Source organism: Sphingomonas sp. GM_Shp_2 (genome assembly GCF_026540875.1).
Taxonomy (GTDB): Bacteria; Pseudomonadota; Alphaproteobacteria; order Sphingomonadales; family Sphingomonadaceae; genus Sphingomonas; species Sphingomonas carotinifaciens.
Genome location: NZ_JALNUQ010000010.1, coordinates 1 through 57,671, shown reverse-complemented (window position 1 = coordinate 57,671; position 57,671 = coordinate 1). Strand labels below are relative to the sequence as shown.

General features: G+C 66.3%; 47 protein-coding genes and 2 tRNA genes (1 of these 49 running past the window's edge). 32 read left to right on the top strand and 17 right to left on the bottom strand.

Features of this window, described 5'->3' with window-relative positions; all coding sequences use genetic code 11:
- Positions 1–865, top strand: partial view of a patatin-like phospholipase family protein gene (locus tag OXR08_RS05770; protein WP_267348501.1) — the 3' portion only. It extends 164 nt beyond the left edge of the window; the window shows 865 of its 1,029 coding nt (coding positions 165–1,029); the start codon falls outside the window, past its left edge; the stop codon is at positions 863–865.
- A 32-nt stretch (positions 866–897) separates the two neighbouring features.
- Here OXR08_RS05770 and OXR08_RS05765 read toward each other — a convergent pair.
- Positions 898–974, bottom strand: a tRNA-Pro gene (locus OXR08_RS05765).
- 173 nt (positions 975–1,147) lie between these two features.
- On the opposite strand from OXR08_RS05765, the gene ahpC reads away from it, so the two are divergent.
- The 3 genes from ahpC (at position 1,148) to OXR08_RS05750 (ending at position 3,940) form a co-directional block, all read left to right on the top strand.
- A complete protein-coding gene (gene ahpC / locus OXR08_RS05760; RefSeq protein ID WP_112384116.1) occupies positions 1,148–1,711 on the top strand; it encodes an alkyl hydroperoxide reductase subunit C in 564 nt (187 codons plus the stop codon).
- Between the two features lie 71 nt (positions 1,712–1,782).
- Entirely contained in the window at positions 1,783–3,369 is a 1,587-nt protein-coding gene (ahpF, locus tag OXR08_RS05755; protein ID WP_267348499.1) for an alkyl hydroperoxide reductase subunit F, read from the top strand.
- 61 nt (positions 3,370–3,430) lie between these two features.
- Positions 3,431–3,940 carry an NUDIX domain-containing protein gene (locus OXR08_RS05750; protein ID WP_267348497.1) on the top strand — a complete coding sequence of 170 codons (510 nt, stop codon included), beginning with the start codon at positions 3,431–3,433 and terminating at the stop codon, positions 3,938–3,940.
- Here OXR08_RS05750 and OXR08_RS05745 read toward each other — a convergent pair.
- The 4 genes from OXR08_RS05745 to OXR08_RS05730 all read right to left on the bottom strand — a co-directional run bounded on the left by OXR08_RS05745 (position 3,877) and on the right by OXR08_RS05730 (position 7,380).
- Positions 3,877–5,181: a hypothetical protein gene (locus OXR08_RS05745; RefSeq protein ID WP_267348495.1), complete on the bottom strand. Its 1,305-nt coding sequence runs from the start codon at positions 5,179–5,181 to the stop codon at positions 3,877–3,879. The genes OXR08_RS05750 and OXR08_RS05745 overlap by 64 nt on opposite strands.
- A 163-nt stretch (positions 5,182–5,344) precedes the next feature.
- A tRNA-Ile gene (locus OXR08_RS05740) sits at positions 5,345–5,420 on the bottom strand.
- Positions 5,421–5,560: 140 nt separating this feature from the next.
- Complete coding sequence (locus OXR08_RS05735; RefSeq protein ID WP_112383313.1) at positions 5,561–5,827, bottom strand: hypothetical protein; 267 nt, start codon at positions 5,825–5,827, stop codon at positions 5,561–5,563.
- Positions 5,828–5,985: 158 nt separating this feature from the next.
- Entirely contained in the window at positions 5,986–7,380 is a 1,395-nt protein-coding gene (locus OXR08_RS05730) for a M20/M25/M40 family metallo-hydrolase (RefSeq protein WP_267348490.1), read from the bottom strand.
- Between the two features lie 109 nt (positions 7,381–7,489).
- Between OXR08_RS05730 and ettA the strand changes: the two genes are divergently transcribed.
- Positions 7,490–9,169 carry an energy-dependent translational throttle protein EttA gene (gene ettA, locus OXR08_RS05725; RefSeq protein WP_149682873.1) on the top strand — a complete coding sequence of 560 codons (1,680 nt, stop codon included), beginning with the start codon at positions 7,490–7,492 and terminating at the stop codon, positions 9,167–9,169.
- A gap of 40 nt (positions 9,170–9,209) precedes the next feature.
- On the opposite strand, the gene OXR08_RS05720 is transcribed toward ettA, so the two are convergent.
- Positions 9,210–10,037 (bottom strand): ThuA domain-containing protein, encoded by an 828-nt coding sequence (locus tag OXR08_RS05720; RefSeq protein ID WP_267348486.1) that lies wholly within the window; start codon positions 10,035–10,037, stop codon positions 9,210–9,212.
- 224 nt (positions 10,038–10,261) lie between these two features.
- Here OXR08_RS05720 and OXR08_RS05715 point away from each other — a divergent pair, with 224 nt between their 5' ends.
- From OXR08_RS05715 to OXR08_RS05655, 13 genes are all read left to right on the top strand, one after another.
- Positions 10,262–11,470 carry a histidine kinase dimerization/phosphoacceptor domain -containing protein gene (locus OXR08_RS05715; RefSeq protein ID WP_267348484.1) on the top strand — a complete coding sequence of 403 codons (1,209 nt, stop codon included), beginning with the start codon at positions 10,262–10,264 and terminating at the stop codon, positions 11,468–11,470.
- 165 nt (positions 11,471–11,635) lie between these two features.
- Entirely contained in the window at positions 11,636–12,067 is a 432-nt protein-coding gene (locus OXR08_RS05710; RefSeq protein WP_235904092.1) for a curli assembly protein CsgF, read from the top strand.
- 24 nt (positions 12,068–12,091) lie between these two features.
- Positions 12,092–13,048, top strand: coding sequence for a CsgG/HfaB family protein (locus OXR08_RS05705; RefSeq protein ID WP_267348481.1), 957 nt, complete (start codon positions 12,092–12,094; stop codon positions 13,046–13,048).
- A gap of 23 nt (positions 13,049–13,071) precedes the next feature.
- Positions 13,072–14,796 (top strand): hypothetical protein, encoded by a 1,725-nt coding sequence (locus tag OXR08_RS05700; RefSeq protein WP_267348479.1) that lies wholly within the window; start codon positions 13,072–13,074, stop codon positions 14,794–14,796.
- A gap of 14 nt (positions 14,797–14,810) precedes the next feature.
- Positions 14,811–15,356, top strand: a complete 546-nt coding sequence (locus tag OXR08_RS05695) for a hypothetical protein (RefSeq protein WP_267348477.1) — start codon at positions 14,811–14,813, stop codon at positions 15,354–15,356.
- A 526-nt stretch (positions 15,357–15,882) separates the two neighbouring features.
- On the top strand, positions 15,883–16,038 hold the full coding sequence (locus OXR08_RS05690) for a DUF6771 family protein (protein ID WP_162844010.1): 156 nt from the start codon (positions 15,883–15,885) through the stop codon (positions 16,036–16,038).
- A gap of 144 nt (positions 16,039–16,182) precedes the next feature.
- The gene (locus OXR08_RS05685; protein WP_267348474.1) at positions 16,183–17,313 is read left to right on the top strand and encodes an SDR family oxidoreductase; all 1,131 of its coding nucleotides are present in this window, start codon (positions 16,183–16,185) and stop codon (positions 17,311–17,313) included.
- Between the two features lie 3 nt (positions 17,314–17,316).
- Positions 17,317–18,336, top strand: coding sequence for an SDR family NAD(P)-dependent oxidoreductase (locus OXR08_RS05680; RefSeq protein WP_267348472.1), 1,020 nt, complete (start codon positions 17,317–17,319; stop codon positions 18,334–18,336).
- Positions 18,337–18,806: 470 nt separating this feature from the next.
- Positions 18,807–21,848, top strand: coding sequence for a TonB-dependent receptor (locus OXR08_RS05675; protein ID WP_267348470.1), 3,042 nt, complete (start codon positions 18,807–18,809; stop codon positions 21,846–21,848).
- A gap of 59 nt (positions 21,849–21,907) precedes the next feature.
- Positions 21,908–23,470: a tryptophan halogenase family protein gene (locus OXR08_RS05670; protein WP_267348468.1), complete on the top strand. Its 1,563-nt coding sequence runs from the start codon at positions 21,908–21,910 to the stop codon at positions 23,468–23,470.
- A 206-nt stretch (positions 23,471–23,676) separates the two neighbouring features.
- On the top strand, positions 23,677–24,300 hold the full coding sequence (locus tag OXR08_RS05665; protein ID WP_267348466.1) for a hypothetical protein: 624 nt from the start codon (positions 23,677–23,679) through the stop codon (positions 24,298–24,300).
- 164 nt (positions 24,301–24,464) lie between these two features.
- On the top strand, positions 24,465–24,776 hold the full coding sequence (locus OXR08_RS05660; RefSeq protein ID WP_149682879.1) for a hypothetical protein: 312 nt from the start codon (positions 24,465–24,467) through the stop codon (positions 24,774–24,776).
- Between the two features lie 93 nt (positions 24,777–24,869).
- Positions 24,870–25,559, top strand: a complete 690-nt coding sequence (locus OXR08_RS05655; RefSeq protein WP_267348461.1) for a hypothetical protein — start codon at positions 24,870–24,872, stop codon at positions 25,557–25,559.
- Positions 25,560–25,904: 345 nt separating this feature from the next.
- Here the strand turns inward: OXR08_RS05655 and OXR08_RS05650 are convergent, their stop codons facing one another.
- On the bottom strand, positions 25,905–29,447 hold the full coding sequence (locus OXR08_RS05650) for a hydantoinase B/oxoprolinase family protein (protein WP_267348459.1): 3,543 nt from the start codon (positions 29,445–29,447) through the stop codon (positions 25,905–25,907).
- A 65-nt stretch (positions 29,448–29,512) separates the two neighbouring features.
- On the opposite strand from OXR08_RS05650, the gene OXR08_RS05645 reads away from it, so the two are divergent.
- The 4 genes from OXR08_RS05645 to OXR08_RS05630 are packed head-to-tail and all read left to right on the top strand — an operon-like array spanning position 29,513 to position 34,372.
- Positions 29,513–30,181: a DUF969 domain-containing protein gene (locus OXR08_RS05645; protein ID WP_267348457.1), complete on the top strand. Its 669-nt coding sequence runs from the start codon at positions 29,513–29,515 to the stop codon at positions 30,179–30,181.
- Positions 30,178–31,134: a DUF979 domain-containing protein gene (locus OXR08_RS05640; RefSeq protein WP_267348455.1), complete on the top strand. Its 957-nt coding sequence runs from the start codon at positions 30,178–30,180 to the stop codon at positions 31,132–31,134. The genes OXR08_RS05645 and OXR08_RS05640 overlap by 4 nt, the downstream gene beginning before the upstream one ends.
- Positions 31,131–32,114, top strand: coding sequence for a DUF2891 domain-containing protein (locus OXR08_RS05635; RefSeq protein ID WP_267348453.1), 984 nt, complete (start codon positions 31,131–31,133; stop codon positions 32,112–32,114). The genes OXR08_RS05640 and OXR08_RS05635 overlap by 4 nt, the downstream gene beginning before the upstream one ends.
- Before the next feature lie 2 nt (positions 32,115–32,116).
- Positions 32,117–34,372: a S9 family peptidase gene (locus tag OXR08_RS05630; protein WP_267348451.1), complete on the top strand. Its 2,256-nt coding sequence runs from the start codon at positions 32,117–32,119 to the stop codon at positions 34,370–34,372.
- Here OXR08_RS05630 and mntR read toward each other — a convergent pair.
- Positions 34,336–34,830, bottom strand: a complete 495-nt coding sequence (gene mntR, locus OXR08_RS05625) for a manganese-binding transcriptional regulator MntR (RefSeq protein ID WP_267348450.1) — start codon at positions 34,828–34,830, stop codon at positions 34,336–34,338. The genes OXR08_RS05630 and mntR overlap by 37 nt on opposite strands.
- Before the next feature lie 28 nt (positions 34,831–34,858).
- On the opposite strand from mntR, the gene OXR08_RS05620 reads away from it, so the two are divergent.
- Complete coding sequence (locus OXR08_RS05620; RefSeq protein WP_267348448.1) at positions 34,859–36,952, top strand: TonB-dependent receptor; 2,094 nt, start codon at positions 34,859–34,861, stop codon at positions 36,950–36,952.
- A gap of 4 nt (positions 36,953–36,956) precedes the next feature.
- A complete protein-coding gene (locus tag OXR08_RS05615; protein ID WP_267348446.1) occupies positions 36,957–37,418 on the top strand; it encodes a thioredoxin-like domain-containing protein in 462 nt (153 codons plus the stop codon).
- Between the two features lie 3 nt (positions 37,419–37,421).
- Here OXR08_RS05615 and OXR08_RS05610 read toward each other — a convergent pair whose 3' ends face one another.
- A complete protein-coding gene (locus OXR08_RS05610) occupies positions 37,422–38,759 on the bottom strand; it encodes a chloride channel protein (RefSeq protein ID WP_267348444.1) in 1,338 nt (445 codons plus the stop codon).
- A gap of 131 nt (positions 38,760–38,890) precedes the next feature.
- Here OXR08_RS05610 and OXR08_RS05605 point away from each other — a divergent pair, with 131 nt between their 5' ends.
- A complete protein-coding gene (locus OXR08_RS05605) occupies positions 38,891–40,165 on the top strand; it encodes a sorbosone dehydrogenase family protein (protein WP_267348442.1) in 1,275 nt (424 codons plus the stop codon).
- Positions 40,162–41,040: a hypothetical protein gene (locus OXR08_RS05600; protein WP_267348440.1), complete on the top strand. Its 879-nt coding sequence runs from the start codon at positions 40,162–40,164 to the stop codon at positions 41,038–41,040. The genes OXR08_RS05605 and OXR08_RS05600 overlap by 4 nt, the downstream gene beginning before the upstream one ends.
- Here the strand turns inward: OXR08_RS05600 and OXR08_RS05595 are convergent.
- From OXR08_RS05595 to OXR08_RS05570, 6 genes are read right to left on the bottom strand one after another with little or no spacing between them, the layout of a single operon-like run.
- Complete coding sequence (locus OXR08_RS05595; RefSeq protein ID WP_267348438.1) at positions 41,012–41,926, bottom strand: glycosyltransferase family 2 protein; 915 nt, start codon at positions 41,924–41,926, stop codon at positions 41,012–41,014. The two genes, OXR08_RS05600 and OXR08_RS05595, sit on opposite strands and share 29 nt — an antisense overlap.
- Positions 41,923–42,825, bottom strand: coding sequence for a polysaccharide pyruvyl transferase family protein (locus tag OXR08_RS05590; RefSeq protein ID WP_267348436.1), 903 nt, complete (start codon positions 42,823–42,825; stop codon positions 41,923–41,925). Before OXR08_RS05590 ends, OXR08_RS05595 begins: the two co-directional genes overlap by 4 nt.
- On the bottom strand, positions 42,822–43,895 hold the full coding sequence (locus OXR08_RS05585) for a glycosyltransferase (protein WP_267348434.1): 1,074 nt from the start codon (positions 43,893–43,895) through the stop codon (positions 42,822–42,824). The genes OXR08_RS05590 and OXR08_RS05585 overlap by 4 nt, the downstream gene beginning before the upstream one ends.
- Positions 43,892–44,797 (bottom strand): galactosyltransferase-related protein, encoded by a 906-nt coding sequence (locus OXR08_RS05580; RefSeq protein ID WP_267348432.1) that lies wholly within the window; start codon positions 44,795–44,797, stop codon positions 43,892–43,894. Before OXR08_RS05580 ends, OXR08_RS05585 begins: the two co-directional genes overlap by 4 nt.
- Positions 44,794–45,945 (bottom strand): glycosyltransferase, encoded by a 1,152-nt coding sequence (locus tag OXR08_RS05575; protein WP_267348430.1) that lies wholly within the window; start codon positions 45,943–45,945, stop codon positions 44,794–44,796. Before OXR08_RS05575 ends, OXR08_RS05580 begins: the two co-directional genes overlap by 4 nt.
- A complete protein-coding gene (locus OXR08_RS05570) occupies positions 45,942–47,912 on the bottom strand; it encodes an HAD-IIB family hydrolase (protein ID WP_267348428.1) in 1,971 nt (656 codons plus the stop codon). Before OXR08_RS05570 ends, OXR08_RS05575 begins: the two co-directional genes overlap by 4 nt.
- Positions 47,913–48,110: 198 nt before the next feature.
- On the opposite strand from OXR08_RS05570, the gene OXR08_RS05565 reads away from it, so the two are divergent.
- Positions 48,111–48,911: a methyltransferase gene (locus OXR08_RS05565; RefSeq protein WP_267348426.1), complete on the top strand. Its 801-nt coding sequence runs from the start codon at positions 48,111–48,113 to the stop codon at positions 48,909–48,911.
- 46 nt (positions 48,912–48,957) lie between these two features.
- On the opposite strand, the gene OXR08_RS05560 is transcribed toward OXR08_RS05565, so the two are convergent.
- Both OXR08_RS05560 and OXR08_RS05555 read right to left on the bottom strand, forming a co-directional pair.
- Entirely contained in the window at positions 48,958–49,947 is a 990-nt protein-coding gene (locus tag OXR08_RS05560; RefSeq protein ID WP_267348424.1) for an SDR family oxidoreductase, read from the bottom strand.
- Between the two features lie 104 nt (positions 49,948–50,051).
- Entirely contained in the window at positions 50,052–50,987 is a 936-nt protein-coding gene (locus OXR08_RS05555; protein ID WP_267348422.1) for a DUF1080 domain-containing protein, read from the bottom strand.
- 114 nt (positions 50,988–51,101) lie between these two features.
- On the opposite strand from OXR08_RS05555, the gene OXR08_RS05550 reads away from it, so the two are divergent.
- From OXR08_RS05550 to OXR08_RS05530, 5 genes are all read left to right on the top strand, one after another.
- On the top strand, positions 51,102–52,109 hold the full coding sequence (locus OXR08_RS05550; RefSeq protein ID WP_267348420.1) for an NAD(P)-dependent alcohol dehydrogenase: 1,008 nt from the start codon (positions 51,102–51,104) through the stop codon (positions 52,107–52,109).
- Positions 52,110–52,402: 293 nt separating this feature from the next.
- The gene (locus tag OXR08_RS05545) at positions 52,403–55,606 is read left to right on the top strand and encodes a TonB-dependent receptor (protein WP_267348418.1); all 3,204 of its coding nucleotides are present in this window, start codon (positions 52,403–52,405) and stop codon (positions 55,604–55,606) included.
- A 73-nt stretch (positions 55,607–55,679) separates the two neighbouring features.
- A complete protein-coding gene (locus OXR08_RS05540) occupies positions 55,680–56,405 on the top strand; it encodes a SapC family protein (protein ID WP_267348416.1) in 726 nt (241 codons plus the stop codon).
- Positions 56,405–57,424, top strand: coding sequence for a cupin-like domain-containing protein (locus OXR08_RS05535; protein ID WP_267348414.1), 1,020 nt, complete (start codon positions 56,405–56,407; stop codon positions 57,422–57,424). Before OXR08_RS05540 ends, OXR08_RS05535 begins: the two co-directional genes overlap by 1 nt.
- A partial coding sequence (locus OXR08_RS05530; RefSeq protein ID WP_267348412.1) for a tryptophan 7-halogenase occupies positions 57,421–57,671 on the top strand: 251 nt, incomplete at its 3' end. The genes OXR08_RS05535 and OXR08_RS05530, both read left to right, overlap by 4 nt.

Genomic DNA, 57,671 nt, shown 5'->3' with positions numbered 1-57,671 from the left:
GGTCGCTGGCCTTGCGGAGGGTGGTCCGGCCGGCGCCAGGGCAGCGCTGGAGCGCTTATGGCATCAGGTCAGCCGTGAGTCGCCGCTGCGCGTGTTCGACATGGCGTCTTTCCTGCTGCCCTTTGCCGAGCCGTGGCTGACACGTGGGCTGGAGTGGAGCAAGCTGACCAGCCGCTACATGGCGCCGTTCGTGCCGGGATTGCGCGACATGTCCGCGCTACGCCGGGTGGTGGGGGCAAGTATCGACCTGACGCAGTTAACCCGTCCCGGTGCGATCCCGCTGCACGTATCGGCAACGCGGGTGAGCGATGGGCAGGCACGGCTGTTCGCGGGCGCGGAGGTCACGCTCGATGCGCTGATGGCATCGGCCTGCCTGCCCGATCTGTTTGCGGCGGTTCGCATCGACGGGAACGAGTATTGGGATGGCGGATTTTCCGCCAATCCGGCGCTGGAGCCGCTGATCTTTGCCGATGACGGTGCGACCGACCTGCTGGTCGTGCAGGTGACGCCCTTTGCCGTGGAGGATGCGGGCGACACGCTGCCCGCCACGATCCGGCGGGTCAGCGACATCAGCTTCAATGCCTGCCTGATGCGCGACCTGAAGGCACTGGTGCAGGTGCAGCAACTGGCGCGCGCACACGACCTGACGGACGGCAAGGTCGGGCAATTGGCGGCCATGCACCTGCACCTGATGACGCCGGCGCCCGGCCTCGCCACACGCGGCGCGGCGAGCAAGCTCGATACACGCGCCTCTGCCCTTCAGGAATTGCGCGTCATGGGCCATGCGCAAGCCGATGCGTGGCTAGAAGGGACAGGCTTCGGCCCGGACGAAGCGCTGCGCCATGTGACGGAGGTGGTGGCTTGATGGCGCGCGTCGATCTTTGGGCGCAGGATGGATGGTCGGGGAGACAGGATTCGAACCTGCGACATCCTGCTCCCAAAGCAGGCGCGCTACCAGACTGCGCCACTCCCCGACGCGGTGGACAGGCGCCTAGGACGGCCGGGCGTTCAGCGCAAGCCTTATGAACCCGGAAGCACACCGGACACGTTAAATCGCTCGCGTCTGCCACAGATATCGGCAATTCCTGTTTGCCGCTGCGCCGCAGCATCACCATGTGCAGTGCACCAATTCAGAAAGGGAAAAGCCATGTCTCTCATCGGCACCAGCATCAAGCCGTTCACCGCTCAGGCGTATCGCGAGGGCAAGTTCCTGACCGTCACGGACGCGGACGTGAAGGGCAAGTGGGCCGTGTTCTTCTTCTACCCGGCGGACTTCACCTTCGTGTGCCCGACCGAGCTGGAAGACCTGGCCGACAATTACGACACGTTCCAGAAGATGGGCGTGGAAATCTATTCAGTGTCGACCGACACGCATTTCAGCCACAAAGCCTGGCATGACACATCGCCCGCGATCGGCAAGATCAACTTCACCATGATCGGTGATCCGTCGGGTGTCGTGACCAACAACTTCGAAGTCATGCGCGCAGGCCAGGGCCTGGCGGATCGCGGCACCTTTGTCGTGGATCCCGAGGGCGTCATCCAGCTCGTCGAGATCACGTCGGAAGGCGTCGGCCGCAACGCGATGGAACTGCTCCGCAAGGTCAAGGCCGCGCAGTACATTGCCGCGCATCCGGGCGAAGTCTGCCCGGCAAAGTGGGAAGAGGGCGAAGAAACGCTCGCTCCCTCGCTCGACCTCGTCGGCAAGATCTGAGCCGACATGCGCGGGGCCGGCATCGTCGCCGGCCCCGCGCCACCATTCCGTTTATCCCCAGGACCCTGCACATGCTCGACGCGAACCTGAAGACCCAGCTGAAGACCTATCTTGCGAATATTGTCCAGCCGATCGAGTTGGTGGCGTCGTTGGATGGGTCGGCGAAGTCGGGGGAGTTGGAGGCGTTGCTGGGAGAGATCGCGGCGCTGTCCGAGGCGGTGTCCTATGTACGGGACGACGAGGAGGCGCGGCGGCCGTCCTTCCTGATCCGGCGGGTCGGCACCGATGTGTCTGTGCGCTTTGCCGGAATTCCGATGGGGCACGAGTTCACCTCGCTCGTCCTGGCGCTGCTTCAGGTCGGTGGGCATCCCTCGAAGCTGGCGCAGGAGGTGATCGAGCAGGTCCAAGCGCTGGACGGCGACTTTGCATTCGAATCCTATTTTTCGCTGTCGTGCCAGAACTGCCCCGATGTGGTGCAGGCGCTGAACCTGATGAGCGTGCTGAACCCGCGTATCCGCCACGTCGCGATCGAGGGCGGGCTGTTCCAGGACGAGGTGACCGCGCGGCAGATCATGTCGGTGCCGGCGATCTTCCTGAATGGCGAGCCGTTCGGCCAAGGGCGGATGAACGTCGAGCAGATCCTGGCCAAGCTGGACACGGGCAGCAGCGCGCGGGCCGCGGAGAAGATCAGCGCCAAGGCGCCGTTCGACGTGCTGGTCGTAGGCGGCGGCCCTGCCGGCGCCTCGGCCGCGATCTATGCGGCGCGCAAGGGCATCCGCACCGCAATCGCCGCGGAGCGGGTCGGCGGACAGGTGCTGGACACCATGTCGATCGAGAACTTCATTTCCGTGCCGCATACCGAGGGACCGCGTCTGGCGGGTGATCTGGAGCGGCACGTGGCCGAGTACGGCGTCGACGTGATGAACCTGCAACGCGCCGAGACGCTGATCCCCGCAGCCGAGGAAGGCGGCCTGCACGAGGTGCGGTTGCACAGCGGCGCGTCGCTGAAGGCGCGGACGGTGATCCTGGCGACGGGTGCGCGCTGGCGGCAGATGAACGTGCCCGGCGAGGATGCGTATCGCAACAAGGGCGTGACCTATTGCCCGCACTGCGACGGGCCGCTGTTCAAGGGCAAGCGCGTAGCCGTGATCGGCGGCGGCAATTCGGGCGTCGAGGCGGCGATCGATCTGGCCGGTGTCGTGGCGCACGTGACGCTGATCGAATATGCCAGCGACCTGCGCGCCGATGCCGTGTTGCAGCGCAAGCTGGCGAGCCTGCCCAACGTGAAGGTCATCACCTCCGCGCTGACCACCGAGGTGACCGGCGACGGCACGCGGGTGACCGGGCTGACCTACAAAGACCGCAATCACGACAGCGTCCACCAGATCGAACTCGAGGGCATCTTCGTCCAGATCGGACTGGTGCCCAACACCGAGTGGCTGCGCGATACGGTTGCGCTGACCCTGCACGGCGAGATCGAGGTCGACCACCGCGGCGAGACGTCCCGGCCCGGCATCTTCGGCGCGGGCGACGTGACGACGGTGCCGTACAAGCAGATCGTGATCGCGGTAGGCGAGGGGTCGAAGGCCTCCCTGTCGGCGTTCGATTATCTGATCCGCCTGCCGGCCGATGCGCCGGTGGAGGCGATCGCGGCCTGAGCCCGGGCCCCGGCGCCTAAGCGCTTGGCGTCGGGGCTTCGTTTCGGTACCCGCTGCGTCCATGATCCTGATCCAGCGGACGGGCTGGCGGGCCGCGGGCCCCCGCATCGCACTCAACGGCTTCCAGGCGCTACGCCGCGGCTGGTGGCGGATGACGACGCCCGAGACGCGGGGCAGCCGGGGCATCTGCCTGACGCCCGACGGGCGCCTGATCCTGGTGAAGCACAGTTACAAGCGTGGCTGGTATCTGCCCGGCGGCGCCATCGATGCGGGCGAGGACGCGCTCACCGCGCTTCTGCGCGAATTGCGCGAGGAAATCGGGATGGTCCGTCACGGCGCCGCGCGGCACCTTTACGATGTGCGGCACAATCCCGACCACAAGCGCGACCATCAGGCCGTGTTTCTGGTGGAAGACGTCGTGATCGAACCGCGGCTGTCGCTGGAGATCGAGGCGATCGGCGCCTTTCTGCCGGATGCGCTGCCCGGCGACCTGCACCCGGCCACCCGTTACCGGGTGGAGCGGTGGAGGACGGGCGGGACGGAGGGTTCGGCACCGGTGCCGAGCGAGTGAAGAGGGTGGCCCGCCGGGTGGGCCACAGCCTGGCCCCGGGCCGCATAGCGCGTCGCCACCATCTGCACGCACCGGTGAACCAGCCCCATGGCGGCGAAGCACATAAGGCCGTAAACCAGATAGGAATAGCGCGGGATCGGCTGGACCAGCGCATAGGGCAGGGCGGTCACCAGCACGAACACGCCGATCGGCATCAGCCGGAACCGACGCGAAAGCGCATCGAACAGCAAGGCCGCAAAACCGAGCAGGTTGACCAGCGACAGGATGATCGGGCGCGCGTCGGCGCGGTGATTGTCGCCCGATTGCCAGACCTGCGGAAAGAAGAACGCCGCATAATGGCGCAGGGCCAGCCGCGCGAAGGCCATCGGGTGGTCGGTGACCCACCTCCATGCCGCGTGTCCGAGCATGCGTGAATAGGCAACTTCGCCTCCCGCCGCCCGAAGCCGCGCGCGTGCGGCGACGCTGCGATAGGGGTGGATCCGGGCGTAGTTGCCTTCATAGGCCACGCTGGAGGGGCGCCCGCTGCCCACCGCCGGGTCGATGCCGAGGGCGAATTCCAGGCCGAAATTGTCCCGTAACAGGATGGGCGTGCCCATGGCATGAGCGTTGCGCATCGCCCAGGGCGTGACCATCAGCGCGAGCGCAACTGCCGCCGAGCCACCGAGAAGAACCACCCGGCGCCGCGGCAGGCGCGGTATCGCGGTCATGATCCAGGCCGCGACGATACCGAGCCCCGCCGGTGGGCTGACAAAGAAGGTGAATGCTGCGAGTGTCCCCGCGCCGATCAATTGTGCGGGCGAGAGGACTTCGCCATTTCGCACGCGTCCGATCGCCAGCAGCCCGCAGCAGCTCAGCATCACCGCAAGCGCTCCTTCCCAGAAGCGGAAGTCGATGATCTCCTCCTTGGCGAAGATCGGAACGAGGCAGAAGAAGGCGAGCCCGACGTGCCGCGCGGCCGGTGGCGACCCCAGCCGGGCATAGACCCGGTCGATCAGCAGCAGACCGACCGCGAACTGCACCAGTGCGCCGATCAGAAGCACGGTCAACGCGGCCGACGAATGCGCGCCGAACAGGAAAAGGACGCCGCTCACGAGCAGCGGCATCACCGGCATCAGATGTGCGGTCGGGCCCATGCCCGGAAACGCATCGGCAAAGCCGCCGCCGGTGGCGAGGCTGATCGCCACCCGCGTCGCTTCGCCCGCCTCGACCATGATCATCGGACCGCGACCATGATAGATCATGATCAGCCGAATCAGGATGCCCAGGCACAGCAACCATGGCGTGAGCCCGATATTATCGTTTGCCGCCCGATGCTTGCTGTACGGCCGCTCCCCGGTGGGACCGGCACCTCCCCAAAGTCTCATAACGTGGGTTAGCGAATCGCGGGGTAGGAGGAAATGGGGGTGGTGGGCCCGGCAGGACTCGAACCCGCAACCTAGCCGTTATGAGCGGCCAGCTCTAACCATTGAGCTACAGGCCCCCGCCGCGTCCGTAGCGCGGGGCAGGGCAATCCCGCAACCGGGGAAACGGTGCCCGCACATGAAAAAAGGCGCCCCGAATGTCGGAGCGCCTTTTTCCGTAACAGCAGAATCGCGTCGGGCCGATCGGCCCGATGCGGCATTACTGCATGTTGTCGGCCTTCGCCTCAGCCGCGTCACGGACGTTGTCCGCGGTCGCGTTCATGTTGTCTGCGGCGTTCTCCAGAACGGCAGCTTCCGAAGCGTTGGCGGTGTTGTCAGCCAGCGCGTCGATGTTGTCGGCCTGCATTTCCATGTTGTCGGCCAGCATGTCTGCGTTGTTCTCAACAGCAGCAGCTTCCGGCGACTTGTTGCAGGCGGCCACGGACATCAGGCCGGCGGCAGCGAGAACAAAGGCGATCTTCTTCATTCGAATGCTCCCAAGCATAAGCAATCATCGCGGCCGACCCGATTGCCGTCGCGAAGCGGCTCAAATACCGCACGCTTCCCCCCGGTCAATCCGCAAAATTCACCTCTCAGCAAGGTTCGCGACGAACCGAGGGTGCCACATCGGATCATTTCAACTGGTCAACGCGGCGATTTGACACCACCGATTTCTTCCGGCGCGTTGGCCACCACGGCCAGCATCGCGGTCCAGGCGGCGACGTTCTGGCGCAGCGCCTGGGGATCGATCCGGTCGATGGTGTCGTCGGGCGTATGGTGGGTGTCGAAATATTGCTGGCCCGACTGGTTGAGGTCGATGCCCGCCACGCCCAGCCGCAGCGTCGGCCCGATATCGGTGCCGTCACCGGCCACACCGGGGCCGCGCACGATACCGAGCGGGGCGAGCGCGGTCTGCAACCGATCGCCGACGGCACGGGCGCTGTCCGGCAGGTTCACCTCGAACCGCCAGATGCGATCGGCGCCAAAATCGCTTTCCGATGCCGTGGCATGGCGATCCTGCGCATGGGCCTTGGCATATTCGGCGCCGCCGAAGCCGCCGACCTCCTCGGCCCCGAACCAGACGACGCGGATGGTGCGGCGCGGACGGCCGGCATCCATGATCCGCTTGGCGGCGGCGGCGGTGATCGCGATGCCGCTGGCGTCGTCGATCGCCCCGGTGCCGAGGTCCCAGCTGTCGAGATGGCCGCCGACAAGGACGATGCCGGCGTTCGGATCGGTGCCGGGCACCTCGGCGATGACGTTGCCCGACTCGCGCACGCCGGTGCGCCGCGGCGTCAGGACCAGCTTCATGCGCACCGGCTTGCCGCGCGCGGCGATGCGCTCCAGCTGCTCGGCATCGGGCACCGACAGGGCGGCGGCGGGGATCGGCTTCACCCCTTCGGGAAAGGTGGTGGTGCCGGTGTGCGGGAAGCGGTGATGATCGGTGCCGATCGAGCGGATGACGATCGCCACCGCACCCTTCTGCGCTGCGACCGCCGGGCCGACGAAGCGGGCCGGGCCGAACGCGCCGTAGCTCGATCCGTCCTGCGTCGGCTGCATCGCGTTGCCGACATAGGCGATGCGCCCGGCAAGGCTGCCGGCGGGTGCGGCGAGCAGATCGTTATAGGTCGGGAAGACGACGACCTCCGCCGTGATCCCGCCCGCCGGGGTCGCGCCCGAATTGCCGAGCGCGGCCAGCGTCAGCTTCTGGGGAAAGGGTGCGAGGATCTCGGCGGTCTCGGCCCCGCGTTCCCATACCGGCATCCGGTACGGCTCGATATGCACGTTCTGGAAGCCCATCGCCTTCAGCTTGGCGACCGACCAGGTGCGTGCGCGCGCCTCCGCCTCGGTGCCGGCCATGCGCTGCCCGACCTCGGTCGTCAGCCCTTCGACAATGTCCCACGCGCTGTTGTCGGCCAGCGCCGCATCGCGCAGTGCCGCCACGGCGGGATCGACCGGGGGCGGCGCAACCTGTTGCGCGAGAAGGGGAGAAGCGAGGGCGGAGGCGGCAAGGGCCGCGGCGATGAAGCGCGTCGTCATGGCAGCAAGGGTTACGTAGTCGCAGCCGGTTTGCCAACGGGGCGCCCACTCATTACATGGCGATCCGATTTCCCAATACCCATTCCCAAGCACGGAGCACGCGCGCCAGATGGCCGTCCAGTACACCTACGTCATGAAGGGTCTGACCAAGACCTTCCCGGGCGCGAACAAGCCCGTTCTCAACAACATCCACCTGCAGTTCATTCCCGGCGCCAAGATCGCGATCATCGGCCCGAACGGCGCCGGCAAGTCGACGCTGATGAAGGTGATGGCGGGGATGGACCCGGACTTCACCGGAGAGGCCTGGGCGGCGGAAGGGGTCCGCGTCGGCTATCTGGCGCAGGAGCCGCAGCTCGACCCGTCCAAGGACGTGATGGGCAACGTCAAGGACGGCGTGCGCCCAGTTGCCGACCTGATCGACCGGTTCAATGCGATCTCGGCCGAAATGGGCGATCCGCAGGACGATACCGATTTCGACGCGCTGATGGAGGAAATGGGCGAGCTTCAGGCCAAGATCGACGCGATCGATGGCTGGTCGCTCGACAGCCAGCTCGAACAGGCGATGGAAGCCTTGCGCTGCCCGCCGGGCGATGCGGAGGTGACGCGGCTGTCGGGTGGCGAGAAGCGCCGCGTGGCGCTGTGCAAGCTGCTGCTGGAGAAGCCGGACATCCTGCTGCTCGACGAGCCGACCAACCACCTGGACGCCGAAAGCGTGTCGTGGCTGGAGAATTATCTCAAGGAATATACCGGCAACGTCATTCTCGTGACGCACGACCGCTACTTCCTCGACAACGTCGTGAACTGGGTGCTCGAACTCGATCGCGGCCGTTACTACACCTACGAATCCAACTATTCGGGCTATCTGGAGAAGAAGGCCAAGCGGCTGGAGCAGGAGGAGCGCGACGAGGCCGGTCGCCAGCGCGCGATCGCCGACGAGCTGGCCTGGATGCGCCAGACCCCCAAGGCGCGCCAGACCAAGTCCAAGGCGCGTATCCGCGCGTTCGACGAGCTGATGGAGAAGCAGGAGAACCGCGTCGCCGGCAAGGCGCAGATCCTGATCCAGTTGCCCGAGCGCCTGGGCGGCAAGGTGATCGAGGCCAAGGGGCTGACCAAGTCCTATGGCGACAAGCTGTTGTTCGAAAATCTCGACTTCATGCTGCCGCCGGGCGGCATCGTCGGCGTGATCGGGCCCAACGGCGCGGGCAAGTCGACGCTGTTCAAGCTGATCACCGGCCAGGAACAGCCCGATGGCGGCACGATCGAGATCGGCTCGACGGTGAAGCTCGGCTATGTCGACCAGAGCCGCGACCATCTCGATCCCGACAAGAATGTCTGGCAGGAAATCTCCGACGAGCTGGAGGTCTTCCGCTTCGGCAAGCAGGAACTGGGCACGCGCGCCTATGTCGGCGCGTTCAACTTCCGCGGACCCGACCAGCAGAAGAAGGTCGGCCAGTTGTCGGGCGGTGAGCGCAACCGCGTCCACATGGCCAAGATGCTGAAGGAGGGCGGCAACGTCCTGCTGCTCGACGAGCCGACCAACGACCTCGACGTGGAAACGCTGCGCGCGCTGGAAGAGGCGCTGGAGACCTTTGCGGGCTGCGCGGTGGTCATCAGCCACGACCGCTTCTTCCTCGATCGCCTGTGCACGCACATCCTGGCGTTCGAGGGCGACAGCCATGTCGAGTGGTTCGAGGGCAATTACGAGTCGTACGAGGAAGACAAGCGCCGCCGCCTGGGCGACGCCGCCGATCGCCCGACGCGTCTTGCCTACAAGAAGCTGACGCGCTGAGATACGGGGAAACGGGCGGTCGTTCCCGCCCGTTTCCGGTTCAGGCGGGGCAGCGCATCCGGGTGGCCGGCGCGCTCCAGCGGATCGCGTTGCCGATCAGGCGGCGGTAATTGGCATGGTCATACGCCTCGGGCGTGTGGCCGAGCGCCGAATAGACGATGCGGCCGCGGCCGAGCATGCGCGTCCAGACGATCGGGTGGTCCGCGCCCATCGCCAGCTTGTCGGACGGGCGATAGCTGGTCTCATCCAGCGTCGCGAGTACCGTGGTGCCGGCCGCCCGGGCCGGGCTGGCAAAGGAATACCATTCGTCGCGCGGGTTCCAGGGCAGCGTGACCCCGGCCATTACCGGATGGTCCGGGCGTTCGATGCGGATCGCGGCGGGCTGGATATGATCCTCGCCACCGGGATGGCCGATGAATTTCGCGCCGATCATCTCGCGCTGGTAGAGCGGCCAGCCTTCGCTGCTGTTGTCGCCGGCCGCATGCAGCGCGACCACGCCGCCGCCGGCCTTCACCCAGTCGGCAAAGGCCTGGCGCTGGGCGGGGGTGAACAGGTCGCCGGTGCTGCTGTTGAGGATGATGACCGAGAAGCGCGAAAGGTCGCGCGGATTGAAGACGGCGGCGTTCTCGGTGGAGAAGCTGGGCGCGCAGGCCCGCGCGAGGCCGGCAATCACCGCATTCGAATGGGGCAGATGCTCGATATGGCGCCAGCTATTGGTCTTGGAGAAGATCAATATGCCACCGCGCTTCACCGCTGCGGGGATCGGTGGCGCGACACTGTCCATGACCGGCGCCGGGCGGTGCGGATCGGCGGGCGTTTGCCCCATCAGCAGGGCGAGCGGCGCCAGCGCGAGGAGGCGGCGCATCATGGACGCGTGTTTCCGGGCATTGTGGCCGCGTTCCGCCTGTGCATGGCATCCATCTCCTTATCCGAGGTTTTTCAGCATGATGGATGGTGTCACGGCCCACGTCCAGCGTGCAGATGCGCACCCTCGCGTCCCCGCGGCGCATATCGCCCAAATCACAACGGTTTAAATTCCACCAGCCGATGCCTATTCTCCTGCAACAGCAAAAGGGGAGCAAGACTGCACGCATGGCCGTGATCGAGCAATCGCCCGGCGGGGATACCGCCACGGGCACCGGAGAACTGCATTACCGCCTGCGCCAACAGTCCATGCTTGCCGATTTCGGGATCGAGGCGCTGCGTGCGCGCGACCTGGAGCCGATGCTGCAACGCGCCACCGAGCTATGTGCGCAAGGTATGCGCTCGAAATATTGCAAGTTCCTGGAATATCGCCCCGACCGGGAAACGCTGTTGGTGCGCACTGGCGTGGGGTGGGCGCCGGGTGTCGTCGGATCGACCGAGATGCGCACCGATCTGGGATCGCCCGCGGGCTTCGCGCTCCAGACCGGGCAGGGCGTCATCTCCAACCACCTGGAGAATGAGGAACGGTTTCGCACGCCCGAGTTCATGGCCGCGCACAATATCCGCCGCGCGATCAACGTGCTGGTCGAGGCGTCCGGCCGCCGCTTCGGCGTGCTGGAGGTGGACAGCCCCGACGAGGGCAATTTCGAGGAAGCCGACCTGGCCTTCATGCAGGGCTTCGCCAACCTGATCGGGGTTGCGATCGAACGGCAGGAGGCGGAGCGCCGACTGGCCGAGGCGGTGGAACATCAGCAATTGCTGACGCGGGAGGCCAGCCACCGGGTGAAGAACAGCCTGTCGCTGGTGTCCGCGATGCTGAACCTCCAGATGCACGAGGACGAGGATCCCCGCGTCGCGCGCCTGCTGGGCGATGCGCAGGCCCGGATCACCGCCATCGCGCAGGCGCACGACCGGTTGTGGCGCGGCGAGAAGGTGGGCATCGTCGCGCTGGACGATCTGGCGTGCGGCATTTTGGAACAGCTGTCCGAACAGTCGCCTGCGCACGACATTTCCTGCGATATCGAGCATCTGGAAATCAGTGCCGATACCGCCATTCCGATCGGCCTGATGCTGACCGAACTCGTCACCAACGCAATCAAATATGCCTATGGCGAGGACGGCGGCCCCATCGCGGTGCGGCTGGCGGCGCGGGATGCACGGATCGTGATGACGGTGACGGACGAGGGTGCGGGATTGCCGGACGGCTTCGACGTCAAGGCGGCATCGCGCAAGAGCCTGGGGATGCGGATGATCGTCAGCCTGGCGCGCCAGTTGCGTGGCCGGGTGACGATCGAGAATTGCGCGCGGGGCGCCTGTGCCACGCTCGACATGCCCGATCCGCGCTGTGCCGATCAGATGACCGATCCGGCCGCCTGAGGGCGGCCACGCGTCGTGGTAGCCGGCGATCCCTCAATGGGTAATCCCCTGTTTGAAAGGGGTAAATCCGCTATCTTCGATCACTAACCCCCATACCCAGTGTCTGTCCGGGTGCCGAAGCCTTAGCGATGGATTGTAAATTCCATGAACTGAGGTGGGGGGAGCATGGGGGCGAAAGCGTCCTTGTCGGCGATGTGTCTGCTGTGGGCGGCGGCAGCGGCGGCGCCGTCCTCCGCCCAGGATCTGGTGTATCAGCCGGTCAATCCCAGCTTTGGCGGCAATCCCTTCAACTCGGATCATCTGCTCGGGCTGGCCACGGCGCAGAACAAATATACCGATCCGGCCGCCGCCCGCGCCAACGCGACACAGGCCAATAACTTCGCGCAACAATTGCAGTCCCGGCTGTTGTCGGCCCTTTCGTCGCAGGTGGTCGAGGCCATCTTCGGCGAGAACCCGCAGGAGCAGGGAACGATCAAGTTCGGCGGGCAGACCGTGGAGTTCTTCCGCAGCCTGGACGAGGTGACGCTGACGATCACGGATGACGCGACCGGCGGGATCACCACGATCGTCATCCCGACCTTTATCACGGCAAACTGACCGATGCGGCCCCGGACCCTGCTCATGATGGCGCCGCTTCTGGGTGGCTGCACGATGCTGAACACGGCGGACCGTTCGCTGCCCTCGACCGCACAGCAGGCGATCATCCCCGCCAAGACGACCACGCAGCGGCTGTTGAACGATATCGCGCCGCCGCCGCGGCCGATCGCGATCGCGGTGTATGGCTTCACCGACCAGACCGGACAGTTCAAGCCGAGCGAGGTCGGCCAGACGCTGTCGCGTGCGGTCAGCCAGGGTGGCGGATCGATCCTCGTCAAGGCGCTGCACGATGCCGGCAACCGACGGTGGTTCACCGTGGTCGAGCGCGAGCAACTGAAGAACCTGCTCAGCGAGCGGCAGATCATCCGGGAAATGCGCGAACGCTATCTGGGCGAAAGCGCGATCAATGCCGATGCGCTGCCGTCGCTGCTGTTCGCCGGCGTCCTGCTCGAAGGGGGCGTCATCGGCTATGACAGCAACACGGTGACGGGGGGCGCGGGTGCGGCCTTTCTGGGCCTGGGTGCCCGCACCGAATATCGGCAGGACACGGTGACGGTGTACCTGCGCGCGGTATCGGTACGCACCGGCGAGGTGCTGGCCAGCGTCTCCTCGTCAAAGACCATCGCGTCGCGGGCGATCAGCGCGAGCACCTTCAAATTCGTCGCCTTCAAGGAATTGCTGGAGGTGGAACTGGGCATCACCAGCAACGAGCCGGACCAGCTCGCCCTGCAACAGGCGATCGAAAAGGCGGTGTTCGGCCTGATCATGGAAGGCATCGACCTGAAGCTGTGGGCCTTTGCCTCACCGGACGCAGGTGCCGAGCAGCTCGATCGCTATCACCGCGAACGCGACGGCGGCTACTCGCCGCAACAGGTGCAGGCCGCCATCGACGGCGCCGCGCGGCTGCCGCCGTTGCAGGTTCATCGCAAGGCATCGCTCGATCCCATCCCGCCTCCACCCGCCGTTCGCAGCACGCTTTGACCGTTCCTTAAGGGAGACCGCGCATGAAGACCCTGATGATTGCATCGACATCTGCGCTTGCATTGTTGGCGGTGCCAGCCTTGGCACAATCCAGCGCGACCATCGACCAGACGGGCGCGGGAAGCTCGGGCAGCGTGGCGATGGTCGACCAGACCGCGACCGCCGCGGCGGCCGATGTGACGATCATTCAGGTCGGTCGCGGCCATCAGGCCACCGTCACGCAGAAAAGCGATGGCCCAACCGTGGGCGATCGCGGCGATACCGCCTATATCCAGCAGGGGTCTTTCGGTGCCCGCGCGACGATCGATCAACATACGGCGGCAGGCGCGGCGGGTTCGCATGCCACCATCATGCATGGCGGAACGTCCCAGGCCACGACCGCGCAATATGGCGGTGGTCACGACAGCTTCATTAGTCAGCGCGTTGGCCAATCGGCGGCCGATGTCATGCAGACTGGCGGCGGCCTGGTCGGGAACGTGTCGCAGATCGCTCAATTCGGCCGATCGGTAAGTGCCATCGTGGCGCAGGACGGGCAGAACAACTATAGCGAGGTCACGCAGGCCGGCGACACCCAGGTCGCCGTGGTGGACCAGGGCGGCCAGTATAACCAGTCCTCGATCAACCAGAGCGGCAGCGGCAATTCGGCCTTCGTCACGCAGCGCATCACCAACGTCGCCGTCGTCGACCAGCAGGGCAAGGACGGCATCGCCTATATCGACCAGAATGGCGGCGGCGGTTCGGTAAGACTGCTCCAGACGGCGGCGTCCCAAGGCGCGGTGGCCGATGTGGGGCAGTCGGTCGCGGGCGGCTCGGTCGATCTGGAGCAACGGGGCGCGGGAACGGTAACGGTCCGGCAAAGCGGCCTGTCGGTCGGCCTGTCCGTGCTGCAGCAGGAGGCCAGCACCGCCACGGTGGTGCAGGGGGGCCGCATCAGTCGTCTGGCGATCCAGCAGTTCGACGGATCGGCAGGCGCCCGGGCCGATGTCGATCAGGGCACGCGCAACGGCGAAATACTGGTGCAGCAAAAGACCACCGCGCAAACGGACGTCCTTCAGACCGGCACCAGCGGCTATATCTTCGTGAACCAGGGCAGGGGCGCGGAGGGATCGTCGGCCGGCGTGGTACAGCAGGGCGACAATAATTCGCTGGTGCTCCACCAGCGCGCCTGGCCCGAGGGCGCCGCAACCGGTCCGGCAGGCTCGGTCGCCACCATCCAGCAGATCGGCGACGGCAACAGCGCGCTCGCCTTCCAACATGGCACCGGGGCGCAATATGCGACCCTCGAGCAGACGGGCACCGCCAATCGTCTGAGCACCTGGCAGGGCGGCCGGGGAAACCAGCAGGTCACGCTGCGTCAGGGCGGCAGCGACAATTTCGCGCAGACGGCGCAAGGGGGAAGGCCTGCGGACGGCGCAACGCCGCTGGACCCGGTCGCATTCGAGGATGCGGCATCGCAAAACCTGGTCATCACGCTGGAGCAGCCGGGGAACGGCAACACCGCCATCCTGACCCAGATCGGACGCGACAACCTGATCGACGGGCGCCAGTCCGGGAACGGCAATGCGGCGGTGGTGACGCAGTTCGGCAACGTCCTGTCGGTCGAGTTCGATCAGTCCGGTAACAACAACCGGATCGACGTGACGCAGAACAGCATGTTCAACAAGGCCAGCATCTACCAGCTTACCGACGACAATGTCGCGAACATTACGCAGAACGGGTTCAGCAACACGGCCGTCGTTCGTCAGTAACGGGAGGTACGGTGATGACAGGACCGGCATCGCTTCTGTTGCTGATCGTCGGGCAGGTGGCCGCCCCCGCGCCGTCATCGGCGCAGCAAAGCGTGCAGATCGATCAGGTGGGCGACGCCAATGTCACGGCGACCCACCAGACCGGATCGCGCGGAACCGTGCGCATCGAGCAGGACGGTGATCGCAATATGGCGGACGTCGCCCAGATGATGGCGCCACCGGGTTATCGGCCCGATGACACCGCCGAAGCGTCCGTTTCCATCTACCAAAGGGGTAGCGGGAACGCCGCATCGGTCCGTCAGTTCGGTATGCAGGGCCTGATGAACGAGGCGATCCTGTCGCAGGACGGATCGGGCAACATCATGCGACTGGAGCAGTCCGGTGCCGGCAACCGGGCGGAACTGGAGCAGACGGGCGATGGAAACGCCATGGACGCGCGACAGATCGGTGACGGCAATGTCCTGCGCTGGACGCAGACAGGCAGTGGCCTGCCCGATCTCGGCATCACCCAGACCGGCGGCCAGACCATGGCGATCCGCCAGACCGGGCCGGGACGCTAGCATTGCCGCACTGCTGGCGATCTTCCTGATTGCCGGTACAACACCGGCGGCTGCGCGCCAGCAGGTCGACGCAAGGGTGTCGACACCGGCACAAAAGACGGGGGTGGAACAGATCGGTCCCGCCAGAGCCGGACGCGCCGCGACGACCGCCGATATACCCCAGGTTTCACAGACCCGGTCGATGGCGCAAAAGGGCATTCCCGCTGCCGCCCCGATCGGCGGACGCGATCGGTGCGATCCGTCCGCTCGAACTCCGACGCCTCGGGATATGCTCTGCCGCGCGGACGCGCGCGCGTCCCGGCACTCCGCGGAACCATCCTCACCGAACACGGGTCGGGTCTCGTCGCTGGTAGAAACCCTTGCCGACGAGACGGGGCGTTCCTCCGGAAATATCGACGACACAGCGGGCGCCATCGCCATTCTGGGCTTTCCGACCGGGGGCGACCCGCCTGCCCGGCGCTGACGCGCGGCGCCGAACGTCGTCGCAGGGGCTTGTCACGGTCACCGCAATCGTCAAAGTCGGGGCATGACCGATCCCATGCTCCACGCCATCACCGCCGTCGTGCGCCGCGCGCCCGAATGGGTGCGGCACGACCTGATGGCCAAGGACGCCGGTACCCGGGAACGTGCCGAGGACGCACTCGCCGCAATGATCGCCGCCGCGTTGCAGGCACAGCCATAGGTCGCCGCCAGGGGGCTTCGCGGCGCGCCGCCCCTTCGATGCGAAAAGGCCCGGCAGGGCTGAACCGCAACGACATCCGTTCGTTCTGCTGAAAGAAAGTCCAATGAAATCATTGGGTTGATTAAAGCACGTTAGGAACGGCGCATGGCACCGACGTTGAAGCCGTTGCACGAGCAGGCGATCGTCATAACCGGCGCAAGCAGCGGCATCGGCCTGGTCACGGCGCGGATGGCGGCAAGGGCCGGCGCTGCGGTCGTTCTCGCCGCCCGAAACGAGCGGGCGCTGCGCGACCTGCGCGACGAGATCGTCGCTGCGGGCGGTCGTGCGCTGGCGGTACGCTGCGACGTCGGTGAAGAAAGCGATGTCCAGCGCGTCGTCGACGAGGCGGTGGCCGCGTTCGGCGGGATCGACACCTGGGTCAACAATGCCGGCGTCTCGATCTTCGGCAAGACCTGGGACGTGCCGATGGCGGACTGGCAGCGGATGTTCCGGACGGTCTACTGGGGTACCGTCCATGGCTCGTTGGCGGCCTTCCGACACCTGCGCAGCGCCGGAAGGCCGGGCGCGATCATCAATGTCGGCAGCTTCTTCGGCGATCGCGCACCCGCCGTGCAGGGCACCTATTCCTCGGCCAAGTTCGCCGTGCACGGCTTTACCGGTGCATTGCGCGAGGAGATCGAACAGGAAGCGCTGCCCATCTCGGTATCGCTGATCCATCCGGGGCGGATCGATACGCCGTACAACGAACATGCGGGCAATTACATGCCGATGCAGCCGGTGCACCGCGGCATGATCTATCCACCCGAAGCGGTGGCGGAGACGATACTGTGGTGCGCCGCCCATCCGAAGCGCGACATGTTCGTCGGCGCCCAGGCAAAGGCGGCGGCCGTGCTGGGCCTTGTCGCGCCGCGACTGACGGACCGGCTGATGTCGGTCTGGTCCTTCACCTCCCAGCAGTCGCGAACCCGCCACGCGAGTGGCGATCATCACCGTGCCTTGTTCGAGGCGGGTTATGGCGGCGCGGAGCGGGGCACGCATGAACCGCATCTGCTCCGCCGACGCAGCTATTATGTGAAAGCGACGAAGCGGCCAGGGCTTGCCGCCGCGACGCTCCTGATCGGCGGCGGGCTCGCCCTCGCACTGGTCCGCCGCAAGCACCCGACGCAGCCGGAACCGCCGCCGCAACTCAGCGAGGTCGAGGAGGTGACGATCATCGCCGCCCTGCCGGACGACGGGCCGCACGAACGGCCGCATGCCGACTTCACGGTAGCCTGAGCGATGCGCTCGCCCGGACCGCTCGCGGCGCTCTGCCTTGCCACGAGTGCACTGGCCGGATGCGCGACCTCGACGCATCTCGGCCGCTCCGGACAGGCGCGCGTGGCAGGGCGGACCTATGTCGTCACCGGCGCGTCGAGCGGCCTGGGTCAGGGGGTGGCGCTCAGACTGGGTGCGCTGCGGGGCAATGTCGTTCTTGCGGCCCGTCGCACCGATCTGCTGGAGGAGGTGGCCACGCAGGTGCGAGAGGCCGGCGGGCAGGCCTTGGTGGTGACGACCGACGTCGCGGATGCCGATCAGGTCGAAGCGCTGGCCGATGCCGCCATAAGCCGCTTCGGCCGGATCGACGTGTGGATGAATATCGCCGGCGTCGGGGCCAATGGCCGTTTCTGGGATGTCCCGGTTGCGGATTATTCACGCATCGTCGACGTCAATCTGAAGGGCGTGATCTATGGCAGCCACGCCGCGCTTCGCCGCTTTCTGCGCCAAGGTAGCGGAACGCTCGTCAACATGGGCTCGGTGGAAAGCGAGGTGCCGCTCGCCTATCACACGACCTATGCGGCGACCAAGGCCGGGGTGCTCAGCCTGGGCCGGTCGCTGAACGAAGAGATACGCCATGCCGGGCACCGGCGCACGATCAAGGTGGCAACGGTGATGCCATGGGCGGTGGATACGCCCTTCTTCCACCACACCGCGAATTACAGCGGTCGCGCCGATCGCATGGTGCTGATGGACGGGCCGGAAAAGGTCGTGCAGGCACTCGTCTGGGTCTCGCTTCACCCCCGCGAGGAACTGCCGGTGGGATGGAAGGCGCAAATGGCATCTACCGCCCATCATCTGTTGCCCGACCTGACCGAGACGATCGCGGCCAATGTGCACCGCGCGCAACTCGAAAAGGGCACGCCGACCCAGGCTACGACGGGATCGGTTCACCAGCCCATGGCGAAGGGCAGGGGGACGGATGGCGGTGTCAGAGCACGGATGAAGGCCGAAGATGCCGCCGCGACGGGTGGTACCAGGTAGACGGTCACATCACCCGAAGCATGCACCGGATTTCGCGAGTGGTATCAGAAGGATAATCGCTCCATCTCGAACGGAATAGTGCTGGAACCGCTTGCCGGTAAGGTGAAGCCGGAGATCGACCGGATCCTGCCATCTCGCTCATACGGAAACATCAAACAGCATAATGACTTAGCGATATTTCGTTTGGTGGATAGGTCGTCGAGGTTCAGGGATGATAGGATATCTTTTGGTATCACCTTCTTCGTCGCCTTTTACATCATTGGATCCGTATCCCTGTTCTCCGGCATAATTTTGGTGTGGGAGTTGATAACGGAGCCGGAGCACGCCTATACCTGTTAGCGGTAGCATTCGCAGATAATGCGCCAGGGTAAAACCAGTGACTTTGACCCTCAGGGGGAGGATGTGGAATGAAGGGGATTAACGGGTACGCTCGCGCGTGCGCAGACACGAGCGCGAGCCTACGTGCGGGCGTGTCGCTGGCGGCGCTTCTTGTCGCTTTCGCGCCGGCGGCGGCGTTTGCACAGGCCGAGTTGCAGACAGCATCTCCGGACACGACACAGGCCGCTGTTCAGGGGCAGGAGCAGGGTGATCCTGCTGCAGATCAGACGGGTAGTGACATCGTCGTGACGGGACGCCGCGCGGCGCTGGAAGCAGCGGACGAACGCAAGCGGCGTAGCGAGACGATCATCGATTCGGTGGTCGCCGACGATGCCGGGAAATTACCGGACAACTCGATCACGGAAGTGCTGCAACGCGTTTCCGGCGTTTCGATTGTCCGGTTTGCCGCGTTGGGTGATCCAGATCACTTCTCAGTACAGGGCTCCGGCGTTCAGGTCCGTGGTCTGACCGGTGTCACATCGCGTTTGAATGGCCGCGAGATCTTTAGCGCTAACAACGGTCGCGCTATATTGTGGAGCGACGTGACTCCCGAACTGATGGCGGCAGTCGATGTCTACAAGGCATCCACGGCCGACCTGATCGAGGGAGGCACCGGTGGACAGATCGATCTGCGCACCAAGATGCCGTTCGACTTTGACGGCAAGTTTCACGTTGCCGGCACCGCCGAGCTGGGCATGGGCGATCTGGCGCAGAAGGCCGATCCTACGGCATCATTGCTGGTTACGGATTCGTTCGATACCGGCATCGGCCGCATCGGCGTGCTTGCGGACGTTGCCTATGCGCAATTCAGCTCGCTGTCGCAGTTCATTCGTACCGAGCCCTACTTCAAGACGCGAATCGGCGATCGCGATTATTATATTCCAGGCGGCTTCACCTACGGCGACGAGGCTTTCCGCTATCGCCGCTACGGCATCTATGGCGCGTTGCAATGGGCGCCTTCGGACGCGCTGACCTTCACCGGCACGTTCTTCCAGTCACGCTACAAAAGCCAGTCGAGTGATTATGGCGCGCAGGTCAGCTCGCAGACCCTTGCGGTCGATCCGGCGAGCAGCACGTTCGACTCGGTCGGTGGCTTGCTGAAGACCAATGCGCTGTTCAATCGCGATCAGACGACTTTTCTGCCGAGCCCGAACCCCGTCAACAGCAGCGGCAACAAGGGTTTCGTCGACAGCACTACCCGAACCCGTGACTATTCGCTGTCTTTCGTCTGGGCACCGGAGGACAGTCACCTCTCGCTGCGCGGCGCGTTGCAGCGGGTTGATTCCCGACAGATATACGACCGGCTCGACGTGTTTCGCGAGGTCGCCTTCGGTCAGAGCTTTGGCATGGACCTGACCGGGGATCTGCCGAAGATCACCGTATCGCCGGGGACTCAGGCATCCTTTGCCGACCCGGCCAACTATTTCTGGTCGGCATCGATGCCGCATAATGAGGACAACAAGGGTCGGCTCGACTCCGCCAACCTCGATGCGGAGTATAGCTTCGATGACAGCTTCCTGCGCGCGATCAAGGTGGGCGGCCGTTATGCAGAGCGCACCGAGCGCGACTTTTCGAACGGGTACAACTGGTCGGCGCTTGGGCGCAGCTGGAACGGCGATCCGCAGCTCACCTATGCCAATGCCGCGCAGGGCGACATCGAATACCACGCGTTCAAGGACTTTTTCCGCGGCAACATCCCGCTGCCCGGCAATCTGATGTTCGCGTCGCGCGACCTCGTATCGCGCCTTGACCGGGCAGAACTGACCCGCTCGCCGCCTGCGGGTTTCTGCGGTGCGCCTGGGTCTGCGCTGTTCAGCAACTGCACCGCATCCGGACCGCTGCCGCAGACGGGGTATGGCGGCGCCGCCGGCATCCGTCAGATCGGTTTCGTCCTGCCCGATGATCGCGTGGACAATCGCACGGAAACGCTGGCCGGCTATGTGCTGGCCCGTTTCGGCACCACCTCGGGGCCCGGCATTTCGGGCAATGTCGGCGTGCGCGTGGTCAACATCAAGAACGAGGGCAGCGGCTTCATTCGTCAGAACACCGCCTCCTTCGTCCGCAACGGGCAAATCCAGGGCATCGCGAATGCAGCCGTGCCGCGTGGCGGGGAGGCGGAATTCACTCGCGTGCTGCCATCCGTGAACCTGGAATATGCGCCGATGGAAAAGGCCAAGGTTCGCTTCGGCTACAACATCACGATGGATCTGCCCACGTTCAACGCGCTGCGTTCATCAGGGTCGGTCGGCGTGGCGACGACATCCAATCCGGCGAATGTTCCGGGCTCGGGCACAAACCTGCCGGGTGTCTTCACAAACTTCACGGCAGAAACCGGCAACCCGCTGCTGAAGCCGACGATGTCGAACAATTTCGATCTGTCGTTCGAATATTATGCCAGTGCCGGCACGTCGTTTCATCTGGCACCGTTCTACAAGCGATTGACGGATGTCACCGTCTTCTCGCTGACCCAGCGGCAGATCACCGTGGCGCTCAGCAACGGCGTGGACAATAATGTCGTCACCGGCACCGAAACGGTGACCGCAGCCGCCACCGACTATAGCAATTCGGACGAGGCAGCGACGATCAAGGGTGTCGAGGTCGGTGGCCGCTTCTTCCTCGACATGCTGCCGGGTGCCCTGGCCGGCTTCGGGTTCGAGGGGAACTACACGTTCATCGACAGCAAGAATCCGGGGGACGTGTACCGCGACATCAACGGCGTCGTGAAGCGAGACGCGCCGCTGGTCGGCCTGTCCAAGCACAACTTCAATGCCACGCTGCTCTACGAGCGTAACCCGATCTCGGCACGGGTCAGCTATTCGTGGCGTTCGCGCTATCTGCAATCCACGAACAGCAACGGCACGAACCCGACCTATGGCTTCTACGGCATACCGGGCACTGCAGCGACCAATTCGATCCAGATCGCGTTGCCGGTGTATGGCGCCGCGTATGGCACGCTGGACGCCGGCGTACGCTTCAAGGTGACGGAGCATTTCTCCTTCGGTGTTCAGGGTACGAACCTGCTCAATGCCACACAGCGTACGCTGATGGGCGGTTATCCGGACGGCAAGATCTACGGCCGCAGCTGGTTCCAGAGCGACCGGCGGATCAACACCGGCATCTATCTCTCATTCTGACGATGCGGCATCACCCGCCGGCGCCGTGCGCCGGCGGGTGATTGCGGGATGAGAGGTGTATGACCAAGCGGATACTGATCGCGGGGGGCGGCACGGCAGGGTGGCTGACGGCGTGTTATCTGGCCAGGCGACTGGGTGCGGACCTGCCCGGCGGCGCGTCGATCCAGTTGGTCGAGTCGCAGGAGATCGGCATACTGGGCGTGGGGGAGGGGACCTTTCCCACGATCCGGCGCACGCTGGCGACGATCGGCATCGACGAAGCCGATCTGATCCGCCGTTGCGATGCGACCTTCAAACAGGGCGCGTTGTTCCGCCACTGGCGCGCAGCGCCGGGGGCGCCCGGCCCGGATCATTATGCTCATCCCTTTCAGCTTCCCAATGCCGAACATGGCCTGGAACTGCTGCCTTACTGGCTGCTCGGGTTGGCCGGCGACATGGGCTGGGACGCTGCGGCCAATCCGCAGAAGCTGGCCGCCGACGCCTCGCGCGCGCCAAAGCTGCCCAGCCATCCAAAATATGTCGGACCGCTCAACTATGCGTTTCATTTCGACGCGGTCGCGCTGGCGGGGCTGTTGCGTGAACACGGCGTGCGGAGCGGCGTTGCGCATTTTTCGGACACGATTAGCGAGGTTCTCCTCGATACCGATGGTGCGATTGCGGGGGTGCAGACCGAACGGCACGGCGTGCTGACTGCCGATCTTTATATCGACTGCACCGGCTTTCGCGCCCAACTGATCGGGCGCGCACTTGGCGTGCCGCTCCGGTCCTGTCGCGATACGCTGTTCTGCGACCGGGCGCTTGCAACACAAATTCCCTATGCTCGACCCGATGAACCCATCGCATCCTATACGATATCTACTGCGCAGTCGGCGGGATGGATTTGGGATATTGGCCTGTCACGGCGACGCGGGGTGGGTCATGTCTATTCGTCAGCACATATGGATGACGATGCGGCGGAGAGGGTGCTCCGCGACTATCTCGGCGCGGCGGGGCCGGATGGCGACATTCGGCGTTTGCGGTTCGAGGCGGGCTATCGCGAGACGAACTGGGTGCGCAATTGCGTTGCAATCGGACTGTCGAGCGGCTTTTTCGAGCCGCTGGAAGCGACCGGGATCGCGCTGGTGGAGGTCGCGGCGGGCCTTGTCGCCAACCTCTTCCCCTGGGGTGGCGATCAGGCAACAGCCGCGCGACAGTTCAACGCCAACATGCTGCACCGCTTCGAGCGCGTGCGGGACTTTATCAAGCTGCATTATTGCCTGTCCCAGCGGCGCGACTCTACCTTCTGGCAGGACAATGTCGCCGCTGCATCGATACCCGACAGTCTCGCCGAACTGCTCGATCGCTGGCGTTTCCGGCCACCGACCGAGTTCGACATCGATCCGCGCATCGACATCTTCCCGCAGGCCAGTTGGCAATATGTGCTGTATGGCATGGGCTGGAAAACCGACTTGTCGGCACAGGCCGGCATGTTCCGCTTTCATGACGATGCCCGCCGCGCCTTCGCGGAGGTACAGCGTCAGGCTCGGTTCGCGATCCAGGGACTACCCTCCAATCGCGATCTGGTCGAACATGCCCTGGCCCATCGCTTCGCAGGTGATGTGGCTCGGGCACCATCAGCCTGAACGACGCGCAAGAAGACGGGGCACCCGGTGACACCACCTCCCAACCGGCGCTGACACTGGTTTGCCCTCTGCGACATCTCGATCGCGACCTGTCGAACAAACGCTGCCCACCGGGCGCGGGAGCGCTCATCGTCGGCACGAGCCGCATCGCGGCGATGGTCAAGCGCCATATGGCCGGTTAGGATTGCGGCGGAGAAAAGAAGTTCATGCTACCGTCGCAATATCCCTGCGGGCGTGCCCGCGCCTTCATCCGCACCGTTCTGCCATCCGCGTGCTTTGCCCTGACCTGCCTGGTCGCTAGTCCGGCAAGCGCGATCGACTATGCCGCCCGCGATGTTGGGGACTGGACGGTTGCGGCCAGCAAGGATGGTCAGGGCTGTTTCCTGACCCGTACCTATGACCGCGCCGGCGACACGACCCTGTTGCTCGGCCTGGACGCGGACGGCGCCAACCACCTGTCGGTGCTGAACGCGAACTGGTCGATCAAGCCGAAGGACCGGCTGAAGCTGGATTTCCGGCTGTCGAACGGCGGCTATGCAAAGCATGCCGCCATCGGACTGCGATCGGATGGCAAGCAAGGTTTCGTCACCAGCTTCGAGGCCAAGTTCCCGGCCTATTTCGCCAGGTCGAACGAATTGCATATCGCGCGCGGTGACGTGCCGGTTGAGCGATTGAACCTTGCCGGCAGCGGCGCGGCGGTCGCCGAGTTGCGCCGCTGCGTCGCGGCGCAGCGCCTGGAGGCGAAAGCGGTCAAGGCCCGCAAGCCGCGCGGCGATGATATTCCGGAGGACCCGTTTGCCCCTTCTGCGCAAGGCCGGTCAAAGAACTAGCTGCATCATCGCCCACGCAATATGCGACGGATCGCCCCGCGGCTGCGCCTTGTCGTTGCGCATATTCCACTCGGCACGCGCCGTGCACGGTCGAACAGAAACCGGATTGTGGAACCCTTCCGGCTCAGCTTGATTGTTGCAGTTAGTTAACGAGTGGAAGATGTATGTCTGCTTTTGCGTCAAAATCCCTGTTGGCCGTGGTGACATTGGCCGGTGCCGTCGGACTCAGCGGCTGCGCCACGAAATCCTATGTCCGCGAACAGATCGCGCCGGTCAGCCAGCGCGTCGATACGCTGGAAGCGCGACTGCAGGAAACCGATGGCACGGCCAAGGCAGCGCTTGCGGAAGCGCAGGCCGCATCGGGCCAGGCACAGAACAACGCGCAGCGGCTTGACCAGCTCAATGGTCGCGTCGACGGCGTCGATCAGCGTCTGACGGCGCAGGAGCAGCGCCCGGCCAGGCGTCCGCGCCATTGATCGTGCCGATCGGCACGTCATAAAGATTGTTACTGTTACGGATCGGCCGACCCTTGCGGGACGGCCGATCTTTTTTCCGGATATGTCCAACCGATGATCCATGTTCTGCGGGCGCTGACCGGGCTCGCGCTGATCCTTCCGGTCGTGGCGGAGGCGCGCACCACGCGGGTGAAGGCACCCCAACCGGTTTCCGCGGTCAGCGGTGATGCGGAAACGCCCATCACTCCGTCGGCGGCCGCCGACCGCGTCGCGCAGTGGGTCGCCACCACGAAGGACAACCGGGCACTGCCCTGGGCCGTGGTGGACAAGGAAAACGCCGCGCTGTTCCTGTTCGATGGCAAGGGCAAACCGCTCGGTGCGGTCCCGGTGCTGATCGGGATTGCCACTGGGGACACGGCCAGCCCCGGCGTCGGCAACAAGAAGCTCGCCGATCTGGGACCAGCGGAGAAGACGACACCCGCCGGGCGCTTCCTTGCCAAGTTCGGAATGCCAGTGGCCGGCGAGCGGGTGCTCTGGGTGGATTATGCGACCTCTGTCGCGATCCATCCGATCCCCAAAGACGCGGCGGCGCGGGAAAAGCGGCGGGAGCGCATGTTGTCGCCGACGCCGGAGGACAACCGGATCACCTTCGGATGCATCAACGTGCCCAAGGCCTTTTATGGCCGCGTGCTGCGTCCGTTGTTCCGCGGCAAGGGCGGCTATGTCTATGTGCTGCCCGACAGCACACCGATCGAAGCGGTGTTTCCGCGCCTGCGGGTGCAAGCGGTCATGAACGGCGGCTAATTCGGGGTGGCACCCGAGTAATCCATGCTGCCGTTGAACTTTAATAGCTGTCGAGGGCCGACAGAGCCGGGTATTCGGAGACACCCTGCCGCGTGTAATTCTGCCTCGTTACAAGTTCCCGATATGCTCCTCGAAAGCCAGGCGATCCCCGAGGTGGGATGACGCCCCCCCCGTTCGTCTCGAGTAGTTGTCGAGTAGCGGCAAAGCCGCGTATCGAGACGACGTATCGAGAGACACGTCGCCGACTGCGGCGCGGGCTCGATCGGCCCGAAGGCCTGATGCACTCGCCGATCTCATCCAACTCACGACACCGGCACGGGCGATATGCCGGCATCCACTCGGAAGCTATCCCGCTGCCCCGTACCCCCCGCCACCGGGCGTCTCGATCACGATCCGGTCTCCTGGCGACAGTTCGATCTGGTCGGTTCCCTTCAGGATCTGCACGCTGCCATCGGCACGTTCGACACGCTGCGCACCCGCCATGCCGTCACCGCCGCCGGCAAGGCCGAACGGGGCGACCGTGCGACGTGAAGCGACCAGGGTGACGGTCAGCGGCTCCAGCGCGGTGATCGCCCGAACGGCGCCATCCCCGCCGACATGGTTTCCTGCGCCGCCCGAGCCGCGCCGGATGGCGAAGCGATCGAGGCGGACGGGATAGCGCATCTCCAATATCTCGGGATCGGTGATGCGCGTATTGGTCATGTGCGTGTGGACCGCCGAGGCGCCGTCGAAACCCGGCCCTGCGCCGGCGCCGCCACAGATCGTCTCATAATATTGATGGGCGTCGTTGCCGAACAGGAAGTTGTTCATCGTCCCTTGTGCCGACGCGCAGGCATCGAGCGCGCCAAGCAGCGCATTGCACACCGCTTGGCTGACCTCGGTATTCCCTGCAACCACCGCACTGCCCGGTGGTGGCGACAGGAACGATCCATCGGGGATGATGATCGTGAGGGGCGCCAGACAGCCTTCGTTCAGCGGCAGGTCCTCGCCCACCAGGCAGCGGAATGCGTAGAGTACGACCGCACGGGTGACGGCGGGCGGCGCGTTGAAATTGCCTTGGCTCGCGGGTCCGGTGCCGGTGAAGTCGATCGTCGCGGCGCGGCGCTGATGGTCGATCTTCAACCGGACCTTCAGCGGCGTACCATCGTCCATCTCATAATCGAACGTGCCGTCCGACAGGCGGGACAGGACCCGGCGGATGCTTTCCTCCGCATTCGCCATGACATGGCCCATATAGGCACGGACCACCGGCCAGCCGCGGGCGGCGACCAGCGCGTTCAGTTCCGCAATGCCCGTCGCGTTGGCGGCGAGTTGCGCCTTGATGTCGGCGACGTTGGTATCCGGGCTGCGTGCCGGATAGCGGGCGTCGGCCAGCAGCCGGCGAAAGGCGTCCTCGCGCAGAACGCCGCCATCGACCAGCAGGAAGTCACTGATCACCACGCCTTCCTCGTCCAGCGTCCGGGAATTGGGCGGGGTCGATCCCGGCGTCAGCCCGCCGATATCGGCATGATGGCCACGATTGGCGACGAAGAAGCGGAGTTCGGTGCCGTCGGCGTCGAATACCGGGGCGATCACCGTCACGTCGGGCAGGTGGGTGCCGCCGTTGAACGGATCGTTCAGCGCGACCACGTCACCGGGCTTCAACGTCGCACCGCGGCTGGTGATCACCGCCCGGACGCTTTCGCCCATCGCGCCGAGATGGACGGGCACATGCGGCGCATTGGCGATCAGCCTGCCGTGCGCGTCGAACAGCGCGCACGAGAAATCCAGCCGCTCCTTCATGTTCACGCTGCTTGCGGTGTTGCGCAATATGACGCCCATCCGCTCGGCGATGCCCATGAACTGCGTGGCGAACAGTTCCAGTTGCACCGGATCGGCGACCGTCGGATCGGGCTCGGCCCGCGCAGGTGCGCCGGTATGGGCCAGCAAAAGCTCGCCGCCTGCGCCCACCTCCAGTGTCCAGCCCGGCTCGACCATGGTCGTCGCGATGGCTTCGCGGATCAATGCCGGGCCGACGATCGTGTCGCCAGGGCGCAGGGCTTCGCGGGCATGGACGGGCGTCGCATGCTCCGCGCCGCCGGTCCACACGGCCACCGTCGCGATCGGCGCCGGCAAGCCGCCCTCGCGCGGCGGGAGCGGTGGCGGGGTGACCGGATTGCCCGGCAGGATCGCCTCCACCACCAGGCTTTCGATCACGATGGCGCGATCGGGGCTGTTGAAGCCGAAACGGGCGCGGTGCGCCTCCTCGAAACTGCCGCGCATCGCGGCCGTCTCGTCCAGGGGTACGCCCAGCGCGGTGTCGGTTCCCGCATAGCGCAGGTTGACCGTGACGACGCGCCGCGCCTCCCCGCGAAGCTCCGCCGCCGCCGCGTCCCCCAATGTGGTGGCCAGCACGTCCAGCGCCTCGCCCAGCGGACGCTCCACCGATCGCTGCCGGATCGCAACCCGGTCCGCCAGCCCCATACCATAGGCCGACAGCACGCCCGCCAACGGATGGATCAACACCCGCCGCATCCCCAGCACCTCGGCCACGCGACACGCATGCTGTCCGCCCGCGCCGCCGAAGCATTGCAGCGCGAAGTCGGTCACATCCTCCCCGCGTTCCAGCGCGACGCGCTTGATCGCGGCGGCCATGTGCGCGACGGCGACCTCCAGAAAGCCCTCTGCGACTGCCCGCGGATCGTCCCCGCCGCCCATTTCTGCAAAGCCATGCCGTGTCGCCTCGACGTCGAGCGGCTGGTCGCCGTCCCGGCCGAAGACCGCCGGGAAGTGCGCGGGCTGGATCTTTCCAACCAGGACGTTGGCGTCGGTCACGGTCAACGGCCCACCACGCCGGTAACAGGCGGGGCCGGGATTGGCGCCTGCGCTGTCCGGACCGACGCGGAAGCGTGTGCCATCGAAATGCAGGATCGATCCCCCGCCGGCTGCAACCGTCTCGATTGCCATCATCGGCACGCGCATCTCGACCCCGGCGACTTCGGCGTCCAGCACGCGCTCGAACTTGCCCGCATACAGTGCGACATCGGTGGAGGTGCCCCCCATGTCGAAGCCGATGACCCGGTCGAAGCCGGCCGCCTCCGCGGTCCTTGCCGCCGCCACGACCCCGCCTGCCGGACCGGACAGTATCGCGTCCTTCCCCTCGAACACCCGCGCATCCGCCAACCCGCCACTGGACTGCATGAAATGCAACCCCACTCCACCCAGTGCGTCGGCGACCCGGTCGACATAGCGGCGCAGGACGGGGGACAGGTAGGCGTCGACGGTGGTGGTTCGGCCGCGGGCGACGAGGCCGATGAGGGGGCTGACGGCGTGGCTGGCGGAGACCTGTGCGAAGCCCGCGGCACGGGCCAGTGCCGCGACCCTTGCCTCAACCCTCGGATGCGCCCACGCATGAGCCAGGGCGATCGCCGCCGATTCATAACCCTCGACGCGCTTGGCGGCGAGCAACGTCGCCACCTCCGCTTCGTCGAGCGAGGAGACGCTTTCCCCATCACGGTCGATGCGTCCGCCGATCTCGATCACGCCGTCGTACAGCGGTGCAGCGAGATGGATCGCGAGATCGAACAGGCGCGGCCTCGTCTGGTTGCCGATCGCCAGCAGGTCCGCAAAACCGCGGTCCACGACCAGCAACGTGCGTGCACCCTTGCGCTCCAGCAGTGCGTTGGTGGCGACCGTCGTACCCATCTTCACTTCTGCGATACGGGCGGGCGGCAAAGGCACGTCGTCGGCTAATTTCAGCACCTGCCAAATGCCCGCGATGGCCGCATCGGCGTAGAGTTCAGGGTTTTCACTCAGCAACTTGGCCGTGGTCAGCGAACCGTTCGGTGCCCGTGCGACGATGTCGGTGAACGTGCCACCGCGATCGATCCAGAATGCCCAGCCTGTCATGATCGTTGCTGCCTCATGGGCCAACGTATACGAAAGGGTGAGAGGGGCGTGAAGGGGGCTGGGATTTGCTGGTACTGTCGGGGATCGCCATCATCGTCATCGGCTTCCTTATTGGGGTCAATCCGCTGCTGGTGGTGACGGTGGCGGCGTTGGCGAGTGCGGCGGCGGCGGGGCATGGGCCGGTGGAGGTCGTGGCGCTGATCGGCAAGGCGTTCGTGGAGGGGCGGTTCCTGGCGGTGGTGTGGCTGGCCCTGCCGATGGTCGGGCTGCTGGAGCGGGCGGGGTTGCGGGAGCGGGCGCGGGGGATCGTCCAGGGGTTGAGGCGGGCGACGACCGGGCGGGTGTTGCTGGGCTATCTGGTGCTGCGCCAGATCACCGCCGCGCTGGGGCTGACCTCGCTTGGCGGGCATGTGCCTATGGTGCGGCCGATCGTCGCGCCGATGGCGGAAGGTGCCGAGGCGCGTGACGAGCATGACCCGCTGGACCGTGAGACGCGGGACCATATTCGCGCGCATGCCGCCGCCGTGGACAATATCGGTCTGTTCTTCGGCGAGGACGTGTTCATCGCGATCGGATCGATCCTGCTGATCCGCGCGATCCTGGAGCAGGAAGGCATCGTCGTCGCACCGCTGAGCGTCGCCGTCTGGGCGATCCCGACGGCCATCGCGGCCTTCGTGATCCACGGCACGCGATTGATGCTGCTGGATCGTCGCCTGAAGGCGCGGCGGGCGTGATCGGACTGGATGCAGTGGGGATTGCCGCGGCGACGTTGCCGGGGGCGGTGGCGGTTCATCATGCGTTCGACCGGGCGGAGGCGACGCGGTGGCGCAATGCTGGATTCTGGGCGATCTTCGCGACGTTGCTGGGGGCGGGGCCGTGGTTGCCGGACCTGTTGAACGGCTGTCTGGTACTGGTGATGGTCGGACTGGCGACCTGGGGATTGCGACCCGCGCCGGTTGCAAGCAGCGATGACGCGGCACGAGCGGCCAGCGCGGGGCGGCTCGGCAACCGGCTGTTCGTGCCGGCACTGGCGTTGCCCGTCCTGACGCTGGCCGGCACCTTGCTGATCCCCGACGGCCGGATTGCGGGCATGTCCCTGATCGATCCCAAGCAGGTGACGCTGGTCGCGATGGTGACCGGGGCGTTCGTCGCGCTGTTGCTGGCGATGCGCCTGACCCGACCGCCGCGATCCGCGCCGGTGGGAGAGGCACGGCGGCTGGTGGATGCGATCGGCTGGGCGATGGTACTGCCGCAGATGCTGGCCGCCCTTGGCGGCGTGTTCGCGATGGCGGGCGTCGGCAAGGTGGTGGCCGACGGCGTGGTGAACGTCGTCGCACTCGACACGCCGCTGGCGGCGACCATCGCCTATTGCGTCGGCATGGCGCTGTTCACGATCGTGATGGGCAACGCCTTTGCCGCGTTCCCGATCATGACCGCGGGCATCGGCCTGCCGATCGTCATCCGGCAATTCGGCGGCGACCCGGCCGTGGTCGCGGCGCTGGGCATGCTGTCCGGCTTTTGCGGAACGCTGATGACGCCGATGGCGGCCAACTTTAACATCGTGCCCGCCGTCGTGCTGGAGTTGCGCGACCGGTTCGGCGTGATCCGCGTGCAATGGCCGACCGCCATCCTGTTGCTGGCGTTCAACATCGCGGTGCTGGCCCTGTGCGCTTTCCCGAAAGGATGACGATGCACCCCGATCTAGCCGCCCGTTTCGCGCGTATCGCGCTGGGCCATGTCACGCGGGATTATCCGCACAAGGCCGATCACGTCATGACCGGTGATGCGGACGCCTATATCCCGCGGGTCGTGCATCCGATCTTCTTCGGCAGCTTCGACTGGCACAGTTGCGTCCACGGCTATTGGCTACTCGCGCGTGTCCGCCGCCTGTTTCCGGATGGAGCGGAGGCCGGGGCGATCGACGCGTTGTTCGCGGATGCGTTCACGCTGGACAAGGTGGAGGCGGAGCGCGCCTATCTCGACCGCCCTGCATCGCGCGGGTTCGAGCGCCCCTATGGCTGGGCCTGGCTGTTGATGCTGGCGGGCGAGTTGCGGGTCGCGGGCAGCGTGCATGCCGATACCTTGCAGCCGCTCGCGGATGCCTTCGTCGCGCGATTTCGTGCGCATCTGCCGATGCTGACCTATCCGGTGCGTGTCGGTACGCACGCCAACACCGCCTTCGCACTGGTGCTGGCCGATCGGTATGCGCGGGTTGCCAACGACCGCGCGCTGCGAGGCCAGTTGACCAGCCGTGCGCGGGACTGGTTCGGCGCGGACCGCGCGGCGCAGGCGTGGGAGCCGAGCGGCGAAGACTTTCTGTCGCCCGTACTGATCGAGGCGCTGGCCATGCAGCGCCTGTTGCCGCCGGGTGAATTTGCGGCCTGGTTCAGCGCCTTCCTGCCCGATCTTGCGCGTGGTGAGCCGGCGGCGCTGTTGACGCCGGCAAGGGTCAGCGATCGCAGCGATGGCAAGATCGCGCATCTCGACGGACTGAACCTCAGCCGCGCCTGGGCGATGCGCGCACTCGCAAAGGCGACAGGCAGCGACGTGCTGGAGGATGCGGCCGAGCGCCACCTGGCCGCCGCGATCGGCGAGGTCGCAGGCGATTATATGGGCGAACACTGGCTGGCGAGTTTTGCGTTGCTGGCGCTGACGGGGGTGGATTGATCATGCGGGGATATGCGTTTCTGGCGACGGCAGTGCTGGGCCTTTCCTGTGCCGCGGTGCAGGCACAGACGGCGCCCGCCACTGCGCCGCTGACCGTGGAGCGGATCTTTGGCGGGCAGGGGGTTCCGTTCGAGCATGTCGATGGCGGTGAATGGACGCCCGACGGGACCGGCTTCATCGCGATCGAGGGGGCAAAGGACGCCGCGGGGGGCACCGATCTGGTCCGCTACGATGCGCGGACCAATGCCCGCGCGGTGATCGTGCCGGCGAGTGCGCTGGTCGACACGGCGACCGGAAAGCCGATCGCAATCGAAAGCTATGCCTTCTCGCCCGACCGGCGCAAGCTGCTGATCCTGACGAATGGACAGCCCTTTCGCCGGACCCGCGCGAAGGGCGATTACTGGTTGTTCGACATGGACAGTCGTTCGCTACGCCGGATCGGCGGCGATGCGCCCGCCGCCAGCCTGATGTATGCGGAGTTTTCGCCCGACGGATCGCACATCGCTTATGTACGCGACAACAACCTGTACGTCGAAGGGGTGAGCGGCGGCGAGCCGCGCCGGTTGACCCGGGATGGCGACGCGCTGATCGTCAACGGGCTCGGCGATTGGGTGTATGAGGAGGAATTCTACCTGCGCAAGGCGTGGCGGTGGAGCCCGGATTCGCGGCGTATCGCCTTTTGGCGGTTCGACACCTCCAGCGTCGGCACATTTTCGATGATCACCAACACGGTGGGGCAATATTCGCGGGTGATCCCGCTGCAATATCCCAAGGTCGGTACCGCCAATTCCGCGGTGAAGGTCGGCACCGTCGACGTCACCAGCGGGGCCACCACCTGGGTCAAGCTGGAAGGTGATCCGCGGCAATATTACGTACCGCAGATGAGCTGGGCGCCGGACTCCCGCGCCGTCTTCCTGCAACAGGCGAATCGCTTGCAGAACGACTTTGCGGTCATGCTCGCCGATGCCGACACCGGTACGACAACGCGGCTGTTCAACGAACGCGATGCCGCCTGGGTGGAGGCCAATCCCGATCCGACCTGGACGGATAGCGGCCGCGGTTTCACCTGGATGAGCGAGCGTGACGGCTGGCGACATCTGTATGTCGCGTCGCGCGACGGCAAGACGATGCGCCTGCGCACGCCGGGACAGTTCGACGTGATCGACGTGCTGCTGGTCGATGCGAAGAACAATCGGGTGTGGTTCACCGCCGCACCAGGCGATCCCACCCGCCGCTATCTATACCGCGCAACGCTGTCCGGACGCGTGCGGGTGGAGCGGGTGACGCCGGCCGGACAGCCCGGCACGCATGATTACGACATCGCGCCGGGCGGCCGCTATGCCCGGCATGTCTTTTCCACCTTCGATACCGCACCGGTGACCGAGATGATCGACCTGGCGACGCATCGCCCGGTTCGCGTACTCGCCCGCAATGCCGCCGCCAATGCGGTGGTGCAGGGGCAGGGGCTGGGCAAGACCGAGTTCCTGCGGCTGGACATTGGCGGCGGCACCATGCTGGATGCATGGCTGATCAAGCCCAGGAACTTCGACCCGGCCAAGCGTTATCCGATCCTGTTCCAGGTTTACGGCGAACCATGGGGACAGACGGTCGCCGACAAGTTCGGTGGCAACACCGCGCTGTGGCACCGGATGCTCGCCGAGCGCGGCTATCTGGTCGCAAGCATCGATCCGCGCGGCACCGCATCGCCCCGGGGCCGGGCATGGCGCAAGAGCATCTATCGGCAGGTCGGCATCCTCGCCTCCGCCGATCTGGCGGCGGGCGTCACCCGGATGCTGGCCGATCGGTCCTATATCGACCCGGCGCGTGTCGGCATCTGGGGATGGAGCGGCGGCGGATCGATGACGCTGAACGCGTTGTTCCGCTATCCGGACCTTTACAAGACCGGGATCGCGGTGGCAGCGGTCGCCGACCAGATGCTGTACGACACCATCTATCAGGAACGCTATATGGGTCTGCCGACGGGGAACGCCGACGGCTATCGTGACGGGTCGCCGATCAATTTTGCGGACAAGTTGAAGGGCAATCTGCTCATCATCCACGGCACCGGCGACGACAATGTCCATTACCAGAATCTGGAGCAACTGGCGGACCGGCTGATCGCGGCCAACAAGCCGTTCCAGATGATGGCCTATCCGGATCGCTCGCACGGCATTTACGAGAAGCCGGGGACGAGCGTGCACCTGTATTCGCTGATGACCCGCTATCTGGAGGAAAGGTTGCCGCCGGGGGGACGCTGATCGGCCAGCTGGGCGGTCAACGCCTTCAGCCGGGCAAGCGTGATTTCGCTGACATGATGCTCGATCCCCTCGGAATCGAGCGCGGCGGTGGCGGGGTCGACGCCGATGGCGAGCAGGAAGTCCTGCACGATCCGGTGCCGCTCGCGCGCGACGCGGGCAAGCTCCTCGCCGGCGGGCGTCAGGAACAGCGACCGATAGGGCCGGTTCTGGACCAGCCCTTCGCGGCTCAATCGCTGCACGACTTTTGATGCGGTGGCCAGGGTGACGCCGGTATGCTCGGCCAGATCGGTCAGGCGCGCCTCGCCGAACCGCGCGATCAGGTCGCCGATCAGCTCGACATAATCCTCCGCCATTTCCGTCTGATGCGCCTCGCGCACCTTGCGAAAGGCGGCGGCGCGAGTGTCTGGGTTCTGGCTTTCGGTCATCGCGGCGTCCGGGTGCATTGCGGCTTGTCGCATGGGAAGCGCCGCACTACAAATATTAGCCATGGCTAAACCAATGTGCCCCGTCATCATCCTGCTTGCCGCGTCGACGTGCCCGGCGGCGGTGCTGGCGCAGGCCGGGGCGCCATCCGGCGATATCGTGGTGACGGGAACGCGCACGCCGCGCACGGTGCGCGAGGCGCCGGTCAGGACCGACATCATCGGTGAGACCATCCTGACCGCCACCGCGCCGCGCAGCCTGGCCGATGCGCTGGACTGGCTGCCGGGCGCACGGTCGGAGAGCAACTGCCAGAATTGCAACACGACCGAGATCCAGTTGCTGGGGCTGCCGGGGGCGTACAACCAGATCCTGCTCGACGGACTGCCCTTGGTCAGCGGCGTCGCCGCGGTCTACGGGGTGGAGCAACTTCCCGCGGTGCTGATCGACCGGATCGAGGTGGTGAAGGGCGGCGGCTCCGCGCTGTACGGGCCGGGCGCGGTGGCGGGTGTGGTCAACGTGCTGCCGGTCAAACCGCTGCGCTCCGGGATACGCGCCACGCTGGATCATAGTCGGCTGGCGGGGGAGAATGGCGTAACGGGCTCGGCGATGGGGACGCTGGCGTTGGGCGGCGGCGGGGCCTTCAGCGTGTATGGGCAGGCCGCGCGGCAGCCGGGGGTGGACCTGAACGGCGACGGCTATACCGAACTGGCGCGGTTGCGGCAGTGGAGCGGGGGCGTGCGGGGCAACGTGGCTGTCGGCGCGGCGACGCGGGTAGCGGTCGATTACCAGTATAGCGACGAGCGGCGGCGGGGCGGCAATCTGCTGAACCGTGCACCGCACCTCGCCAATATCGCGGAGGCGGTGGACAGCCGCGTGCACCGCGCCAGCCTGAGCGTCGAGCAAAGGCTGGCGGAGGCGACGACGCTGACGGGCGTATATGCGCTGTCGCATGTCACGCGCGGCAGCTTCTATGGCGGGCTGGGCGATGTGGCGGTCGATCCCGCCGCACCCGGCTATGATGCGGCGGCGTTTGCCGCGGCCGAGGCGGTCAGTCGTCGTCAATATGGCGCGACGCGCGACACGCTGCACTTCGGCGAACTGCGCCTTGCCGCCACCCGCGGGGCGCATGACGTGCAACTAGGCGTGCAATATCGCGGCGAGCGCGTGGACGATCGCAATCTCGACGCGGGCGGGCGCTTTCTGGGTACGCTGAGCAAGGGAAGTTTTTCGACGCTGGGGGCATTTGCGCAGGACGAATGGTCGCTGTCGGGCGCGGTCCGGTTGCTGCTCGGGGCGCGGATCGATCGCAGTTCGGTGCTGGACGACATGATCGCCTCGCCGCGGATCGGGCTGTGGTGGTCGCCGTCGCCACCATTGGTGGTGCGGGCAAACTGGTCGACCGGATACCGCGCACCGGAGATCTTCAGCGAGGATGTGCATGTCGCGGTGCTCGGCGCGGCGCCGGTGCGGGTGCGTAATGCGGGGGGGTTGGAGGCGGAGCGGGCGGATAGTCTGGCGCTGGGGTTCGACTGGCGGCCGGGGTGGTGGAGCGGGGCGCTGACGCTGGACGGGCAATTCTATCGCACCACCATCCGCAACACCTTCTTTCTGGGCGAAATTCGCGAGGACGCAGGCGGCCTGTTCCAGTTGCGGGACAATGCGGGCGGCAGCACGGTGACGGGGGCCGAGCTGAACGCCAGCGTGCGGGTGGACGCGCGGTTGCGGCTGACGGTGGGCGCGGCGTGGATCGATGCACGGTATGATGATGCGCAACTGGTGTTCGAGGGAGAGGGGCGGCAGCTCTTCACGCAGCGTTACCTGAAGAGCCCCCGCTGGAACGCGATCGGGCAGGCGGTGTGGACACTTTCGCCGCGGCTCGATGGATTTCTGGGCGTGCGCTATGTCGGGCCGATGGATGTGCTGAACAACCGGCTGGGGGTGATCCGGCGCAGTCCCGCCTTTCTGGTCGCCGACCTGAGCGCGACGCGCCACCTGCCGGTCGGTCAGGACCGCGAGATCGACGTGACGCTGGGGTTGCGCAACGTCACCGATGCCCGGCAGCGCGACCTGGAAACGGGTGCGACGCGCGACAGCGACTATGTCTATGGCCCGCGCAGCCCGCGCACCCTGTTCGTGCAGGCCCGTGCGCATTTCTAGGCGGATGATGCTGGCGGGCCTGCTGGCGATACCCGGCGGCGTGACGGCCACGGCGGCGCCGAGGCTGGAGCGGCTGGACCGGGGGCGCCTGATACCCGCCGGGCTGGCACCGGCGACCCGGCGGCTGCTGGTCTATTGCGGGGCGAGCTGGTGCGGGCCGTGCCGGGCGTTCCTCCCCACCTTGAAAGCCGCCCATCGCCGCCTGGCCGAAAGCGGATCGGACGCCGAGATCGTCTATGCCGGCGACGATGCCGAGCCACGCGCGCACCGGGATTACGTCATGCGCGAGCGGATGCCCTGGCTGCTCGTGCGCCACGACGATCCGGCGCGCAGACGCCTGCGGGGGCTGGGCGGTACGGCGTTGCCGGGCCTGTTGCTGCTCGACCGGGACGGTGGCGTGCTGGGATCGAGTTGGCGCGGCGACGGGGTGAGCGTGCCGGCCGCTTTTCTGGATGCCGTGCGCTGAGGTTCAGGGCGCTGGGGTTGAGGGCGCTGAGGTTGCGAAGGTGCGCGACAGGCCGTGGTAGAGCTTTTCGCGGCACACCCACTGGCTGGCGGCATCGGCGATGAAGGCGGTGGCGAACATCGGGAGCATCAGCCCGCGGCTGGCGGTCGTTTCCGACAGGATGATGACCGCGGTGAGGGGCGCGCGCACGACACCGGCGAAATAGGCGACCATGCCGAGGATAACGACCGCGCTGGCCGGCTCGTTCGGGAAAAGGCCGCGCAGGAGATTGCCGACCCCGGCCCCCGTCGCCAGCGAGGGCGCGAAGATGCCACCCGGCAGCCCGGCGATAGCAGTCACCGCGGTGGCAAGAAATTTGGCCGGGCCGAACCACAAGGGCGCATCCACCCCGACGATCATCGCGCGCGCCGGGAAATAGCCGGTGCCCCAGGTAAGCCCGGTCGACACACCAAGGATCGCGACGATTGCCCCGCACAGGCCGGCAAAGCGCACCGGGTAGGCGCGCGACCAGCGGGTTATCCGGTTCCGGCCCAGTGCCATGGCGAGCAGCAGGCGTGAGAACACACCGCCGGCCACGCCGCCGACGATGCCCGCCACCGGCACGACCAGCAGGGCCGACATCAAGGGCATGTGCGCACCGATCGCGCCGAAATAGACATAATCGCCCTGCACCGACTGCGCGACCATGCCGGCGATGACGATCGCGGCGAGCACCAGCAGCGTCACCCGCTGTTCATAAGCGGAGGCCAGTTCCTCGATCGCGAACAGCAATCCGGCGAGCGGCGTGTTGAACGCGGCGGCCACTCCGGCAGCGCCACCCGCGATAAGGACGCCGCCGCGCAAGGGCACCCGCACCAGCCGATGCGTGAGCCCCATGATGGCGGCGGCCAATTGCACGGTCGGCCCCTCGCGCCCGACCGATGCGCCGCTGAACACGGCGCCGATCGTCAACGCCGCCTTGGCAGCGACGGTGCGGATGGAGATCAGCGTCGAGGTGGCGCCGTTCGGGTCCGCCTGTGCGGCGATGACCTGTGGAATGCCGGACCCGCGTGCGAGCGGCGCATAGCGGCGGGTCACCCAGACCAGCGCCATGAAGGCCAATGGCGTCGTCGCCAGCGGCAGCCAGCGCCAGCGATGCGCGTAATCGGAAAAGACTTCGCTCGCCCAGTCGGCGGCGAGCGCAAAAAGCGTGGCGACGATGCCGATCAGGATCGCCCCGGCGAGAATGGCGGCCCGCGTGCGAAACTGCACGGAGCGCGGACCACGGGCGCGCAGCAGGGCCCGGTAGCGTGACGGCGTCCAGCGTGTCACGCGTATCCAGCGGTCGATCGGTCCGGTCATGGCGTCTTCTAAACCGGGATCGACCCGGCGTCATCCCGGCATGGCCGTATGCGCGCAATCGGACGATCCCGGTGCGCAAGGGATATAAGGCCGTCTCGGACGGTTTTGTGGCGATACAACCGGGAGCCGTCATGACCAGAAACACCATCGCCCGCTGCATCCTCGCCACGACGCTGATCGCCGGCACCGCCCATGCCCAGCAGGCGCAGCGCGTGATCGGCCTGAAGGATCAGCCGGAACCCTATGCGACGGAGTCGGTGGTCAATCATCCACGCACGATCGGCTGGCCGGACGGACGCAAGCCGGTTGCCCCGCGTGGGTTCGAGGTGGTGAAATTCGCGGGCGGACTGGATTATCCCCGCCAGGCGCTGCTGCTGCCCAATGGCGACGTTCTGGTGGCCGAGGCCCGCACCAAGCCGAAGCTGGACGCCGATCCCGAAGTGCAACGCGGCCAGGCGCTGTCGAAGACGACCGGCTTCAGCGCCAATCGCATCACCCTGTTGCGTGATGCGAACCGCGACGGTGTGGCGGAGGAACGCTTCGTGTTGCGCGAAGGGCTGAACCAGCCGTTCGGCATGCAATATGCCAATGGGCGGCTCTATGTCGCCAATACGGACGGGGTGATCAGCTTCCCGTATCAGCCGGGACAGACGCGGATCACCGCCGCGCCGCGCACGATCGTGTCGCTGCCGGCGGGCGGGTATAACAATCACTGGACGCGCAACCTGTTGCTCAGCCCGGATGCGCGCACGCTCTACGTCTCGGTCGGATCGGCCTCCAATGTCGGCGAATATGGCATGGATGAGGAGAAGCGCCGCGCCGCCATCCTGGCGATCGACCTGGCGACGGGACGCGAGCGCCTTTATGCTTCGGGCCTGCGCAACCCCGTCGGCATGGCGTGGGCGCCGGCATCCTCGACGCTGTGGACCGCGGTGAACGAGCGGGACGAGATCGGCGACGACATCGCTCCGGATTATCTGGTCGGCGTTCGTGAGGGTGGCTTCTATGGCTGGCCCTACAGCTATTACGGAAAGCAGGACCCGCGCCACGCCAATGAGCGGCGCGATCTGCTGGCGACGACGCTGATGCCCGATGTTGCGGTCGGGCCGCATAGCGCCGCACTCGGCCTCGCCTTTTCAAAGGGGGCGGGGTCGCCGATGGCCTTCGTCGCGCGGCATGGATCGTGGAACCGGTCCAGCTTCAGCGGCTATGACGTGCTGGCCGTGCCGTTTGCCGCGGGACGCCCGACCGGTGAGCCGCAACCGTTCCTGACCGGCTTCGTCGCCGACGCCAAGAAGGGTGACGTTTATGGCCGGCCGGTAAGCATCCAGACGCGCGACGACGGCGCGGTGTTCGTCGTCGACGATGCCGGCGACACGGTATGGCTGGTTCGCCGGACCGCGTGACCCCAGCCTGGAGGGTGACGATCCCGGTAGCGGCGGCGTGTCTGGCCGCCGCACCGGCGGCGGCACAGACGATCCCGTTCGCGGATACCGAGGATGCGACGCTGTCGGAAATCGATGTTCGGGAAGGCACCGCGCATCCCGTCATCTCGTTCGACGTGCGCAATGGCGATTATGCCCGCGGAGCCTATGACGACGACGACGCCGGGTTGGACCGGGTGCCGGTGCATGTGTCGATCGGTGGCGCGCTGGTCCTGCGGCGGGGGCAGGGCGGTTCGGGCGATCTGTTTCTGGTCGGGCAAAGCTCCAACGGCTTCCATGCGCCGCGGGCGGATGAACGGGCGTCGCCGCGCGCATGGTATGAGAGCAATTCGATCGTCAGTCTCGCATGGCGTCCCGCCGCGGGGCTGACGGCTGCGCTCGCCTATGCGATCAAGGCCAGTCCTAACGGCATCGCATCGACCACGCATGAGGCGAGTGCGACCTTTCTCTACACCGGCGACGATGCGGTCGGCTGGCTGAAGCCGCGTTTCGCGGTGACGCGGCGAACGCGCGGGCAGGGCGGCTTCTATACGATCGGCGGGATCGCGCCGTCCTTTGCACTGACGGCGCGGGAGGATGGGCCGACGCTGGCGGTGCCCGTCATGGGCGGCGTCGGCTGGCACGGCTTCTATGCGGCCGACAGTGGCGACCGCGCCTATGCCAGCGGCGGCCTGTCGCTGGCGCAGCCGGTGCGGATCGGCGGGGCCAAGGCGACGGTACAGGCCGAAATACTGGCACTGGTCCGCGACGATCGCCTGCGCCGGCTGGATGCGCCGGCGGGCACCACCGCGACCGTGGTGCCCCATGCTACGTTGTCGCTGGCCCTGGCCTGGTGACGCCTGACCGGCGCCAATAGGCGCACAGGCCGCGCGCCTTGTGGAACAGGCGGAAGCCGTAGAAGCGGCGGATGCCGGCATGCGTCCTTACCGGATCGCGCAGGTCGCGGCGCAGGTCGCCGACGTCGCGCATGATCGCACGCAGCACCCGGCCATCGCGGAACAGATGCTTGGCATAGAGCGCCCCGTCGCCGAAGCTGTAGCCGGTCAGCAATTGCCGTTCCTCACGCGTATCGCGGCGGCCGTGATGATGATCGACCGTCATGCGCGGATCGTAGCGCAGGGGAATGCCGAGCCCGGTCGCGCGGAACAGGAAATCGGTATCCTCCGCCGCGACGAAGGGTGCGCCGGCGCCGAACCGTTCGTCGAACGGTCCGACCAGCGCCAGCACGTCCGCGCCGAACGCCAGATTGGCGCCCATGACGAAACCGCCGGGAAAGCCGCGGGGATCGGCGACCATCGGATGATCCTCCAGCTTCACCGTGACCATCAGGTCGCGTGGATCGCCGAGCAGGATGCGCCCGCCGATCACCGCCGGGCCGGGCGCTTCACCGAAGGCACGGACGAGCGCGGCGAAATAGTCGGCGTGCAGGACGCAATCGTCGTCAGTCATTGCGATGATCCGCCCCCGCACCAAGGCCAGGCCGGCATTGCGCGCGGCGGCGAGGCCGGGGCGATCCTCCCGGACCAGCCGAACGGGGAAGGCCTGTGCCGCGCGCCAGCTGGCCAGCACGTCGGGTGTATCGTCGCTCGATCCGTTGTCGACCAGGATCACCTCGACGGCCGTATCGGGTGCCTGCGCGACCGCATGGGCGACCGAGGCCAGCGTCGTGCCGAGCGAGGTGCTGCGGTTGCGGGTGCAGATCAGCAGTGAGACTTCGATCATGCGAGTTGCGCGGCCGCGCGCTCCGCCTCCGCCATGGTCGTGGCGCGGATCGCCGGCACCCGTTCCGACCCCGCCCATGCCGCCAGATAGGCGGCGATCTTGCCATAGTCGTTGTCGAGCACGACGTGGGGAATGCCGAGCAGGTCAGCCAGAATATGGCCGTGCAGCCGATCGGTCACGATGACGCGCCCACGCGACAGCAGGCGCAGGCCGCGGTCGACGCGCGCCCTGGCCTGCGACGTAAAGGCGCGGGGCAGGTCGGGATCGTCCTCCAGCCAATCGACCATGGTGGTTTCGGCCGACGGCATCGTCGCATGGTCGCGCCGCTCGTCGTCGGTGCGCAGCAGCATCAGGACGTCGCAATCTGCGGGTGCGCGCGATTGGTGGCCCAGCGCGAAGGCGGAGTCCGGGCCGAGATGCGTGGGGCAGGACAGGCGCGCGCTTGCGAAGTCGAGGCTTGGCCGGTCGCGGACGTAGAGCGTGAAAGCGGGATGTTCGGTGGCGAGGCTGGCGAAGCGCGCCACGCCGTCGGGGTTCCGGAAGTGAACCGACTGCGGCAACTGCACCACCGCGCGGTCATGGACCGTCGCCAGGATATGCTCGCGAAACTGCTGATGGTGCGGCCAGATATCGCCGAGATTGCCACCGCCATGCAGGAACAGCGTCCCCGTCGGACAGGCGCGGCGAAAAGCCTCGGCATCGAAATCGTGCCATGCGGAGACATAGGCGGGCTCATGCCCGGTTATCCCGCGCAGCATCGCGATTTCGCCGAGCCAGATCGCGCTGTCGCCGACATTGGCGTGGTCCGGAAAGTCGACCAGGGCATAGGGGTCGCCGGGCCCGACATGGGCGCGATACAGCTGGTCGAGGGCATGCTGGATAGCGTTGGCCGTCGTCATGCGGCGAGCGGCGTCCGCGCGGTGGCCACGTCGCGGTACAAGGCCTCGCAGTGGTCCAGCCAGAGGTCGTGGGTGAAGGATCGCTCCACGCGCTTGCGCGGCACGTCTCGCGGCAGGGCCATGGCCGTGAGGATCGCGTCCGCCAGTCCGGGAACGTCGCCGGCGGTGGCGAAGTATCCGGCCTCACCGACGATCTCGCGCGCGGCGCCCATGTCGAATGCGGCAACGGGCAGGCCGCATGCCATCGCCTCCACCGCGACCAGCCCGAAAGGCTCGTCCCAGCAGGGCGTGAAGACGAAGACGGAGGCTTGGCCGATCGCCGCGGCGAGGGCCGCGCCGCCCAGATGCCCGCCATAGCGGATGTCGCCGCCGAGCAGCGGCTCTACCTCGGCATGCCAGTAGTCGGGGTCCTCGACCGGGCCGAACAGGGTGAGCGGCACGCCCGCGATCCGCGCTGCCTGCGCGGCCAGATGCGGGCCCTTGTTCGGGGTGATCCGTCCGCACCATGCGGCGCTGCCGTCGCCTTGGGGCACGAACGGCCACAGGGCGGGGTCGATGCCGTTATGCAGCACGGATGCCTCGGGCGGCGCCCCCTCCGGCCACCATGCGGTGAGCTGCCGGGCGGAGGTCACGGTCAAGCGGTGGGTCGGCACTGCGCTCGCCCGGACGAACCAGTGCAGCGCGTCATAGGGCGGAACGTGGAGCGAGGTGACGGTCGGCACCGTCGCCGTGCGACGCGGCTCGATCGGGAAGCGGTGCAGGCTGTTATTGTGCACGACATCGAACCCGCCAGCCGCGATCCGGTCGCATGCTGCGTCATAGCCGCCGTCCAGATGCGCGATCAGCGGCGCAGAGCCGCGATGCTCCGCCCAGGGGAAGGTCGCCTCGTAATGGGTCGGCAGGACGGGATCGATGGTGAAGCGGGGATCGCTGTCGCCGGACGCGAACAGCACGACATCATGGCCGCGCGCCTGAAGCCCCGCCGCCAGATGCCAGCAATGCGACTCCATGCCCCCGGCGAAGGGTTGCGCGATGCGCTGGCGGACATGGCCGAGGACCGCGATCCTCATGCCGCGACGCGCGCTTCCAGCAGGCGAATGACGGTGGCGGTGTTGGCATAGGGCTGATGGCTCTGCTGCCCGGTCAAGGCCAGATCCTCGGCATCGGGGCGGCGCAGGATGCGGATCGGCCGGCCCGGCGCATGGTCGATCAGGCCCATCAGGCCGAAAGCGTGCAGCCAGTGGCCCATGGTGCGATAGCCCCACTTCTCCTCGAAAAGCTGCGCATTGCGTACCACGCTGTCCAGATGGTGGACGGGCGGCATGTGATGCGGGTGATATTGGTGATACGCCAGCGCGCCCTTGACCCAGGCGATCGGCACACCCGCCTGATCCAGCGTCTTGCCGAAATCGGTATCCTCGCCGCCATAGCCGGCATAGCGTTCGTCGAACCCGCCGACGCGCAGGAAGGTGTCGCGCCGCATCGCGAAGTTGAGCGACCAGAAGCAGCGATAATCCTCGCACCGCTCGATCCCGCGGGGCGGGGGACCGCGCCGGTCGGAATGCTTCACCGCGACCTCGGCAAAACGGTCGAAGGACCAGTCATCGGCCGTGGCGCCGCCCGGCAGATACATGACCTCGCCCATCAACAGCCCGTCATAATCCACCAGGAACCCGGCATAATCCGCGACCAGCGTCGGCGTCGGGATGCAGTCCATGTCGAGAAAGACGATCATCTCGCCGATGGCGGCGCGCGCCGCGGCGTTGCGCGCTTGCGCCAGGGGCAGCGCGTCGCCGACGATCTGCATCTGCCGAATGGGAAAGGGCGCGTCGGGCAGCACATAGAGCGCGTCCTGCATCACCGCGACGATCAGTTCGGCGGGCTGCTGCGTCTGCCGGGACAGGCCGTGGACGAGGTTGACGAGGTGGTCGGGGCGGCCCTTGGCCAAGGTGACGACGGAGATCTGGGTCATGCGGATGGTTGCTCGTTCGGCATGGGGTGGGAAGGGGCGGGGGTGGAACAGGGCGACCACAGCCGGTCGGCAAGCGCCTCCAGCCAGCGGGCGGTCGCCTCGGCAGGTGCATCGTCGATCATGCTGCGTTGCCGGTGGGGGTCATGGGCAGCCACCGTGTCGGCCAGCGCCTGACTCCACCCGCTGGCCGAGGATGGCAGATGGGGGCGGACGGTGGCGACGCCGGCGCGGGCGAGCGCGTCAGCCTTGCAATGCTGTTCGTCGAAATAACGCCATTCGGGTACCGCCAGCCAGGGGCGGCCGGCGGCCAATATCTGCTGGCAGGTCGTATTGCCCGTCGAGGCGATGACGATGTCAGCGGCGGCGATATGATCCGCCGCATCATCCACCCAGCCGCGATGTTCGATATTGGCGGGCTCGGTTGCGTGCCAGTCGCGCTGTACCGGGCCGATGGTGATCCAGCGCGCGTTAGGGCGGGTGCGTGCGCCGACACCGAGCGGCGCCTGCGCAAAACCGCCGCCGCCACCGCCCGCGACCACGAGGATCATTTCCTCGCCCGGTGCGACGCCGATGCGCTGGCGAGCCACCTCGCGCTCGGATACGCGGGTGTCCACGCCCAGGCCGCCGGCAAAGCAGGTACGCGCGCGCATTCCGGCATCCCAATCGCTCTGCGCAAGATCGGCATGAAAGGGCGCGAGCAGTCCGGCAGCACCGTCATAGGCCGCGCGGTGACCGGGATCGCCACGTTCGCCATGCTGGAGGATCTTGACGTGCGGCACCGAACAGATGCGGGCCAGTTGCGCAATTTCGGCAGACACGTCGCAGATCATGAGCGCGGGGTCGGCATGGTCGAACCACGCGGTGATCGTCGCCATCGCGCGCCGTATGCCGGGCCAGCCCAAGGGCGCGCAGTGCAGCGTATCGGGCGTCGGCACCCAATCCATCGTTCCCGCTTCCGCACCCGTTGCCTCGAAGAGCGAGGGAATGCGGATGCGTTCAACATGCTCCGGCAGCGACGGGAAGATATCGTCGCGTGCGCAGAAGATGGTGAGGGGGCGTCCGGGCGGCAGGGCGCGGGCGATAGCGGCGCAGCGTTCGGCGTGGCCGCGGCCCTGATGGTGGACGAAATAGCCGAAGGGGCGGGTCATGCCGCCACCTGCAGCGGTGCGGACGCCAGTCCATGCAGCGCCAGCCCCTCCAATACGCCGGCGGCATGAGGTGCCGCAGTCCGGTACAATCCCGGTCTCGGTTCCAGATGGTCGAGATCGGTGTCGGCGTTGGCAACGACGATGGCATGGCCGCACGCCGCCAGCATATCAGCATCGTTTCCGCTGTCGCCCGCAGCGAGACACGCCGACAGGGGCAGTCCCATTCGACCGGCATAGGCGGCAATGGCAGCGGCCTTGCCGCCGGCCGGTGCCAGCACGTCGATCAGGTGGCCATGCGAAAAGATGACGCGCGCGGCCACTCCCGCATCGGCCAGCGCATCGCGGATGGTGGCGACCGTGGCCTCGTCGCCGAAGAAGCTGATCTTGTGCCGGGTCTGCACCGCATGCGGTTGCGCGGTCAGCGAAAGCGGGGCCAGCGCCTTCACCGCTGCATCGCGGTCCCAGTCCCGGTCGAGCAGCGCGGCGTAATCAGGGCATGCGCGCCAGTTCCCATCGTCATCCCGCCGCATGATCCGCGTGCCGACATCGACGATATAAGCATCCGGCTGAGGCAGATTCCATGCGCCGAGCACGGTGCGCGCATCATGGAACGAGCGCCCGGTCGCCACGATGAACGGGATGTCGCGAACGCCTGCCCAGTCGGCAAAGGCGCGCGCGCTTTCTACACAGCCGGTCAACGTGTTGTCGATATCGGAGGCGAGCAGCCGCGGCTGCCCCGCCGTGCGATAGACGGCGATCGACGAAGCCGCATAACGATCCCAGCTATAGCGATCGACCCGCGCCAGTGCCGACGCGGCGAGCGTGGCGTGGCGATCCGCATCGCCGATGAGCGTACGACAGGCATCCGCGATCGCCGCATCGTCGCGCGGATCGACCAGCAGACCGTGGCCGAGCGCGGCGACGATCTCCACCGGTCCGCCGTTGCAGGTTGCGACCACGGGGACACCCGCCGCAGCGGCCTCGATCACGGTCAAGCCGAACGGTTCATGCAGCGCGGGATTGACGAACACGCCGCCCCGGCCCGCGCGTGCGTAAAGTGCAGCGACATCGGCCGCGCCGTGTCGTGCGGGCAGCGCGACTTTCCCGTGAAGTACTGGATCCGCCGCCAGCGCCGCCAGTTCGTCCAGCACGGCGCGTTCCTCACCCGTCGCATGGTCATGCTGACCGGCGAGGATCACGAGGTTGGCAGCGGATCGCAGCGCCGGATCGGCGGCATAGGCGCGCAGCAATGCCGCAAGGTTCTTCTTGCGGACCGGCCTGGCGATCGCGAGCAGGATGGGCAGATCGGGATCGTCGAACCACGTGCCCAGATGATCGGCGAGCGTCTCCTCGCCGCTGGTGGCAGCACGGTGTGGCACGCCCGGCGACAGGCAATGCACCCGCGCCGCCGCCGTGATGCCGTACCCACCGACCTGCCGATCCGCTTCGTCCCGTGTCGATACGATGATGGCATCGGCATGAATGATCGCGTTCCGCTCCGCCGCGATACGTGCTTCCAGGGCATCGCCGGCAAAACCCTGCCTGCGCTTGTCGATGCCCAGCGCATGCGGGGTATAGACGAAGGGAATGCCGAAGCGCTTCTGGGCAACGCGGGCGACGTCGGCGGCGTCGGCGAAATGCGCGTGGATTACGTCGGGCAGGCGGGGAAGTGCGGCCAGATACCGGCAGAATGCCTCTGTAAACGCCGCAAGGTCGCTCGCCAGATCCTCCTTTTCGAGATAGCGGCGATCGTCGGTGGCGATCCGCTCGATCGTGAGTTTCGGGCCAAGCCATTCCGATCGCTGGGCATGCACAGTGCCGAGTTCGGCATCATCGAACAGGCGGGTGACGATGCTGACCGCATCCACGCATTGCCGCTGTGCCTGTGCGGAGGCAGCGTCCAGAACATAGGCGATATGGCCACCGGTATCAGCGGTGATGCCGAACGTCACAGGCGGTGCTTTCAAACAGCCGCCGAGTGCGAGATGAATGATGTGCAGCGCAGCCCCCATTTTATTGCTGGCATGTAACGTTGCTAACCCAGATTGGCTCCAAGCGGTTGGATCGGCGTGGCGGCCGCAACCGTACCTACCCGTGGCGAGGTTGTTTCAGCCTCCGTGGCGAGGCATGATCGCTCTAAGTCAGCCGTTCAGGAGAGGCCCGCCATGTCCCGTCCAATCGTTGCATTCGCCTGTGTCGCCGCGCTGGGGAGCGCGGGAATTGCGGCGCAATCCGTCCGGCCCGGCAAGGACATCGCCGCCGCCGTCGCCGCCTCTACCCGTAGCGAAGCAGACCGGGCGCGCGATCGTTATCGACATCCGGCCGAGACGCTGGCTTTCTTTGGTGTAAAACCGACGCAGACGGTGGTCGAGTTCATCCCCGGTGGCGGCTGGTATACCGCTATCCTCGCGCCGATGGTGAAGGGGCGCGGGCACTATGTTGCGCTGGTGCCGACATCGCAGGCGGAGCGCACCAGCGCTGCGCTCGCCGCCAAGGCGGACGCCTATGGCAAGACGGTGGTCCGGACGGTCGATTTCGCAACCGGCCTATCCACCGTGCCGGCGGGCAGCGCAGACGTGGTGCTGACCTTTCGCAACGTCCATAACCTGTTGATGCAGGATGATCCGGCGGTGGTCGGGCGGACGTTCAAGGCGTTTTACGATGCGTTGAAGCCGGGGGGCGTGCTGGGGGTGGTCGACCATCGGTTGCCCGAGGAGATGGATGCGGCGCGGGAAAAGTCGAGCGGGTATATCAAGCGCTCGACGGTGGTGCGTCTGGCGCAGGAGGCGGGCTTCCGTCTGGCCGGGGAGTCGAAGGTCAACGCCAACCCCAAGGACACGCACGATCACCCACAGGGCGTGTGGACGCTGCCGCCCTCCTATCGTCTGAAGGATGTCGACCGCGCCAAATATGCCGCGATCGGCGAGAGCGACCGCTTCACGCTGAAGTTCGTGAAGCCGCAATAAGGCATTGCCCGGAAACGGTTTCGATCGCGTTTCCGGGCGATCCCTATCAGGCGGGCTGACCGTTACCGCCGGACGATCCGAAAATCTGTCCGGTGGAATAGCTGAGGCTGGGATCGGCCGCGGCGACATACAGCGCCGCGATCTCGGCAGGCTGTCCCGCCCGACCGAGCGGTGTCGTCTCGCCGAAGCTGCGCAGCTTGTCCGGCGTTGCGCCGCCACTCACCTGTAGCGGTGTCCAGAACGGTCCCGGCGCCACGGCGTTTACCCGGATACCCCGGCTGGCGAGTTGCTTGGCCATGCTCTTGGTGAAGTTCAGCACCGCGGCGCGGGTCAGGGCGTAGTCGACGATGTCAGGGGACGGGTCGCCGGCCTGTTCGGACGAGGTGTTGACGATGACCGCGCCCGCACCCATCCGCTCCACGGCCGCCTTGGTCAGCCAGAAGGGTGCGTAGACGTTCGTCTTCATCGTATCGTCGAAATCCTGGGCGGAAATGTCTGCGATACCGGGCCGGGTCTGTTGCCGCGCCGCGTTGTTGACCAGGATGTCGAGCCCACCGAGTTGTTCGGCCGCCTGTTGGATCAGGCGCCGGCAAAAGCGTTCGTCGCGCAAATCGCCGGGGATCGCGACTGCCTTGCGGCCTTCCGCGCGGATGAGCGCGATCACCTCGCGCGCGTCGGGCTCCTCCGCGGGCAAATAGTTGATCGCGACATCGGCGCCTTCGCGGGCGTAGGCGATCGCCGCGGCCCGGCCGATGCCACTGTCGCCGCCGGTGATCAGGGCCCGCTTCCCCGCCAGCTTGCCCGATCCCTTGTAGCTCGTCTCGCCATGATCGGGGCGCGGCGTCATCCTGGATGCCAGGCCCGGCCAGGGTTGACGTTGAACGGGATAGGGCGGCTTCGGATAGGCGCCCGCGGCGGGCGTGGTCGCAGCGGGGGCTTTGCCGCCCTGTGCGGCAGCCCCCGCCTGCGTCGCGGCAACGGCGCCCGCGGCCACCGCCGCGCCTGTCACGAAGGTGCGACGTGTTGTGTCGGTCATGATCGTAGCTCCCGGATGTACCGGTCCACAAAGCATCGGCGGATCGGTTCCGTTCCGCCCGCCACCGCTCCGAACGCCAAGGTTCGGGAGCGGTGGTTTTGCCGTCATTTCACCACGATGCGGGGCAGTGTGCGGATCGGCTCCACGGTGATGGCGCGGAAGAAGGTTTCGGCACCCTCCGACTGCAACTGGATATGCCCGTGCGTGAGCGGCTGGCGGCTGCCGTCCGGCGCGACCGTCGCGAGATCGCGGGCTTCCGCTACCGGCACGCCATTGACGACATGGATCGCCCGGTCGCCGACCACGTACAGGTCGAGCGTGTTCCATTCACCGATCGGCCGTTCGGCATCGCTGGCCGCCTCGACATTCCAGGTGCCGGTGCCGTTCACCATGTCGACCGTGCGCCCGGTGGTGCGGAAGCGCAGGTGCGGCGCGATCAGCGAGGGGTCGAGCGCCACCGTCGTGCGGGCGCGTACCTTGCCGCCGACCATCACGATCATGCCGGTCGACCCCTTCATGATCTCGAATTCCACCGATGGCCGCCACGTTCCGAACACCTCGCCCGGCTGGCCGTGCGTGTGGTACAACAAACCGTTGTTCGGCGGCTCCTTTTCGCGGGGTGCCCAGGTCTTGGCGCCCCATTTATATTGCAGGCGCAGGTGATAATCGCGCAGGTCCGCGGTGTTCACCAGACTGCCCCAGGTCTGTCCCTTGATCCAGATCGCGGGCGCGCCGTCCACCTGCCTGACGGCGAAGTCGCCGGATGTATCGCGGCTTGTGCCGACCGGTTTCGCGTTCGGATCGCCACGATAGGTCAGTGCCGGATCGGCATAGCCGAGCCACGGTTGCCAACCGGTCAGGCTGCGCCCGTCGAATAGCGCGGTGACCTTGCCCGTCGCCTTTGGCAGATCAGCCAGCACCAGACGTTGCCGGGCAGCGGGCGGATCGCCGGCAATGGCGCGCGCCTGTTCAAGCGAGCTTTGCGCCCAGGCTGCGGCCGGCAGCAGGAGCGCTGCAAATATCATTCGTTTTTTCAGCATGATGATCCCCGAATCCTCACCGGCGAACGTGACCGGAACGGCGGGGGAATGCAAACGCGACGATCCTGCACTCTCGGGCGTTCGAAGCCCCGCGACAGTGACAAGGACCATGACATGAAGGTAATGGCTTTACGTGCCCCGATCGGCCTCGATCGACTGGCGATGGAGGACCGGCGCGATCCCGGCGAGCCGGGACCGGGCGAGATCCGGGTCGCGCTGCACGGGAGTTCGCTCAACTTCCACGATCTCGGCGTCGCGACCGGGCGGATGCCGGCCGCGGACGGGCGCATCCCCCTGGCCGATGGCGCCGGCACCGTCGAGGCCGTCGGACCTGGTGTCGGCGAGTTCGCGGTGGGCGACATGGTGGTGTCCTGCTTCTTTCCCGATTGGCAGGATGGGCCGCCCACCGTGGGTGACTTTTCGCGCACGCCCGGCGACGGCATCGACGGCTTCGCCCAGGAGTTCGTGGTGCTGCCCGCGACGGCCTTCACCCATGCGCCCAAAGGCTTCGACGCGGTAGAGGCGGCAACGATCACCACCGCAGGCCTGACGGCATGGCGTGCGCTGGTCGTCGATGGCGGGATCAAGGCCGGTGACACGGTCCTGCTGCTGGGTACCGGGGGTGTTTCCATTTGGGCCTTGCAACTCGCCCGCTTGATGGGGGCCACGGTGGCGATCACCTCCTCATCGGGCGAGAAGCTGGAACGGGCGCAGGACATGGGTGCGGCGTTCACGCTGAACTATCGCGAGCAGCAGGATTGGGGCCGCGTGGTGCGCGACTGGACCGGGGGGCGGGGCGTCGATCATGTGGTGGAGGTCGGCGGACCGGGGACGCTGGCCCAGTCGATCGAGGCGGTGCGGGTCGGCGGGCATATCTCGCTGATCGGCGTGTTGACGGGAGCGGGAGGAGAGGTGCCGACCGCCGCCCTGATGGCGCGGCAGGCGCGGCTGCAAGGATTGATCGTCGGGAGCAGGCGTGAGCAGCAGGATTTTGTCCGCGCATTGGACGCCGCGGAGATCCGCCCGATCATCGACCGCCGCTTTGCGCTGGACGCTCTGGCCGACGCATTCCGCTACGAAATGGGTGGTGCCCATTTCGGCAAGATCGGCGTCGAATGGTGATGCGGTGGCGGGGCCTGCCGTGGCCGGCCCCGCCACCGTTCATGTCATGCAGGGTTTCTGCCGAACTCTTTGCAAACGCCACAGCGATCATTTGACGGAGTAATATACCAAAGTATTGCCATGGATTGCCTTTTCCAAGACCTTCACCCGCCAAGTAAAAATGTAGCAAAAACCAAATCTTATCTCTTGCGGCTTGCCGCGCGTCAGGCATATGGTAGCGATCACAAAGCCGGCATCTGACCGGTGGGAGGAATGGGCCGAACAAGGACGGCCTGCTATTAGGAGGGGCAAATATGAAGGCCAATGGTCTCACGTCGACGCTCGCGCGGTCGGTATCCCTGGTGGCGGTCGCCACCTGTCTCACATTGACGACCACCGCGTTTGCGCAAACGCAAACCGGGGCGGAGGCGACGAACGCGCAGCCGACGACCCCGCCGGGCACGACAGCCGATCCGGCTGCGGCGGCGGGCCAGCTGACCACGCCGCAAACGGCGCCGGCGTCGGAAAGCGCCGCCACGGACGGCACCGGCGACGAGATCGTGGTGACCGGTATCCGCGCCAGCCTGGAGCGGTCGATCGCGATCAAGCGCAACTCCACCGGTATCGTGGACGCGATCTCGGCCGAGGATATCGGCAAGTTCCCCGACACCAACCTGGCCGAATCGCTTCAGCGCATCACCGGCGTGTCGATCAACCGGACGAACGGCGAAGGTGCACTGGTGACGGTGCGCGGCTTCGGGCCGAGCTACAATCTGGTGACGCTCAACGGGCGCCAGCTGGCGACCGCGAACGTATCCGTGGTCGGCGGTGACCAGAATGCCGATACGGCACAGGGCTCCAGCCGTTCCTTCGACTTTTCCAACTTGGCGTCGGAGGGCGTGCGGACGCTGGAGGTATACAAGACGGGGCGGGCCGCGATCCCGACCGGCGGTATCGGCGCGACGATCAACGTCGTCACCCGACGCCCCCTGGACGGCAAGGGCGGCCTGACCGGCAGCGTCGGCGCCAAGGCGCTGTACGATACCAGCACGGACGGTTGCCTGGATTGCGGATCGAAGGTGACGCCCGAATTGTCCGGAGTGCTGAACTGGGCCGATCCGACGGACCGTTTCGGCGTTTCGCTGTTCGGCAGCTACCAGAAGCGCAACTTCACCTCGATCAGCGCGACGTCCAACGACTGGAACATCATTCCCTACAGCACTTTCCTGTCGGGCGGGTTCGTGCGGTCGGACGGCAGCACGGTCATCACCGGCGCGCCGACCGATCCGAACCAGCTGGTCGGCGTTCCCAATGACAGCCGCTACCATTATGCCGAGGGCAGCCGCGAGCGCATCAACGGGCAAGCGGTGCTGCAATTCAAGCCGATCGAAACGGTGACACTGACCGCCGATGCGCTGTTTGCGCAGAACCGGCAGGAGGAAATCCGGTCGGACCTGTCGAACTGGTTCAGCCGCCCGTTCGACGAGGTGCGCTTCGACGGCAACCCGACGGTCGCCACCGCGACCTATCTCCACGAGACGATCAACGGCGCGAAGGACGAAGGCTTCGAAGCGCAGAACCGTGCGCAGAAAAGCCGTGTCCAGGATTACGGCCTGAACATGCGCTGGGACATTGCCGACAACTTCTCCCTCAACATCGACGGACATTACAGCAAGGCGTCGAGCAACCCCAACAATCCCAACGGCGCCAGCTCGACACTGGTCGGCATGGGCGCGAACGTCGTCACCGCCCATTCGGTCGATTATAGCGGTGACATCCCCAAGCAGGACATCACCCTCAACGGGCCATTGACGGTGGCACAGGTAGGGTCGCAGATCGGCCGCACCTTCGCCTCGTCGCAGGAACAGCGGGTGAAGGAGATCCGCGCAGATTTCGGCTGGGACCTGGGCGGGGGCAGCCGTGTCGACTTCGGCGGAAACTTCCGCAACACGGTGATGGATCAGACGCGCGTCGCCACCCAGCAGACGCTGGGTGACTGGGGTATCACCAACCCCGGCGACGTCGAACGGCTGGCGCCCGGCGCGCTGCAAAGCTTCTGCCTGATCTGCAAGTTCCGGAAGTTCGATCCCGGCAACGATCCTGAGTCGCAGATCGCCTTCCGCGGCAACGCAGCCGGCATCTATTCCATCCTGTCGCCTTATTATGCCGGTCTGGGCGCCGCCAACGCCGTCGGTATCACCACCAACGAAGACAATCGTGTCCGGGAAAAGATCTGGTCCGCCTATGCGCAGGTCACCTGGAAGGGCGAGATCGCCAACGCACCGGCGACGCTGGTCGGCGGTTTGCGGTACGAGAAGACCAAATCGCGCTCCATCTCTCTGGTGGCGGTGCCGGCGGGCATCAACTGGGTGTCCGACAACGACTTCACCGTCGTCATCTCGAACCAGAGCAGCTACCTGCGCGATCGGGGCAGCTACGACAATTTCCTGCCGTCGATCGATTTTCAGGTTGAGCTGCAGCAGAACCTGATCGGACGCGTATCGTACAGCAAGACGATCGCCCGGCCGGAATATGGCAATCTGTTCACCTCCACCAGCGTGAACGGCCCGCCGCGCCCGATCGCCAATGGCGGCATCGCGACCGCATCGACCGGCAACGCGCAACTGGTGCCGCTGGAATCGGACAATTTCGATGCGTCGATCGAATGGTACTACAAGCCCGACAGCTATGTTTCGCTCGGGTTGTTCGACAAGCGTGTCCGCAATTTCATCGGCAACGGGCAATTCACCTCCGACCTGTTCGGGCTGCGCGATCCCAGCTCGGGCGCGGCCGGCACGCGGTCGGGCCAGGCGCGCGCGGCGCTCCAAGCATTGGGCGCCGACCAGAGCGACGTGAACCTGTTCGCGCTGACCGCCCTGCTCGACCAGACCGGGTCGATCGCGGCGGCCACCACGCAGTTCCAGGCGAACTACAACACCACCACCCGCTCGCTGAACGACGATTTCGTCAAGCAGATCAACAGCGCGCGCGACGTGATCGCCAACGGTACCGACGTGCTCTACCAGTTCCAGGTGACGCAGCCGGTCAACAACCGCGATGCCGAGATCTACGGCCTGGAGGTTGCCGGACAGCATTTCTTCGGATCGACCGGGTTCGGTGTCGGGGCGGCCTATACGCTGGTGCGCGGCGATGTCGGGTTCAACATCGGCGCCAGCCCGTCAGAGGATCAGTTTGCGCTGCTCGGCCTGTCGGATACGTTCAACGCCACGCTGATCTACGACAAATATGGGCTGTCGGCCCGCGTCGCCTATAACTGGCGCGACAAGTTCCTGTCGGGGATCAACCGCCAGGGTTCACGCAATCCGGAGTTCACCAAGCCGTTCGGTCAGCTGGACGTCAACATCAGCTACGACATTACGCCCAATTTCGCGGTGTCGTTCGAGGGCATCAACCTGACGGAACAGAAACTGCGCACCTATGCCCGCGACGAGAGCCAGCTTTGGTTCGGGCAGGAGCTGCGTCGCCGCTTCCTGCTGGGTGGCCGCTTCCGCTTCTGATCGGGGATTGTCGCCGATGGCGCTCGCCCGCATGATAGGCGGGCGAGCGCCCAATGGCTTATAAGGTTTGTTCGTGACGAACATCGTGCTTCTCAACAATGTCGATCATCACGATCTGACGGTGATCACCCGCCCAGGTGCGGCTTACGGCGATGCGGTAAACCAGACGCTGATCTTCCCGACCGAATGGGAGGAGGCACAGCGCGATTATCCGATCCTGTTCCGGCGGTCCGAAGATGGCCGGCTCCATTCGGTTGCGCTGCTCGGCCTGGACCGGGACGAAAACCTGTTTCTGGATGATGGCGTGTGGCAGGCGCGCTATATTCCGGCGTTGCACCAACGCGGGCCTTTCTCCATCGGCGTACCGCGCGACGGGGAGGGCGGGGCCGGCGAGCCGATGATCCATGTCGATCTCGATCACGTGCGGGTCGGCCGAGGTGGAGAGGGCAGCCCGGTTTTCCTGCCGCAAGGGGGCAACAGTCCCTATCTGGAAGCGGTCGCGGACGTTCTCAGGCGTATCCATGCGGGATCGCAGGCCAATGATGCGTTGTTCGCTGCACTGGACGCCGAGGGGGTGATCGAGGCGGTGTCGATCGAGGTCGTGCTCGATGACAGCAGGCGGTACGTGCTGGACGATTTTCATGCGATCGGTGCCGAGGCGATGGCCCGGCTGACGGGCGATGCGCTGGAGCGGCTGCATGCGCAGGGGTATCTGCAACCTGCGATCTGGGCGCTGTCTTCGCTCGGCAACGTGCCGCATCTGATCGATCGCAAGAACCGGCGGCTCGCTGGCGCCTGATGGACCTGGCGGCGCTTCCCCCCGTTCGCGTGATCGACGGCCTGCGACATGACGCCGTGGATTTTTCTGCCCTGATCAACGACGGCGCGCCGGTGGTGCTGAAGGGGGCGGCCGCCGATCTGCCGCTGGTCGCCATAGGGCGGGACGGTGCGGATGCGGCGATGGCGTATCTCGCGCGCTTCGATGCGGGCCGGGCGGTGGTAGGTTTCGTCGGCGAGCCGGCGATCGCAGGGCGCTTCTTCTACAACGATACGCTGACGGCGATGAACTTTGCCGCCGGGCGTGCGCCGCTGGCCGACTATCTAGCCCGCATCCGCGACGGCGAGGATGCTGTGTATCTGGGTTCGACCGATTTGGACATCTACTTCCCCGGCCTGCGGGCCGAGAACCCGGTCGTGCCGGACGGCGTCCTGCCGGGCGGAACCAGGCCGTTGGCGAGCATCTGGATCGGCAACCATACGGTCGCCGCGACCCATTGGGACATGTCGAACAACATCGCGTGTCCGCTTGTCGGGCGCCGCCGGTTCCTGCTTTTCCCGCCCGATCAGATCGCCAACCTCTACCCCGGACCGCTGGACCCTACGCCCGGCGGACAGGTGGTGAGCATGGTCGATCCGCGGGCCCCCGATCTGGATCGCTATCCGCGGTACCGTGCGGCGCTGGAGCGGGCAGTGGTGGCCGAACTCGAACCGGGCGATGTGCTCGTCTATCCGGCACTGTGGTGGCATCAGGTGGAGGCGCTGGACGGCTTCAACGTGATGATCAACCATTGGTGGAACGATACGCCCGCCTTTGTCGATACGCCGATGACCACGTTGCTGCACGGACTGCTCAGCCTTCGCAGCCGCCCCGACAGCGAAAAGCAGAGCTGGCGCGCGCTGTTCGACTATTATCTGTTCGGCCCGGCTGGGCAGGGGGCGGAGCATTTGCCGAGGCATGCGCGGGGGGCGCTCGGGGAGATGGATGAGGGGGCGGCGCGCAGGTTGCGGGCCCAGGTGATGCAAAGGCTGAACCGATGAGCGAACGGCGGCGGGTGGTGATCGCGGGCGGGGGGACGTCCGGCTGGCTGACGGCCGCGGCACTGGGGCAGCAGTTGGGATCCGTGCTGGATATCACCTTGATCGAATCCGACGAGATCGGGACGATCGGCGTCGGGGAATCCACCATCCCGACGGCGCGGGCGTTTCACCGGCTGATCGGCATCGACGAGCAGCGGTTCATGGCGGAGACCGGCGCGAGCTTCAAGCTGGGGATCGCGTTCGAGGA

What these genes read in the sequence shown, in the direction of transcription:
- ahpC (WP_112384116.1), top strand. Translation starts at nt 1,148, where the DNA reads ATGTCTCTCATCGGCACCAGCATCAAGCCGTTCACCGCTCAGGCGTAT.
- ahpF (WP_267348499.1), top strand. Translation starts at nt 1,783, where the DNA reads ATGCTCGACGCGAACCTGAAGACCCAGCTGAAGACCTATCTTGCGAAT.
- OXR08_RS05750 (WP_267348497.1), top strand. Translation starts at nt 3,431, where the DNA reads ATGATCCTGATCCAGCGGACGGGCTGGCGGGCCGCGGGCCCCCGCATC.
- OXR08_RS05745 (WP_267348495.1), bottom strand. Translation starts at nt 5,181, where the DNA reads ATGATCTATCATGGTCGCGGTCCGATGATCATGGTCGAGGCGGGCGAA.
- OXR08_RS05735 (WP_112383313.1), bottom strand. Translation starts at nt 5,827, where the DNA reads ATGAAGAAGATCGCCTTTGTTCTCGCTGCCGCCGGCCTGATGTCCGTG.
- OXR08_RS05730 (WP_267348490.1), bottom strand. Translation starts at nt 7,380, where the DNA reads ATGACGACGCGCTTCATCGCCGCGGCCCTTGCCGCCTCCGCCCTCGCT.
- ettA (WP_149682873.1), top strand. Translation starts at nt 7,490, where the DNA reads ATGGCCGTCCAGTACACCTACGTCATGAAGGGTCTGACCAAGACCTTC.
- OXR08_RS05720 (WP_267348486.1), bottom strand. Translation starts at nt 10,037, where the DNA reads ATGATGCGCCGCCTCCTCGCGCTGGCGCCGCTCGCCCTGCTGATGGGG.
- OXR08_RS05715 (WP_267348484.1), top strand. Translation starts at nt 10,262, where the DNA reads ATGGCCGTGATCGAGCAATCGCCCGGCGGGGATACCGCCACGGGCACC.
- OXR08_RS05710 (WP_235904092.1), top strand. Translation starts at nt 11,636, where the DNA reads ATGGGGGCGAAAGCGTCCTTGTCGGCGATGTGTCTGCTGTGGGCGGCG.
- OXR08_RS05705 (WP_267348481.1), top strand. Translation starts at nt 12,092, where the DNA reads ATGATGGCGCCGCTTCTGGGTGGCTGCACGATGCTGAACACGGCGGAC.
- OXR08_RS05700 (WP_267348479.1), top strand. Translation starts at nt 13,072, where the DNA reads ATGAAGACCCTGATGATTGCATCGACATCTGCGCTTGCATTGTTGGCG.
- OXR08_RS05695 (WP_267348477.1), top strand. Translation starts at nt 14,811, where the DNA reads ATGACAGGACCGGCATCGCTTCTGTTGCTGATCGTCGGGCAGGTGGCC.
- OXR08_RS05690 (WP_162844010.1), top strand. Translation starts at nt 15,883, where the DNA reads ATGACCGATCCCATGCTCCACGCCATCACCGCCGTCGTGCGCCGCGCG.
- OXR08_RS05685 (WP_267348474.1), top strand. Translation starts at nt 16,183, where the DNA reads ATGGCACCGACGTTGAAGCCGTTGCACGAGCAGGCGATCGTCATAACC.
- OXR08_RS05680 (WP_267348472.1), top strand. Translation starts at nt 17,317, where the DNA reads ATGCGCTCGCCCGGACCGCTCGCGGCGCTCTGCCTTGCCACGAGTGCA.
- OXR08_RS05670 (WP_267348468.1), top strand. Translation starts at nt 21,908, where the DNA reads ATGACCAAGCGGATACTGATCGCGGGGGGCGGCACGGCAGGGTGGCTG.
- OXR08_RS05665 (WP_267348466.1), top strand. Translation starts at nt 23,677, where the DNA reads ATGCTACCGTCGCAATATCCCTGCGGGCGTGCCCGCGCCTTCATCCGC.
- OXR08_RS05660 (WP_149682879.1), top strand. Translation starts at nt 24,465, where the DNA reads ATGTCTGCTTTTGCGTCAAAATCCCTGTTGGCCGTGGTGACATTGGCC.
- OXR08_RS05655 (WP_267348461.1), top strand. Translation starts at nt 24,870, where the DNA reads ATGATCCATGTTCTGCGGGCGCTGACCGGGCTCGCGCTGATCCTTCCG.
- OXR08_RS05650 (WP_267348459.1), bottom strand. Translation starts at nt 29,447, where the DNA reads ATGACAGGCTGGGCATTCTGGATCGATCGCGGTGGCACGTTCACCGAC.
- OXR08_RS05635 (WP_267348453.1), top strand. Translation starts at nt 31,131, where the DNA reads ATGACGATGCACCCCGATCTAGCCGCCCGTTTCGCGCGTATCGCGCTG.
- OXR08_RS05630 (WP_267348451.1), top strand. Translation starts at nt 32,117, where the DNA reads ATGCGGGGATATGCGTTTCTGGCGACGGCAGTGCTGGGCCTTTCCTGT.
- mntR (WP_267348450.1), bottom strand. Translation starts at nt 34,830, where the DNA reads ATGCGACAAGCCGCAATGCACCCGGACGCCGCGATGACCGAAAGCCAG.
- OXR08_RS05620 (WP_267348448.1), top strand. Translation starts at nt 34,859, where the DNA reads ATGGCTAAACCAATGTGCCCCGTCATCATCCTGCTTGCCGCGTCGACG.
- OXR08_RS05615 (WP_267348446.1), top strand. Translation starts at nt 36,957, where the DNA reads ATGATGCTGGCGGGCCTGCTGGCGATACCCGGCGGCGTGACGGCCACG.
- OXR08_RS05610 (WP_267348444.1), bottom strand. Translation starts at nt 38,759, where the DNA reads ATGACCGGACCGATCGACCGCTGGATACGCGTGACACGCTGGACGCCG.
- OXR08_RS05605 (WP_267348442.1), top strand. Translation starts at nt 38,891, where the DNA reads ATGACCAGAAACACCATCGCCCGCTGCATCCTCGCCACGACGCTGATC.
- OXR08_RS05595 (WP_267348438.1), bottom strand. Translation starts at nt 41,926, where the DNA reads ATGATCGAAGTCTCACTGCTGATCTGCACCCGCAACCGCAGCACCTCG.
- OXR08_RS05590 (WP_267348436.1), bottom strand. Translation starts at nt 42,825, where the DNA reads ATGACGACGGCCAACGCTATCCAGCATGCCCTCGACCAGCTGTATCGC.
- OXR08_RS05585 (WP_267348434.1), bottom strand. Translation starts at nt 43,895, where the DNA reads ATGAGGATCGCGGTCCTCGGCCATGTCCGCCAGCGCATCGCGCAACCC.
- OXR08_RS05580 (WP_267348432.1), bottom strand. Translation starts at nt 44,797, where the DNA reads ATGACCCAGATCTCCGTCGTCACCTTGGCCAAGGGCCGCCCCGACCAC.
- OXR08_RS05575 (WP_267348430.1), bottom strand. Translation starts at nt 45,945, where the DNA reads ATGACCCGCCCCTTCGGCTATTTCGTCCACCATCAGGGCCGCGGCCAC.
- OXR08_RS05565 (WP_267348426.1), top strand. Translation starts at nt 48,111, where the DNA reads ATGTCCCGTCCAATCGTTGCATTCGCCTGTGTCGCCGCGCTGGGGAGC.
- OXR08_RS05560 (WP_267348424.1), bottom strand. Translation starts at nt 49,947, where the DNA reads ATGACCGACACAACACGTCGCACCTTCGTGACAGGCGCGGCGGTGGCC.
- OXR08_RS05555 (WP_267348422.1), bottom strand. Translation starts at nt 50,987, where the DNA reads ATGCTGAAAAAACGAATGATATTTGCAGCGCTCCTGCTGCCGGCCGCA.
- OXR08_RS05550 (WP_267348420.1), top strand. Translation starts at nt 51,102, where the DNA reads ATGAAGGTAATGGCTTTACGTGCCCCGATCGGCCTCGATCGACTGGCG.
- OXR08_RS05545 (WP_267348418.1), top strand. Translation starts at nt 52,403, where the DNA reads ATGAAGGCCAATGGTCTCACGTCGACGCTCGCGCGGTCGGTATCCCTG.
- OXR08_RS05535 (WP_267348414.1), top strand. Translation starts at nt 56,405, where the DNA reads ATGGACCTGGCGGCGCTTCCCCCCGTTCGCGTGATCGACGGCCTGCGA.